This window comes from Salipiger thiooxidans (genome assembly GCF_900102075.1).
Taxonomy (GTDB): Bacteria; Pseudomonadota; Alphaproteobacteria; order Rhodobacterales; family Rhodobacteraceae; genus Salipiger; species Salipiger thiooxidans.
Genome location: NZ_FNAV01000010.1, coordinates 166210 through 221949, shown reverse-complemented (window position 1 = coordinate 221949; position 55740 = coordinate 166210). Strand labels below are relative to the sequence as shown.

General features: G+C 67.5%; 52 protein-coding genes and 2 tRNA genes (2 of these 54 cut by a window edge). 27 read left to right on the top strand and 27 right to left on the bottom strand.

Annotation, left to right across the window (positions count from 1 at the left end; genetic code table 11):
- The 3 genes in view from BLQ77_RS16600 to BLQ77_RS16590 are tightly spaced (each overlapping or abutting the next) and all read right to left on the bottom strand, a layout consistent with a single transcriptional unit that may run on beyond the window.
- Window positions 1-321, bottom strand: the 5' portion of a protein-coding gene (locus BLQ77_RS16600) for a CinA family protein (protein ID WP_008885766.1). Its footprint begins 159 nt before the window's first position; the window shows 321 of its 480 coding nt (coding positions 1-321); it begins with the start codon at window positions 319-321; its stop codon lies off the left edge, out of view.
- Complete coding sequence (locus BLQ77_RS16595; protein WP_089961186.1) at window positions 318-803, bottom strand: phosphatidylglycerophosphatase A family protein; 486 nt, start codon at window positions 801-803, stop codon at window positions 318-320. Before BLQ77_RS16595 ends, BLQ77_RS16600 begins: the two co-directional genes overlap by 4 nt.
- Window positions 800-1933 carry a bifunctional 2-C-methyl-D-erythritol 4-phosphate cytidylyltransferase/2-C-methyl-D-erythritol 2,4-cyclodiphosphate synthase gene (locus tag BLQ77_RS16590; protein ID WP_089961183.1) on the bottom strand — a complete coding sequence of 378 codons (1134 nt, stop codon included), beginning with the start codon at window positions 1931-1933 and terminating at the stop codon, window positions 800-802. The genes BLQ77_RS16595 and BLQ77_RS16590 overlap by 4 nt, the downstream gene beginning before the upstream one ends.
- 177 nt (window positions 1934-2110) lie before the next feature.
- Between BLQ77_RS16590 and dusB the strand changes: the two genes are divergently transcribed.
- The 11 genes from dusB (at window position 2111) to BLQ77_RS16535 (ending at window position 15837) form a co-directional block, all read left to right on the top strand.
- A complete protein-coding gene (gene dusB / locus BLQ77_RS16585; RefSeq protein ID WP_089961180.1) occupies window positions 2111-3094 on the top strand; it encodes a tRNA dihydrouridine synthase DusB in 984 nt (327 codons plus the stop codon).
- On the top strand, window positions 3091-4176 hold the full coding sequence (locus BLQ77_RS16580) for a two-component system sensor histidine kinase NtrB (RefSeq protein ID WP_008885233.1): 1086 nt from the start codon (window positions 3091-3093) through the stop codon (window positions 4174-4176). Before dusB ends, BLQ77_RS16580 begins: the two co-directional genes overlap by 4 nt.
- A complete protein-coding gene (locus BLQ77_RS16575) occupies window positions 4176-5549 on the top strand; it encodes a response regulator (RefSeq protein WP_008884130.1) in 1374 nt (457 codons plus the stop codon). The genes BLQ77_RS16580 and BLQ77_RS16575 overlap by 1 nt, the downstream gene beginning before the upstream one ends.
- Window positions 5550-5714: 165 nt before the next feature.
- Complete coding sequence (locus BLQ77_RS16570; RefSeq protein WP_089961290.1) at window positions 5715-7958, top strand: sensor histidine kinase; 2244 nt, start codon at window positions 5715-5717, stop codon at window positions 7956-7958.
- The gene (gene ntrX / locus BLQ77_RS16565) at window positions 7955-9373 is read left to right on the top strand and encodes a nitrogen assimilation response regulator NtrX (protein WP_008884959.1); all 1419 of its coding nucleotides are present in this window, start codon (window positions 7955-7957) and stop codon (window positions 9371-9373) included. The genes BLQ77_RS16570 and ntrX overlap by 4 nt, the downstream gene beginning before the upstream one ends.
- Window positions 9374-9377: 4 nt before the next feature.
- The gene (locus BLQ77_RS16560) at window positions 9378-10016 is read left to right on the top strand and encodes a hypothetical protein (RefSeq protein ID WP_242661748.1); all 639 of its coding nucleotides are present in this window, start codon (window positions 9378-9380) and stop codon (window positions 10014-10016) included.
- Between the two features lie 158 nt (window positions 10017-10174).
- Window positions 10175-11551, top strand: coding sequence for a Trk system potassium transporter TrkA (gene trkA, locus BLQ77_RS16555; protein WP_089961177.1), 1377 nt, complete (start codon window positions 10175-10177; stop codon window positions 11549-11551).
- 3 nt (window positions 11552-11554) lie between these two features.
- Window positions 11555-13069 (top strand): TrkH family potassium uptake protein, encoded by a 1515-nt coding sequence (locus BLQ77_RS16550; RefSeq protein WP_089961174.1) that lies wholly within the window; start codon window positions 11555-11557, stop codon window positions 13067-13069.
- Between the two features lie 167 nt (window positions 13070-13236).
- Window positions 13237-13476 (top strand): RNA chaperone Hfq, encoded by a 240-nt coding sequence (hfq, locus tag BLQ77_RS16545; protein WP_007800966.1) that lies wholly within the window; start codon window positions 13237-13239, stop codon window positions 13474-13476.
- 17 nt (window positions 13477-13493) lie between these two features.
- Entirely contained in the window at window positions 13494-14747 is a 1254-nt protein-coding gene (gene hflX / locus BLQ77_RS16540) for a GTPase HflX (protein WP_008885595.1), read from the top strand.
- A gap of 97 nt (window positions 14748-14844) precedes the next feature.
- Complete coding sequence (locus tag BLQ77_RS16535) at window positions 14845-15837, top strand: FUSC family protein (RefSeq protein WP_008884912.1); 993 nt, start codon at window positions 14845-14847, stop codon at window positions 15835-15837.
- A 3-nt stretch (window positions 15838-15840) separates the two neighbouring features.
- Here BLQ77_RS16535 and BLQ77_RS16530 read toward each other — a convergent pair whose 3' ends face one another.
- Both BLQ77_RS16530 and BLQ77_RS16525 read right to left on the bottom strand, forming a co-directional pair.
- Complete coding sequence (locus BLQ77_RS16530; protein WP_089961171.1) at window positions 15841-16770, bottom strand: phosphotransferase family protein; 930 nt, start codon at window positions 16768-16770, stop codon at window positions 15841-15843.
- Window positions 16771-16777: 7 nt separating this feature from the next.
- Window positions 16778-19258 (bottom strand): penicillin acylase family protein, encoded by a 2481-nt coding sequence (locus BLQ77_RS16525; RefSeq protein WP_089961168.1) that lies wholly within the window; start codon window positions 19256-19258, stop codon window positions 16778-16780.
- A 116-nt stretch (window positions 19259-19374) separates the two neighbouring features.
- Between BLQ77_RS16525 and BLQ77_RS16520 the strand changes: the two genes are divergently transcribed.
- Window positions 19375-20247, top strand: coding sequence for an NAD(P)-dependent oxidoreductase (locus BLQ77_RS16520; RefSeq protein ID WP_089961166.1), 873 nt, complete (start codon window positions 19375-19377; stop codon window positions 20245-20247).
- 156 nt (window positions 20248-20403) lie between these two features.
- On the opposite strand, the gene BLQ77_RS16515 is transcribed toward BLQ77_RS16520, so the two are convergent.
- Complete coding sequence (locus BLQ77_RS16515; protein WP_008883862.1) at window positions 20404-20829, bottom strand: OsmC family protein; 426 nt, start codon at window positions 20827-20829, stop codon at window positions 20404-20406.
- A 503-nt stretch (window positions 20830-21332) separates the two neighbouring features.
- Here BLQ77_RS16515 and BLQ77_RS16510 point away from each other — a divergent pair.
- From BLQ77_RS16510 to BLQ77_RS16485, 6 genes are all read left to right on the top strand, one after another.
- Window positions 21333-24347, top strand: coding sequence for an Rne/Rng family ribonuclease (locus BLQ77_RS16510; RefSeq protein ID WP_089961284.1), 3015 nt, complete (start codon window positions 21333-21335; stop codon window positions 24345-24347).
- Window positions 24348-24640: 293 nt separating this feature from the next.
- Window positions 24641-25393, top strand: coding sequence for a cytochrome c biogenesis CcdA family protein (locus BLQ77_RS16505; RefSeq protein ID WP_008884719.1), 753 nt, complete (start codon window positions 24641-24643; stop codon window positions 25391-25393).
- A 133-nt stretch (window positions 25394-25526) separates the two neighbouring features.
- The gene (locus tag BLQ77_RS16500) at window positions 25527-26795 is read left to right on the top strand and encodes a hypothetical protein (protein ID WP_089961163.1); all 1269 of its coding nucleotides are present in this window, start codon (window positions 25527-25529) and stop codon (window positions 26793-26795) included.
- Window positions 26792-28144: a cytochrome P450 gene (locus tag BLQ77_RS16495; RefSeq protein ID WP_089961161.1), complete on the top strand. Its 1353-nt coding sequence runs from the start codon at window positions 26792-26794 to the stop codon at window positions 28142-28144. The genes BLQ77_RS16500 and BLQ77_RS16495 overlap by 4 nt, the downstream gene beginning before the upstream one ends.
- Window positions 28145-28248: 104 nt before the next feature.
- A complete protein-coding gene (locus BLQ77_RS16490) occupies window positions 28249-29142 on the top strand; it encodes a fructose bisphosphate aldolase (protein ID WP_008885109.1) in 894 nt (297 codons plus the stop codon).
- Window positions 29143-29447: 305 nt separating this feature from the next.
- Entirely contained in the window at window positions 29448-29684 is a 237-nt protein-coding gene (locus tag BLQ77_RS16485; RefSeq protein ID WP_089961159.1) for an EF-hand domain-containing protein, read from the top strand.
- A gap of 14 nt (window positions 29685-29698) precedes the next feature.
- On the opposite strand, the gene BLQ77_RS16480 is transcribed toward BLQ77_RS16485, so the two are convergent.
- Window positions 29699-30319 carry a YitT family protein gene (locus tag BLQ77_RS16480; protein WP_089961158.1) on the bottom strand — a complete coding sequence of 207 codons (621 nt, stop codon included), beginning with the start codon at window positions 30317-30319 and terminating at the stop codon, window positions 29699-29701.
- A 204-nt stretch (window positions 30320-30523) separates the two neighbouring features.
- The gene (locus BLQ77_RS16475) at window positions 30524-31738 is read right to left on the bottom strand and encodes an NADP-dependent isocitrate dehydrogenase (RefSeq protein ID WP_089961156.1); all 1215 of its coding nucleotides are present in this window, start codon (window positions 31736-31738) and stop codon (window positions 30524-30526) included.
- 361 nt (window positions 31739-32099) lie between these two features.
- Between BLQ77_RS16475 and BLQ77_RS16470 the strand changes: the two genes are divergently transcribed.
- Window positions 32100-32483: a hypothetical protein gene (locus BLQ77_RS16470; protein ID WP_131822025.1), complete on the top strand. Its 384-nt coding sequence runs from the start codon at window positions 32100-32102 to the stop codon at window positions 32481-32483.
- A gap of 259 nt (window positions 32484-32742) precedes the next feature.
- Here the strand turns inward: BLQ77_RS16470 and BLQ77_RS16465 are convergent, their stop codons facing one another.
- The 14 genes from BLQ77_RS16465 to BLQ77_RS16405 all read right to left on the bottom strand — a co-directional run bounded on the left by BLQ77_RS16465 (window position 32743) and on the right by BLQ77_RS16405 (window position 47037).
- Entirely contained in the window at window positions 32743-33957 is a 1215-nt protein-coding gene (locus BLQ77_RS16465) for a multidrug effflux MFS transporter (protein WP_089961152.1), read from the bottom strand.
- Window positions 33958-34143: 186 nt separating this feature from the next.
- The gene (locus BLQ77_RS16460; RefSeq protein WP_242661747.1) at window positions 34144-34794 is read right to left on the bottom strand and encodes a DsbA family oxidoreductase; all 651 of its coding nucleotides are present in this window, start codon (window positions 34792-34794) and stop codon (window positions 34144-34146) included.
- Between the two features lie 87 nt (window positions 34795-34881).
- Window positions 34882-35913, bottom strand: a complete 1032-nt coding sequence (locus tag BLQ77_RS16455; protein ID WP_089961147.1) for an enoyl-CoA hydratase/isomerase family protein — start codon at window positions 35911-35913, stop codon at window positions 34882-34884.
- A gap of 38 nt (window positions 35914-35951) precedes the next feature.
- Entirely contained in the window at window positions 35952-37091 is a 1140-nt protein-coding gene (locus BLQ77_RS16450) for an acyl-CoA dehydrogenase family protein (RefSeq protein WP_008884899.1), read from the bottom strand.
- A gap of 149 nt (window positions 37092-37240) precedes the next feature.
- The gene (gene xylB / locus BLQ77_RS16445; RefSeq protein WP_089961145.1) at window positions 37241-38689 is read right to left on the bottom strand and encodes a xylulokinase; all 1449 of its coding nucleotides are present in this window, start codon (window positions 38687-38689) and stop codon (window positions 37241-37243) included.
- A gap of 7 nt (window positions 38690-38696) precedes the next feature.
- The gene (locus BLQ77_RS16440) at window positions 38697-40163 is read right to left on the bottom strand and encodes a mannitol dehydrogenase family protein (RefSeq protein ID WP_089961143.1); all 1467 of its coding nucleotides are present in this window, start codon (window positions 40161-40163) and stop codon (window positions 38697-38699) included.
- 13 nt (window positions 40164-40176) lie between these two features.
- Window positions 40177-40950, bottom strand: a complete 774-nt coding sequence (locus BLQ77_RS16435) for an L-iditol 2-dehydrogenase (RefSeq protein ID WP_089961142.1) — start codon at window positions 40948-40950, stop codon at window positions 40177-40179.
- Entirely contained in the window at window positions 40947-41948 is a 1002-nt protein-coding gene (locus tag BLQ77_RS16430) for an ABC transporter ATP-binding protein (RefSeq protein ID WP_089961139.1), read from the bottom strand. Before BLQ77_RS16430 ends, BLQ77_RS16435 begins: the two co-directional genes overlap by 4 nt.
- A 17-nt stretch (window positions 41949-41965) precedes the next feature.
- On the bottom strand, window positions 41966-42796 hold the full coding sequence (locus BLQ77_RS16425) for a carbohydrate ABC transporter permease (protein WP_008884315.1): 831 nt from the start codon (window positions 42794-42796) through the stop codon (window positions 41966-41968).
- 1 nt (window position 42797) lies between these two features.
- On the bottom strand, window positions 42798-42953 hold the full coding sequence (locus tag BLQ77_RS28805; RefSeq protein ID WP_165617138.1) for a hypothetical protein: 156 nt from the start codon (window positions 42951-42953) through the stop codon (window positions 42798-42800).
- A 2-nt stretch (window positions 42954-42955) separates the two neighbouring features.
- Window positions 42956-43828, bottom strand: coding sequence for a carbohydrate ABC transporter permease (locus tag BLQ77_RS16420; RefSeq protein WP_008885962.1), 873 nt, complete (start codon window positions 43826-43828; stop codon window positions 42956-42958).
- Window positions 43829-43973: 145 nt separating this feature from the next.
- Window positions 43974-45290 carry an ABC transporter substrate-binding protein gene (locus tag BLQ77_RS16415; RefSeq protein ID WP_089961137.1) on the bottom strand — a complete coding sequence of 439 codons (1317 nt, stop codon included), beginning with the start codon at window positions 45288-45290 and terminating at the stop codon, window positions 43974-43976.
- Window positions 45291-45398: 108 nt separating this feature from the next.
- Window positions 45399-46346, bottom strand: coding sequence for a sugar-binding transcriptional regulator (locus tag BLQ77_RS16410; protein ID WP_008885590.1), 948 nt, complete (start codon window positions 46344-46346; stop codon window positions 45399-45401).
- Window positions 46339-47037 carry an HAD family hydrolase gene (locus BLQ77_RS16405; protein WP_089961281.1) on the bottom strand — a complete coding sequence of 233 codons (699 nt, stop codon included), beginning with the start codon at window positions 47035-47037 and terminating at the stop codon, window positions 46339-46341. The genes BLQ77_RS16410 and BLQ77_RS16405 overlap by 8 nt, the downstream gene beginning before the upstream one ends.
- 165 nt (window positions 47038-47202) lie before the next feature.
- On the opposite strand from BLQ77_RS16405, the gene BLQ77_RS16400 reads away from it, so the two are divergent.
- Window positions 47203-47277, top strand: a tRNA-Val gene (locus BLQ77_RS16400).
- Window positions 47278-47350: 73 nt separating this feature from the next.
- Here the strand turns inward: BLQ77_RS16400 and BLQ77_RS16395 are convergent.
- A complete protein-coding gene (locus BLQ77_RS16395) occupies window positions 47351-47554 on the bottom strand; it encodes a hypothetical protein (protein ID WP_089961135.1) in 204 nt (67 codons plus the stop codon).
- A 73-nt stretch (window positions 47555-47627) separates the two neighbouring features.
- Here BLQ77_RS16395 and soxR point away from each other — a divergent pair, with 73 nt between their 5' ends.
- A complete protein-coding gene (gene soxR, locus BLQ77_RS16390; protein WP_089961133.1) occupies window positions 47628-48119 on the top strand; it encodes a redox-sensitive transcriptional activator SoxR in 492 nt (163 codons plus the stop codon).
- A 34-nt stretch (window positions 48120-48153) separates the two neighbouring features.
- Window positions 48154-48229, top strand: a tRNA-Val gene (locus tag BLQ77_RS16385).
- A 1309-nt stretch (window positions 48230-49538) separates the two neighbouring features.
- Here BLQ77_RS16385 and BLQ77_RS28445 read toward each other — a convergent pair.
- The 3 genes from BLQ77_RS28445 to BLQ77_RS16375 form a co-directional block, all read right to left on the bottom strand.
- Window positions 49539-49973 (bottom strand): hypothetical protein, encoded by a 435-nt coding sequence (locus tag BLQ77_RS28445; RefSeq protein WP_131822024.1) that lies wholly within the window; start codon window positions 49971-49973, stop codon window positions 49539-49541.
- A gap of 458 nt (window positions 49974-50431) precedes the next feature.
- Complete coding sequence (locus BLQ77_RS16380) at window positions 50432-50899, bottom strand: GNAT family N-acetyltransferase (protein ID WP_089961131.1); 468 nt, start codon at window positions 50897-50899, stop codon at window positions 50432-50434.
- 219 nt (window positions 50900-51118) lie between these two features.
- Window positions 51119-51313 carry an MHC class I heavy chain gene (locus tag BLQ77_RS16375; RefSeq protein ID WP_089961129.1) on the bottom strand — a complete coding sequence of 65 codons (195 nt, stop codon included), beginning with the start codon at window positions 51311-51313 and terminating at the stop codon, window positions 51119-51121.
- Between the two features lie 276 nt (window positions 51314-51589).
- Here BLQ77_RS16375 and BLQ77_RS16370 point away from each other — a divergent pair, with 276 nt between their 5' ends.
- A complete protein-coding gene (locus tag BLQ77_RS16370; RefSeq protein ID WP_089961127.1) occupies window positions 51590-52312 on the top strand; it encodes an NAD(P)-binding domain-containing protein in 723 nt (240 codons plus the stop codon).
- A 116-nt stretch (window positions 52313-52428) separates the two neighbouring features.
- Here BLQ77_RS16370 and BLQ77_RS16365 read toward each other — a convergent pair whose 3' ends face one another.
- Complete coding sequence (locus BLQ77_RS16365) at window positions 52429-52623, bottom strand: hypothetical protein (RefSeq protein ID WP_008886147.1); 195 nt, start codon at window positions 52621-52623, stop codon at window positions 52429-52431.
- A 139-nt stretch (window positions 52624-52762) separates the two neighbouring features.
- Here BLQ77_RS16365 and BLQ77_RS16360 point away from each other — a divergent pair, with 139 nt between their 5' ends.
- The 4 genes from BLQ77_RS16360 to BLQ77_RS16345 all read left to right on the top strand — a co-directional run.
- Window positions 52763-52948 (top strand): hypothetical protein, encoded by a 186-nt coding sequence (locus tag BLQ77_RS16360; RefSeq protein ID WP_089961125.1) that lies wholly within the window; start codon window positions 52763-52765, stop codon window positions 52946-52948.
- Window positions 52949-53147: 199 nt separating this feature from the next.
- Window positions 53148-53672, top strand: coding sequence for a TetR/AcrR family transcriptional regulator (locus tag BLQ77_RS16355; protein WP_089961124.1), 525 nt, complete (start codon window positions 53148-53150; stop codon window positions 53670-53672).
- Window positions 53669-54811, top strand: coding sequence for an MFS transporter (locus BLQ77_RS16350; protein ID WP_089961122.1), 1143 nt, complete (start codon window positions 53669-53671; stop codon window positions 54809-54811). Before BLQ77_RS16355 ends, BLQ77_RS16350 begins: the two co-directional genes overlap by 4 nt.
- A 539-nt stretch (window positions 54812-55350) precedes the next feature.
- Window positions 55351-55740: the 5' portion of a methyl-accepting chemotaxis protein gene (locus BLQ77_RS16345; RefSeq protein ID WP_242661746.1), read on the top strand. Its footprint extends 1170 nt past the window's final position; 390 of the gene's 1560 nt are visible here — the first part of the coding sequence; it begins with the start codon at window positions 55351-55353; its stop codon lies off the right edge, out of view.

Sequence of the window (55740 nt, the reverse complement as noted above, 5' to 3'; positions counted from 1 at the left end):
CGAGCCGCCGGGGCCGGCGATGCCCGAGATCGCCACCGCAAGGTCCGCCTCGGCCGCCTTGCGGGCGCCCTCGGCCATCTCGCGTGCCACTTCCTCGGACACGGCGCCATGCACCTCGAGCGTCTCCGAGCGCACGCCCAGCATCTCCTGCTTGGCGGCGTTGGAATAGGTGACGAAGCCGCGGTGGAAGATGTCGGACGAGCCCGCAACGTCGGTGATCGCGGCCGAGACCATGCCGCCGGTGCAGCTTTCGGCAGTGGTGAGGGTGACGCCGCGCTCGCGGGCGTGCAGCAGGATGTCGCGGGACAGAACTTCGGTCACATGAGGACTCCGTGTGCGATGGCGGCGAGGATGATGGAGACGATAGCAGAAAACACGCCCGCGATCACGTCGTCCAGCATCACGCCCATGGCATCGCCGCGCCGGTCGGCCTGGCCCACGAGCCACGGTTTCCAGATGTCGAAGAGCCGGAAGAACAGGAAGCCGGTGATCCAGCCGGGGTAGAGCCGCCAGATATCGACCGACATCATCATCGCCCCGTAAGCCACTGGAAACAGGGCGATCCACTGACCTACGACCTCGTCGATGACGATCCACGACGGGTCGTGATCCTCGCCGGTGGCGGTGATCGAGCGGGTGGCGATGTAGCCCAGGACGAAGGCCGCGACGGTGGCCGCGAGCAGCAGCCAGAAGCCCCCGATCAGCAGGATGCCGTAGGCCACGGGCAGCGCCGCGAGCGAGCCCCAGGTGCCGGGGGCGGGCGTCAGGAAGCCCACGTAGAAGAACGATGCGATGGCTTTCATGGCTTCACCAGCGTGGCGGTTGCGATGGCGGCGATGCCTTCCTCGCGCCCTGTGAACCCGAGCCGTTCGGAGGTCGTGGCCTTGATCGACACCCGGTCCGCGTCCATGCCCATGATGCGGGACATTTCTGCTGTCATCACAGCAGCATGCGGGCCGATCTTCGGGCGCTCGCAGACCAGCGTGAGGTCGATGTTCGATATGGTGAAGCCCTTGGAGCGCGCCAGCTCGACCGCGTGGCGCAGGAAGATCTCGGAGGCTGCGCCCTTCCATTGCGGGTCGCTCGGCGGGAAGTGGCGCCCGATGTCGCCCTCGGCCATGGCGCCGTAGAGCGCGTCGGTGACCGCGTGCATGCCGACATCCGCGTCGGAATGTCCCTGCAACCCGCGCCCGTGCGGCACCTTGATGCCGCAGAGCACCACGTGGTCGCCCTCGCCGAAGCGGTGTACGTCGTAGCCGTTGCCCAGCCGGATATCCATTCGTCCCTCCGTCAGCAATGCCGCGGCGCGGTCGAAATCGTCCGGCGCGGTGATCTTGAGATTGCGTTCCTCGCCCGGAACGATCGCCACATCCAGCCCCGCAGCGCGGGCGACCTCGACATCGTCGGCGGCGCCGCCGGGATGGGCGGCATGGGCGGCGGCGATCTCGGCGTAGCGGAAGCCCTGCGGGGTCTGCGCGCGGTAGAGCCCGCCGCGGTCGCGGGTGCCGGTGACGCGGTCCTCGGCCCCGGTCCAGAGCGCGTCGGTGACCGCAAGCGCGGGGGCGGCGCCGGGCAGGGTGGCGAGCGCCGCCTCGACGGCGTCGATCACGCCGCGCGACACGCAGGGCCGGGCCACGTCATGGATCAGCACGCGCTCGGGCGGCACGTCGGCCAGCGCCGCGAGGCCCGCGCGGACCGAGCCCGCCCGGTCCGTGGCACCCTCGACCAGCGTCACCGGCAGGGCGCCGCAAAGCGCCTCGGCCCGGGCCCGGTCGTCGGGGTGAATCACCATCACGATGCGCGGAAGATGGGCGAAGGCCTCGAGCGTCCAGCGCGCCACCGGCTTGCCGGAGACGTCGCGCCATTGCTTCGGCAACTCGCCTCCGGCGCGGGTGCCGCGGCCTGCGGCGACGATGATCGCGGCTGTTGTCATGTGCCTCGTTTTCCTTCGCGGCCTCTCTAGGCGCTGCACCAGGGCGGCGCAATGCGATGTGGTGTCTTGATGAATTATTGTGCAAGCTGCGATATCAAGGGGCGTAAAGGTGCTTGAACGATTGAAAGCGCCGCGGGGGCAGGTTACCTCCCAAGCATCTGCACAAGGAATAGGCGCTTGACACTCTCCCTGGGAGACAAGGCAATCTCTCCTCCTGTTCTGCTGGCACCGCTGGCGGGAATCACCGACTTACCGTTTCGCTCTCTGGTTGCGCGCTGGGGCGCCGGCCTCGTCGTGTCCGAGATGATCGCGAGCGGCGAGTTTCTCACCGCGCGTCCGGGCACCCGCGAGAAGGCCGAACTGGGCGCCGGTATCGCCAACACCTCGGTCCAGCTGGCCGGTCGCGCACCCGGGCCGATGGCCGAGGCGGCGCGCATGGTCGCCGACATGGGCGCCCGCGTCATCGACATCAACATGGGCTGCCCGGCCAAGAAGGTGACGGGCGGCTACTCGGGCTCGGCGCTGATGCGCGAACCCGACCACGCGCTGCGGCTGATCGAGGCCGTGGTGGGGGCGGTGGACGTGCCGGTCACGCTCAAGACCCGCCTTGGCTGGGACGACAGCAGCCTGAACGCGCCCGAGCTCGCCCGCCGGGCCGAGGCCGCCGGTGTGCGCATGATCGTCATCCACGGCCGCACCCGCTGCCAGTTCTACAAGGGCCGTGCCGACTGGGCCGCGATCCGCGCCGTCAAGGACGCGGTCTCGGTGCCCGTCGTGGCCAATGGCGACATCACCGACGCCGCCACCGCACGCGAGGCGTTGCACCTTTCGGGCGCCGATGGCGTGATGGTCGGGCGCGGCGCGCAGGGCGCCCCTTGGCGGCTCGCCGAGATCGCCCACGCGCTCTACGGCGCGCCCCGGCCCGACGTGCCCGGGGGGCGCGCGCTGACCGACATCGTGCAGGAACATTACGAGGCGATGATCGCCTTCTACGGCCCGGAGCTTGGCGTGAAATGCGCCCGCAAGCACCTCGGCTGGTACATGGATCACGCGGGCACTGCGCCCGAGATGCGGCGGAGGGTGCTCACCGAGCGTGACCCCGCGCAGGCCTCGGCCCTGCTGCGCCCCGCATTGGAAGATGCCCTGATGGAGGCGGCATGAACGGCGAACTTCAGCTTCAGCTCTGGTCCTCGCTGCCGGTTCCCGCGATCCTGCTGGACGCCGAGGAACGCATCGCCGACATGAATCCGGCTGCCGAGGGCTTCATGAACAACTCGGCCAAGTGGCTGATCGGCCAGCCGATCTGGGACCGCCTCGCGGTCGACGCGCCGCTCGAGGAAAGCCTCGCCCGGGCCCGCGAGCACGGCACGCCGCTGTTCGTCAACGATGTCGACGTCGGCACCGGCTCGCGCCCGCCGCTGGTCTGCAACCTTCAGCTCGCGCCGGTGCAGGGCTTCCCCGGCTGGTTCATCATGCTGATCTCGCCGCGCGAGCTGGCGGGCCGCATGACCCAGAGTCACTCGGTGAAATCCGCCGCAAAGTCGGCCATCGGCATGGCCGAGATGCTGGCGCACGAGATCAAGAACCCGCTTGCGGGGATCACCGGCGCGGCGCAGCTGCTGTCGATGAGCCTCAGCAAGGACGACCTCGAGCTCACCGACCTGATCGTGGCCGAGACCCGCCGCATCGTGAAGCTGCTCGAGCAGGTGGAGCAGTTCGGCAATCTCTCTGCGCCCGAGCGCAAGCCGGTGAACATTCACGACGTGCTCGACCGGGCGCGCCGCTCGACCCAGCTCGGGGCAGGGGCGCACATGAAGTTCATCGAGGATTACGACCCCTCGCTGCCGCTCGCCTACGGCGATCCGGACCAGCTTCTGCAGGTGGTGCTCAACCTGCTCAAGAACGCCGCCGAGGCCGCCGACCCCAAGGTCGGCGGCACGATCCGCCTGCGCACCTTCTACGAGCACAGCTTCCGCATGCGCCGCGCCGATGGCACGACGCAGAAGCTGCCGCTGCAGGTCGAGGTCATCGACGACGGCCCCGGCCTGCCCGACGACATCCGGGGCGACGTGTTCGACCCCTTCGTGTCGGGCAAGGAGAACGGCACCGGTCTGGGGCTGGCGCTCGTCTCGAAAATCATTTCGGATCATGATGGCTGGATCTCGGTGGATTCCGTCCCCGGCCGGACGATCTTCCGGATTTCGCTTCCGCGCGCCCCGCGCGAGACAGAGGAGAAGAGATAATGGATGGCACGGTTCTTGTCGCAGACGACGACCGCACGATCCGCACCGTTCTGACGCAGGCGCTGACCCGCGCGGGCTGCAAGGTGCACGCGACGAGCTCGCTCACCACGCTGATGCGCTGGGTCGGTGAAGGCAAGGGCGACGTGGTGATCTCGGACGTGGTCATGCCCGATGGCAACGGTCTGGAAATGCTTCCGAAGATTCGCCAGGACCGGCCCGACCTGCCGGTTATCGTGATCTCGGCGCAGAACACCATCATGACGGCGATCCAGGCGGCGGAGGCGGAAGCCTACGACTACCTGCCCAAGCCCTTCGACCTGCCGGACCTGATGAAGCGCACCGCCAAGGCGCTCGACAACCGCAACCGCGCGCCCAAGCGCGAGGATGTGGCGACCATCGGTGCCGACGGTCCCGACGAGCTGCCGCTGGTCGGCAAGACGCCGGCGATGCAGGCGCTCTACCGGCTTGTTGCGCGGGTGATGAACACCGATCTGCCGGTGCTGATCTCGGGCGAGAGCGGGACCGGCAAGTCGCTGATTGCGCGCGCCATTCACGACTTCTCGGACCGCCGCACGCTGCCCTTCATCACCGTGACCGGCGCCGACCTCTCGGATCTCGAGGGCCCCGCCCGGGTGCTGGCCCGCGTCAAGGGCGGCACGCTGCTCATCGACGAGATCACCGACATCCCCGACGAGATCCAGGCGCGCGTGGTGCGCATGATGGATATCCCGGGCGAACACGTGCCGCGCTTCATGGCGACCTCGCAGGGCGACCTCGCACAGGCCATGGACGAGGGCCGGGTGCGGCAGGACCTCTACTACCGCCTCTCCGGCGCGACCATCAACGTGCCGAGCCTGCGCGAGCGGGTCGAGGACATCGCGCTGCTCACCGAGCACTTCCTTGCCCGGGCCGAGCGCGAGGGCGCGCCCAAGCGCTGGCTGTCCAAGGATGCCGCCGAGCTCTTCCGCGCCTACAGCTGGCCGGGCAACGTGCGTCAGCTCGAGAATTCGGTGCGCCGCCTGAGCCTGACCAGCCGCGCCGAGGAGATCAGCCGCACCGAGGTCGAGGCGGTGCTGGGAAACCAGCCCGATACCGGACCGATCCTGCGCGGTGGCGACGCCGAGAAGCTGGGCACCTCGGTGGCCCGTCACCTGCGCCGCTATTTCGACCTGCACGGCAACATGCTGCCGCCGCCGGGGCTCTATGCCCGCATCCTCAAGGAGGTCGAGGCGCCGCTCATCGAGATTGCTCTCGAGGCAACGGGCGGAAACCAGGCGAAATGCGCCGATCTGCTCGGGATCAACCGCAATACTTTGCGCAAGAAGATCACGGATCTGGATATTCGCGTGACACGCCGTCGCAAACTGATGTAAAAGGGTCACATAGATGTGGCCATACTGCTTCGCTTCAACCCGAGGTAGTGAAGAAGCCACACGATATGGCGGTCCGCTGCCACGAGCAGCACATCAAGGCGAGGTAGGTCTGTGGCCACCCGGGCACGGAAATCTGTCGTGCATCGCGCGACGTGGAACCGGCTGATGCGCATTCGGCGTCAGCGGCGGGTCCAGACCGTTGCAGCGCTGGGGCTGGTGCTTCTGGGCCCGGCGCTGGCGCTGGCAACGTTCATGGTGCTTGGTCCGCTCGAGACCGGCAACGGCTCCGAGCTCAGCCTGCGACTCGTGCTGCTGGCGGATCTGGTCTACGTGCTGCTGCTGGCGACGCTGGTTCTGGCCCGTGTCGCCCGCATGGTGGCCGACCGGCGGGCGCAGTCGGCAGGATCCCGCCTGCACCTGCGGCTCACAGGCGTTTTCGCGCTTATGGCGCTTCTGCCCACCGTGACCGTTGCCGTCTTCGCCGTGCTGACCATCAACATCGGCCTCGAGACGTGGTTCTCGAGCCGGGTGCAGAACGTGGTGGGCGCCTCGCTCGCCGCCGCCGAGGCCTACGAGGCCGAGCAGCGCCACGGGCTGGCCGAGGATGTCGAGGCGCTGGCCCGCTTCATCGACGCCGCCCGCCGCGCCAATTTCGCGCTCGATGACGGCGACATCCGCCAGATCCTCGGGCAGGGGCAGGGCCAGATCCAGCGCGGCCTGCGCGAGGCCTATGTCATCGACGGCGCGGGCGAGATCCGGGCCCGCGGCGAACGCTCCTACCTCTTCGACTACGAGCAGCCCACCATCGCGCAGCTTGCGCAGGCGGACGAACAGGGCGTGGTCATGGTCCCCGACTGGGACAACCACGAGCTTCGGGCGCTGATCCCGCTCGACGCCTTCGCCGACCGCTACCTCTATGTCAGCCGCGAGGTCGACGGGAACCTGCTGAACCTGCTCGACCAGACGCAGGCCACTGCGCAGTTCTATCAGCAGCAGGAAAGCGAACGGGGCCGCAGGCTTTTCGACTTCGCGTTGCTCTACCTCGGTTTCGCCGTGCTGCTGATCCTTGCCGCGATCTGGCTGGGCCTGTGGTTCGCCGAGCGCCTCGCCCGTCCCGTGGGCCGCCTTGCCGGTGCCGCGCAGCGCGTCGGCGCGGGCGATCTGGAGGTGCAGGTGATCGAGGAAGAGGGCGATGACGAGATCTCAATGCTCGGGCGCTATTTCAACCAGATGACTCGCCAGCTGAAGGGGCAGCGCGAGACGCTGCTCGAAAACACCCGCCAGATCGAACGCCGCCAGCGGCTGTTCGACAGCGTGCTGTCCTCGGTGACCTCGGGCGTCGTCGGGCTCGACGACAGTGGCCGCGTCACCTTCGTCAACCGCTCGGCCGAGCGCCTGCTCGGCTGGCAGGAGACCAAGTCCGAAGTGCCGATCACCGTCGCCGTGCCCGAGTTCGGCGCGCTTTTCGAGAAGCTGCGCGACACCGGGCAGGAGACCGCGCAGGAAGAGGTGAAGGTGAGCCGCGAGGGCCGGCTCGAACACCTTCTGGTGCGCATGTCGGTGCGGCGTCGCGCCAACGGCTCGCTCGAAGGCTTCGTGGTGGCCTTCGACGACGTCACCGACCTCGTGAGCGCGCAGCGCATGGCCGCCTGGGGCGACGTGGCGCGCCGCATCGCCCACGAGATCAAGAACCCGCTGACCCCGATCCGGCTCTCGGCCGAGCGCATCAAGCGCAAGTTCGGCCGCCAGCTCGAGGGCGAGGATGCCGTGAAGCTGGACCAGATGACCGAGGTCATCGTGCGCCAGACCGAGGACCTGCGCCGCATCGTCGACGAGTTTTCCAAGTTCGCGCGAATGCCCGAGCCCGACCGCAAACCCGAGGACGTGGTCTCGTTGCTGCGCGGTGCGGTGCTGCTGCAGGAGACCGGCCAGCCCGACGTGCGTTTCGTGATTGACCTTCCCGACAACGAGATGCCGTCCGAGCTGGACGCCACGATGATCGGGCAGGCGCTGACCAACCTCATCAAGAACGCCGGCGAGGCCATCGAGAGCCTGACCGAGAAGGGCGCGCCCGAGGGCTACAGCCCCGAGATCCGCGTCAGCCTCGCCGAGCGCGACGGCCGTGCCGAGATCCGCATCGCGGACAACGGCATCGGCCTGCCCGAGGACCGGGCACGGCTCTTCGAGCCCTATGTGACAACCCGCGACAAGGGCACCGGCCTCGGCCTGCCCATCGTGAAGAAGATCATCGAAGAGCATGGCGGCAGCCTCGCTCTCGAGGATGCGCCCGTATTCGACGGCGCCTCCCATGCCGGGGCGATGGCGGTGGTCCGTCTGCCGCTCGGGCTGGCGCCGGCACGGCCGGCACACATGACCAGAGTGATTACCGAACTAGAGGGGCAGACATGAGCGATATCCTGATCGTCGACGACGAGCGCGACATTCGCGAGCTGATCGGGGACATCCTCGAGGACGAAGGCTACACCACGCGACTGGCGGCAAACTCCACCGAGGCCATGGCGGAAGTGAACGCCGAGCCTCCCGGCCTGCTGATCCTCGACATCTGGCTGAAGGACAGCAAGATGGACGGCATCGACATCCTCAAGACGGTGAAGCGGGACAATCCGGATATCCCGATCATCATCATCTCGGGGCATGGCAACATCGAGATCGCCGTCGCGGCGATCAAGCAGGGTGCCTACGATTTCATCGAGAAGCCGTTCAACATCGACCAGCTTCTGGTGGTGATCCGGCGCGCGATGGAGACGTCGCGGCTCCGGCGCGAGAACAACAAGCTGAAGCGGCGCGAGACCGAGGTCAGCCAGATGGTGGGCGAAAGCCCCGCCTTCCGCGCCCTCGTGGGCCAGCTCGACAAGGTCACCAAGTCCAACGGCCGGGTGATGCTGTCCGGTCCCGCGGGCTCGGGCAAGGAGGTGGCGGCGCGCTACATCCACGCACATTCCGGCCGTGCGCAGGGGCCCTTCGTCACGGTGAACTGCGCCGGCGTCGAGCCCGAGACCATGGAAGAGGTGCTCTTCGGCCGCGAGACCGCCGAGCGTGGCATCGAGCCGGGGCTGCTCGAGCAGGCGCACGGCGGGGTGGTCTATTTCGACGAGGTTGCGGACATGCCGCTCGGCACCCAGTCCAAGATCCTGCGGGTGCTGGTGGACCAGAGCTTTACCCGCGTGGGCGGCTCGGACAAGGTGCGGGTGGACCTTCGGGTGATTTCCTCGACCAACCGCGAACTCGAGGACGAGATCGCCTCGGGCCGCTTCCGGCAGGAACTCTACCACCGGCTCAACGTGGTGCCGATCGCGGTGCCGAGCCTCGAGGACCGGCGCGAGGACATCCCGCTGCTGGCAGAGTACTTCATCGACGCCTGCAACAAGTCGCAGGGCCTGCCGTTGCGCCGCCTGTCCGAAGACGCCGTGGCGCTGATGCAGACGATGATCTGGCCGGGCAACGTGCGCCAGCTCAAGAACCTCGTGGAACGGGTGCTGATCCTCGGCGAGGGGACCGGGCCCATCGAGGCGCGCGAGCTGCCGCAGGAGGCGCCCTCGGGTGGCGACGAGGAAGGCCGCGTGGTGCTTTCGGGCACACTGGCCACCCTGCCGCTGCGCGAGGCGCGCGAGGCCTTCGAGCGGGAATACCTGCTCACCCAGATCAACCGCTTCGGCGGGAACATCTCGCGCACTGCCGCCTTCGTGGGCATGGAGCGCTCGGCGCTGCACCGCAAGCTGAAGTCGCTGGGCGTGGTCACCGGCGCCAAGTCCGGAGGCCGGCTGGCCTACGTGGACGAGGACCAGGTGCAGAAGGTCGGCTGACATCATGCGCACAAGGGCTGCCTTCGGGCGCGTGGGATACATGGCCGGGGCGCTGGCGCTTTCGCTCGGCCTGCTGGGGGGCTGCTCGGCCCCCTCGGTCTCGACCCAGACCGGCGGGCCGGCCGTGGCCCCGGCACAGGACCGCGACGCGCTGGAGGCGCAGATCGCCGAAGTCACGCAAGCGCTGCGCGCCCTTGGACCGGGCGTCGATCCGGACGAGGCCGCCCGCGCCGCCCGCATCGCGGTGCTGAAGCCGCTCGACTGGGCGCGCGAATGGCAGGTTGTGGACGCGCCGCTCGTCCACAACGTCAAGGTTGTCAACGGCTTCCGCGAGAAGGGCGTGTGCCAGGACTGGGCCGACGCCATGGAGATCGCGCTGCACGCCGAGGGCTTCCGCACGCTCGACATCCACCGCGCCATCGCCAACGCGCGCAACATCAAGCTCGAGCATGCGACCGTCATCGTGACCGCCGATGGCCAGCCCTGGGACAGCGGGCTGATCCTCGATCCGTGGCGCATCGGACAGGGGCGGCTCTACACGGCGCGTGTGGGCGAGGACGACCGCTACAGCTGGGAAAGCCGCGAGGCGGTGCGGGCCTGGACCCGCGAATGGAAGGCCCGCGCGCTCGCGCAACAGGGCTGAGCGCTGCCGTCCGTCCGGCCCGGTGACCCCCGGACGACATGGGGCGCGGGCCCTCGCGCCAGCGCCGTTGGCGCCGTCCCGGCCCGCCCCTCGGGCGTTGACCGTCCCGCAAGCGCGTGTCATGCCACGCATAAGACAGGACCAGGGGCAAGGAACGCATGAAGGTCATCATTTGCGGGGCCGGGCAGGTCGGCTGGCAGATCGCGCGGCACCTCTCGGGGGAGCGGAACGACGTCACCGTGGTCGACAACAACCCCGACCTGGTGCGCCGCGCCACCGATACGCTTGACGTGCAGGGCATCGCGGGTTTCGCGTCCTACCCGGACGTGCTCGAGAAGGCCGGCGCGCGCGATGCCGACATGATCATCGCCGCGACCCATTCCGACGAGGTCAACATGGTCACCTGCCAGGTGGCCCACTCGATCTTCGCGATCCCGCGCAAGGTGGCCCGGCTGCGGTCGCAATCCTACCTCACCGCGATCTACTCCGACCTCTACCGGCGCGACCACATGCCCATCGACGTGGTGATCTCGCCCGAGAAGGAGGTCGCAGAGGCGGCGCAGCAGCGGCTCGAGGCCCCCGCGGCCTTCGACACCGAGCGCTTCCTGCAGGGCGATGCGCATCTGCTCGGCCTCACCATCGACGAACACTGCCCGATCGTGAACACGCCGCTGCGGCAGCTGTCGGATCTGTTCTCGACCCTGCGCGCCGTGGTGGTGGGCATCCGCCGCGAGGGCACGCTCTTCGCGCCCGAGCCCGGCGACCAGCTCTTCGTGGGCGATTCCTGCTATGTCATCAGCCACGGCGACGACGTGCGCCGGACGCTCGAGATCTTCGGCAAGTCGCAGCGCAAGCAGGAGCGCGTCGTGGTGATCGGCGGCGGCAACGTCGGTCTCGCCGTGGCGAGCGCCCTCGAGAAACGCACCGAGCGCATCCGCGCCAAGGTCATCGAGCGTGACCGCAAGCGCGCCGAGATCGCCGCCGACGCGCTCGAGCGCACCATCGTGCTGCACGGCGACGGGCTCGACAGCGCGCTGCTGGCCGAGGCGGGTATCGACCGCGCCGACGCGGTGCTCTGCGTCACCGACGACGACAAGACCAACATGCTCGCCGCCGTGCGCGCCAAGGCCGAGGGCTGCCCCATGGCCATCGCGCTGGTCAACGACCCGACGCTGATCCCGCTGATGGAGCCGCTGGGCGTCGACGCCTGGATCAACCCGCGCGCCACCACGGTGAGCTCTATCCTGCGTCACATCCGCCACGGGCGCGTGCGCTCGGTCTACTCGATCGGCGACGCCGAGGCCGAGGTGATCGAGGCCGAGGTGCTGTCGACCTCGTCGATGGCGGGCAAGCTGGTGCGCGACATTGACTTCCCCGAGGGCGTGCTGATCGGCGCCGTGCGTAAGGGCGACAAGGTGGTCAAGATCGCCGGCGACCTGCGCATCGAGGACGGCGACCGCGTGGTGATCTTCGCCCTGACCAAGGATGTGCGGGAGGTCGAGCGCCTGCTGCAGGTCTCGATCGACTTCTTCTGACCGATGCGCACCCTCTACCGCATGCCGCTCTTCCTGTTGCTGACGGGAATTGCCAGCGCCTCGATGATGCTGCCGGCGGCGGTGGCGCTGGCCGAGGAAGAATTCCACGACGCGCGCAGCTTCTTCTACGCGGCCATCGTCGGCGTCGTGCTGACCGCGCTGGTGGCCATCGCGCAGGCCACGCGGCGGCACAACCGCTCGGCCTCGCGCCAGCTCTTCGCGCTGATGGGCGCCTTCGTGTTCCTGCCGGCGCTGCTGGCGGTGCCGTTCCACGAGGCGGTGCGCACCACCACTTTCATGAACGCCTTCTTCGAGATGGTCTCGAGCCTCACCACGACCGGTGCCACGCTCTTCGACCCGTCGCGCCTGTCCTCGGCCGAGCATCTCTGGCGGGCGCAGGTGGCGTGGCTCGGCGGGCTGCTGATGTGGATCGCCGCGGCGGCGATCCTTGCCCCGCTGACGCTGGGCGGATTCGAGATCACCGCCCGCGGTGAGCCCGGCCAGAGCGTCGACGCGGGCGCCGCGAGGCGCGACATGCGCGACCCCGCGCAGCGGCTCGGGCTCGCGGCGCGGGTCCTGGTGCCGATCTACGCGGGGCTGACGCTGGCGCTGTGGATCATGCTGATGGTGGCGGGGGACCTGCCGCTGACCGCGCTGATCCACGCCATGTCGACGCTCTCGACCTCGGGGATCTCATCGGTCGGCGGCCCGATCAACGCGGGTTCGGGCATCGCGGGCGAGATGATCATCTTCTGCTTCCTGTTCTTCGCACTGTCGCGGCTGACCTTTTCGGGCGACACCGGGGCGTCCTATCGCCCGGGCCTGCGCGAGGACCCCGAGTTCCGTATGGGCATCTCGATCGCGATCCTCGTGCCGCTGGTGCTGTTCGTGCGGCACTGGATCGCCGCCTTCGACGTGGGCGGCGAACAGAACCTCGCGCTGGGGCTGCGGGCGCTCTGGGGCGGGGTGTTCACCGCGCTCTCGTTCCTGTCGACCACGGGCTTCGTCAGCAGCGACTGGGCCGAGGCCCAGAGCTGGTCGGGCCTGCCGACCCCGGGGCTCATCCTCATGGGGCTCGCGATCATGGGCGGTGGTGTCGCCACCACCGCGGGCGGCGTGAAGCTCCTGCGGATCTACGCGCTCTACCTCGCGGGCAAGCGCGAGCTCGAGAAGCTGGTGCACCCGAGCTCCATCGGTCGCTCGGGCCCGATGGCGCGCAGGATGCGGCGGCAGGGGGCGTTCATCGCGTGGGTGTTCTTCATGCTCTTCGCAATGTCCATCGCCGCCTTCTCGCTGATCTTCAGCCTCTTCGGCATCGATTTCGAGAACGCCATGGTGCTGACCATTGCCGGCCTCACCAACTGCGGCCCGCTGATCCGCGCCGCCGCCGAGATGCCGGTGGACCTCGGCGCGCTGGGGGACGGGGTCAAGCTGACGCTCTGCGCGGCGATGGTGCTGGGGCGGCTCGAGCTGATGGCGATCATCGTGCTTCTCACCCCGGGCATCTGGCGCGACTGACACGCCGTCCGGGCCATCTGCCTTCCGTGTGGGCAGCGCGCACAGGCAGCGTGCACATCCGCCAAGGCCCGGATTTTTGCACTGGAAGTTCCTCCTTTGGCGATACATACTCGCCCGAAAGAGCGAAGGCCGCCCGGCGGCAAAGGGCAAGAATAAAGGCAAATTCAATGGCTTCGGACAGACAAAATCTTCAGGACGCGTTCCTCAATCACGTCCGCAAAACCAAGGTTCCGGTCACTGTCTTCCTGATCAACGGGGTTAAACTGCAGGGCGTCATCACCTGGTTCGACAATTTCTGCGTGCTTCTGCGCCGGGATGGGCAGTCGCAGCTTGTCTACAAGCATGCGATCTCGACGATCATGCCGTCGCAGCCGATCAACCTGTATGACGGCGACGGCAACGATTGAAAGAACATGCAACGCATGTGACCCGCGCCTGGGTCCTGCATCCCGACATCCGCTCGGATCGTGATCGCCGCGACGCGGAGATGGCGCTCGAGGAAGCTGTCGCGCTGGCAGTCGCGCTCCCCGACCTCGAGGTCGTGGGCAGCGCCGTCGTGCCGGTGCGCGATCCGCACCCCGGCCACCTCTTCGGCACCGGCAAGATCGAGGAGCTGAAGACGCTCTTCGAGGAGGCCGAGGTCGAGCTGGTGCTCGTCGACGGCCCCGTGAGCCCGGTGCAGCAACGCAATCTCGAGAAGCAGTGGAAGGTCAAGCTGCTCGACCGGACCGGGCTGATCCTCGAGATATTCTCGGACCGTGCCGCCACCCGCGAGGGCGTGCTGCAGGTCGAGATGGCGGCGCTGTCCTACCAGCGCACCCGGCTGGTGCGGGCCTGGACCCACCTCGAACGGCAGCGCGGCGGGCTCGGTTTCGTCGGTGGCCCCGGCGAAACCCAGATCGAGGCCGACCGCCGCGCCATCGACGAACAGCTCGTGCGGCTGCGGCGCCAGCTCGACCGCGTGGTCAAGACCCGCGACCTGCACCGCAAGGCGCGCGCCAAGGTGCCGTTCCCCATCGTGGCGCTGGTGGGCTATACCAACGCCGGCAAGTCGACGCTCTTCAACCGGCTGACCGGGGCCGAGGTCATGGCCAAGGACATGCTCTTCGCCACGCTCGACCCGACGATGCGCGCGGTGCGGCTGCCCACGGGCATCGAGGTGATCCTGTCGGACACGGTGGGCTTTATCTCGGACCTGCCGACCGAACTGGTCGCGGCCTTCCGCGCCACGCTCGAAGAGGTTCTGGCCGCGGACGTTGTCGTGCATGTGCGCGACATTTCGCATCCCAACACCGAGGAGCAGTCCGAGGACGTGGAGACCATCCTCGCCTCGCTGGGCCTCGACGAGGAGGTGCCGCGCATCGAGGTCTGGAACAAGATCGACCGCCTGCACCCGGACGAGCGCGACGCGCTGCTGACCCGGGCCGAGCGCGAAGAGCAGGTCTACGCCGTCTCGGCCCTGACCGGCGACGGGCTCGACGTGATGCTGCGTGCGGTGACCGACCTGCTGCAGGGCGAGACGGTCGAGGAAGAGCTCCTGCTCGGGTTCGACGAGGGGCGTCGCCGGTCGTGGCTCTTCGGCAAGGGGCTGGTAACGGACGAGCGGCAGGAAGAGGACGGCTTCGTCGTTCGCGTGCGCTGGTCCGCAAAGGACCGGGCGCAGTTCCAGAGCCTCTGAAATCGCCGAGTATCCATGACAGCGGCGCGGGCTGGTGGCCTGCGCCGTTCGTGCTAGGGTTTCGGGAACGGCACGGTTTTTCGGAAAGAGACAGGGCATGAGCATCGGCGAACGGGTCTCGGCGTGGTTCCTTGACGGGCCTGCGCCGATGCGCTGGACCGACATCGGCGTGATGCTGGTGGCCGTCGTGCTGCCGGTGGTCGTGGCGGTGCTGCTCTTCGGACCCATCGGGATGGGCGCCTTCGCCGCCTCCATGCCCGCGCATCTTGCCAGCCGCGAGGGCGGGGCGCCGGTGGCACTGCTTGCGACCATCGCGACCGGGCTCGGAGGCATGGTCGCCATCGCCGATCCGGTCATGGCGCTGATGACGGCGGGCTGCCTTGCGGTGATGACCGCCATCGCCGCGCATCACCAGCTTGCCAGGCCCGCCATGCGCGCGGTGCTGACATGGACGCTGTTCACCGCGCCGCTGATCCCCTCGGACAACCTGCCGCTGCTTCTGGGCATCTATCTGGGCGGCATGATCTGGAGCATCGGCATCACCTCGCTGGCACGCCGGGTGCGGACGCTCGACGCGGTGTCGGCGGGCAGTCGGGTCTACAGCTTCACCTTCGGCGCGGTCTTCGGCACCGGACTCGTGGTCGCGGTCTGGCTCGGGCAGAGACTGTTCGACGATCACGGCTTCTGGCTGCCGCTGACCTTCGTGATCCTGTCGATGCCCCCCTATGGCGCGCTGTTCTCGCGCAGCCTGAAGCGGACGCTGGCGACCCTTCTGGGCGCCTATGCCTCGGTCGCGGTGGCGCAGGTCGGGCTTTCCGCGGCGGCGACCGGCGTGCTGGCCCTGGTGATCTTTCCGCTGGCGTTCCGGTTGCTGCCGCGCAGCAGCTTCGCGGGCACGGCCCTGATGACCTTCAGCATCCTCGAGGTGCTCTCGCTGATCTCGGACATCGACGCGGTCGCCGCCGAGCGGGTCGAGACGGTGCTGCTGGCAAGCGTGCTGACGCTGGTGCTTGGCGTGCTGGCGACCGGGGTGCTTGCGGTGCTGAAGCCGAAGGCGCTGCGCGAGGCCACGGCGGACGACGCTGCCTGAACGTCAGACCGGCAGCAGGGGCGCCCGCGCCGAGAGGATGCGTTGCGCCGCGACGAAACGCGCCCGCTGCCGCAGCGAGGGGGCCGGGGGCGTCGCCGCCCAGACCCCGAGCGCGAAGAGCCGCTGCAGGAAGAGCGTCGCGGGACCGATGCTGCCGGTGATGCCGTAGCCCTTGCCAAGCGCCTCGGACAGCGGCTCGAGCCCGCCGCCATGGGCCACCGCGTCGAGCAGCAGCGCGACGAGATCGCGCATCGGCTCGTCCGGGGCGTCGTTCTCGAAATCGAGCCCGATCAGCCGGTTGGGCGTGAGCATCAGGTTCGACAGGTGTAGATCGCGATGGGTCACCGCGCGCACCGAAGGCGTGCCGCGCACCTCTGGAACCTGCTCGGCCAGCGCCGCGACCTCGAGCCGGAACTGCCCGACATCGGGGATGAGCCGCCCGCCGAACTCGTGTTGCATGATGAGCTTCTGCAGCCACGCGAGCTGGCCCTTGGGACGGAAGGGGTGCGGCTCGAGGCTGGTGCCGTGCAGCCGCCGCAGCCAGTGCCCCGCCGCCTGCAGACGCGTCGCGCGGTCGGCCTCCGACAGGTGCGGCCAGAGCGCCGAGAGGCTCGGACCATCGGCGTAGGCCATGCCGAGCACCAGCCTGCTCTCGTCGAAGAACAGCACCTCGGGCGCGGCGTCGGGCAGGGCTGTCACCACCGCCCGCTGGCGCGCGACCTGTGCGCGGGCCTTGTCGGCCCAAGCGGGGGCGTAGACCTTGACCACGATGCGCTCGTCCGGCCGGGCGGCGCAGAAGACCTGCGCCCGGCGCGGCTTGTCGACGGGCGCGAGGCTGCCCAGCCCGTGCGGCGCGCCCGGGCGCCGCTCGGCCAGCGACGCGCGCACCAGCGCACGGGCGGTGGCGAGGTCGAGATGGGTCTCGTCCCTCATCCCGGCGCTACTTCCTGAGCAGCCGCGTGACGCCGATCGAGGCCGCCCGTGCCAGGTCCTCGTCGAGCGACATGGGGATGTACTCGCCGCGCCGCCACAGCGTGCCGAGGTCGTCGTAATGCCGCGACAGCAGGTGGCCGCTCTGGCCGGTCGAGGTGATGAAGACCGAGGAATCCGGGTCGGCGAAATCGTAGACGCCGCGGTAGGTGGCGCCGTGCACGCTGGTGAACGGGTCGGGATCGGTGCCCGAGGTGCGCCCGCGCTCGAGCGTGAAGTCGCCGCCCGAGGTCGCCTGCCGGATGTTGGTGAAGTAGCGCAGCACCGGGATGTCGCCCAGCACCATGTGCCGGTGCAGCGCCTGGTGCGCATCGCCCCAGCGCAGGCTCTCGAGCGCGGTGCCGTAGCGCTCGGAGATCCACACCAGCGCATCGTCGAGCGCCATGCGGGCAATGTCCGAGCAGCTCTCGACCGCGACCGAGCGGATCACGTCGCACCACGCGCTGGCGCCGTCCACGTCGCGGTACACGCGCTCGATGAACAGCGGCTCGACGTGGCTGTAGGCGTCGGCCAGCGGGCCGAGCTCGTCCCGAATCAGGCGCTCCTGCAGGGCCCGGACCCAGGCTGCGTAGATCAGCGGCTCGGGCAGGTGCTCGTTCATCTCGCCGTTCCAGTCGGCCAGCAGTTCGAGCGCACGCTGGCGCTGACGCTCGGGCGTGCCCTCGGGCGCGGCCTCGCCGGTGAACCACAGGTCGCGACCGATGAGCGGCAGCAGGGTGCGCGCCGCCGGCGACACGGTGTCGAGCTGCGCCTCGATGAAGCTGTCGCGGGTGTGCACCTGCCGCCCCTGCATGAGCTGGCTCCAGCGCATCACGCGCTGGCTGTCGCCCCAGTCAAAGCTGACATGGGCGGGGAAGGGGCGGTCGATGATCTTGTTGTTGGTGTTGCCGACGATGCCGCCGTCGGGATCGGTCCAGACCGGGTTCTCGCTGTCGGGGAAGACGCCCTGCCAGCGGTTGGCCTCGACCCAGCCGGGCGAGGGCATGCGGCCCTGGCTCTGGTGGGCCGGATCGCGCAGGGGCATGGCGCCGATCAGCTTCATCGCGATGTGCTCGCGGTCGATCAGCGTCAGCATCTGCGACGGCGCGACATAAAGCGGTGTCGCCTCGTCGAGCGCCTCCTGCACGCTGCCCGCTGCCATCAGGCGAAGCGCGCCGCTGACCGAGGTGTCGTTGCCCGAGAGCGCCGTCCAGTTCATCGACACCACGTGGCCCGGGGGCGTGATGGCGTCGAGCTCGAAGCGGGTGCGGGGCAGGACGGGGCCGTTGTCGGTCCAGCGCAGGGTGACGGTGACCGGCGCCTCGCCGCGGATCTCGACGATCGAGCGGCGGGTCTGGAAGCGCTTCCAGCCGTCGGGCGTGCGGTATTCCTGCGGGTTCGCGGGGTTCAGCTCCTCGATGTGCAGGTCCTGGTCGTCGAGGTAGGACGAGGTCAGCCCCCAGGCCAGCTTCTGCGACCGGCCGAGCATCACCGCGGGAATGCCGGGCACGGTGGCGCCGATCACGCCGCCCGAGGACAGCTCGAGCCGCGCGAGATACCAGGTCGAGGGCGCGGTGAACCCCAGGTGCGGGTCGTTGGCGAGAAGCGTGCCGCCCCCGGCCGAGCGCGCGGGCGCCGCGGCCCAGGCGTTGGAGGCGCCGGCGAAGCCGCGCTCGGCGAATGGCGAGAGCCGGTCCTTGTAGGGGGATGTCCCGGGGTCCCGCGCGGCGTAGCGCGGCATTTTCAGGCCGGGAAAGAGGCTGGCGTAGTCGGGCAGGGCCGCGGTGCCGGCGCCGGGGATGTCGGGCAGGATGTCGGCGAGCCGCTTGGGATCGGGCAGCAGCAGCGAGGTCCGGGCGCGCAGGATCTCGTCGCGGAACTGGCCCGAGAGCTGCAGCGCCATCAGCTTGACCAGCGAGATGCTGTCGGCGGGCTGCCACGGCGCGATGGGTGCGTCGAAGAGGAAGAACTCCGGCGCGCCGCGCCCGAGGCTGTGCTCGTTGATCTCGGTGATGCGCGCGTTCACCCCGGCGGAATAGGCGCGGAGCGCCGCCAGCGTCTCGGGCGTCTGCGAGGCGACCGAGCGGGTGGCGAGCGGGTAGAGGTCAAGCCTGCGCATCAGGATGTCGGTCTCGAGCGTGCGCCGCCCGAAGATCTCCGAGAGCCGCCCCTGCACGGTGCGCCGCATGAGCACCATCTGCCAGAGCCGGTCCTGCGCATGGGCATAGCCCAGCCCGAAATAGGCGTCCTCGTCGGAGGCGGCGAAGATGTGCGGCACGGCGGCATTGTCGCGCACGATATCGACCTCGGCGCCGATGCCGGCGACGGTCAGGTCCTTGTCGTAATCCGGCAGCGACCGCGAGGCGAGGTAGTAGACCAGACCCACCACGACGACGGAGAGAAGGATCGCCGTGGACGCGAGCCTCAGGAGCCATCGGAAGAGTGTCGCCATCAGGATTTCCCCGTTCACCGGTCTTCGGGCGGGCTTACCGCGTGGCCGCCCCCTTGCCAAGGCCCGGGGGAGCGGCGACAACACAGCCAACGTCAGCGATAACGGAGGGTTGAACCATGGCGAAATGCGCATTCCTTGGGCTCGGGGTGATGGGATATCCCATGGCCGGGCATATGGTGAAAGCCGGTCACGAGGTCACGGTCTACAACCGGACCGCCGCAAAGGCCGAGGCCTGGACGACCGAACACGGCGGCAAGATGGCGCCGACCCCGCGCGAGGCCGCCGAGGGCGCCGAGTTCGTCATGGCCTGCGTCGGCAACGACGACGACCTGCGCTCGGTCTGCCTCGGCGAGGACGGTGCCTTCGCGGGCATGTCCGAGGGGGCAATCTTCGTCGACCACACCACGGTGAGCTCGAAGGTCACGGCGGAACTCTATGAAGTCGCGAAGGAAAACGGCTTCGGTTTCGTCGACGCGCCGGTCTCGGGCGGGCAGGCGGGGGCCGAGAGCGGCCAGCTCGTGGTGATGTGCGGCGGCGACCAGCCGGACTACGACATGTCCGAGCCGGTCATCGACGCCTACTCGAAGCTCTGCCGCCGCATCGGCGACAGCGGCGCCGGCCAGAAGTGCAAGATGGTCAACCAGATCTGCATCGCGGGCCTGGTACAGGGCCTCTCCGAGGGGCTGGCCTTCGCCGAGAAGGCGGGTATCGACGGCCGTGCTGTGGTCGACGTGATCGGCGGCGGCGCCGCCGGCTCGTGGCAGATGGTGAACCGCTACGGCACCATGATCGACGACAAGTTCGAGCACGGCTTCGCGGTCGACTGGATGCGCAAGGACCTCGCGATCTGCCTCGCCACCGCCGAGGAGATCGGTGCGCCGCTCCCCGTCACCGCGCTCGTGGACCAGTTCTACAAGGACGTGCAGGCGATGGGCGGCGGCCGCTGGGACACCTCGAGCCTGATCAGGCGCCTCAAGGCCTTCGGCTGACGTCCCGCGCCCATTTGACACGCCGGAGGCCTCCGGAGGGTATCATTTGGACCAGTGGAAGACGCGCGCGCTTCGCCCTGTCTTCCACTGGCCTTCAAATATCCCGGGGGTGAGCGCGCCCCGGCGCGCGAAGGGGGCAGCGCCCCCTTGCCGCCGTTACGCCAGCGTGGCGTCCATGGTGATCTCGGCGCTCAGAAGCTTCGAAATCGGACAATTCTCCTTGGCCGTCGCTGCCGCCTCGGCGAACTGCTCGGCCGTGGCGCCGGGCACCTTGGCGGTCACGTCGAGGTGGCTCGCGGTCACCGCGAAGCCGGCGTCGCTCTTCTCGAGCGAGACGGTGGCGACGGTCGAGATGTCGTCCGGGGTGAAGCCGGCCTCGCCCAGCACCATGCTCAGCGCCATCGAGAAGCAGCTCGCGTGTGCGGCCCCGATCAGCTCCTCGGGGTTGCTGCCTGGCGCGCCCTCGAAGCGCTTGTTGAAGCCGTAGTTCACCTCGTCCAGCACGCCGGATTCGGTCGAGATTGTGCCGGTGCCTTCCTTGAGGCTGCCCTTCCAGTTCGCGGATCCCTTCTTGCGGATCATGTCGTGCTCCTTCTCGTCAGACGGCGCCGCGATGCGCAGCACCCGGGGACCAACGCGGCACCGGGCGGGGAGTTGCATCGGGGCGGCGCGCCGCCTCGCGCGCGGAAAATCGCGACTGTCACATTCCATATTGTCTTTTCCACACCCCTTCCCTTATGCTGGCTGTCAGGCCTCCCATAATGCTTGGCGATGCCAGAGAGTTTCGCTGCGCCGGCGCGTCCCCGACAAGGACCCGGTGCAGACCGATCGGGCCGAAAGGCCACCCGAAGACCGCCCGGACCGCCTCACGGTTGCGGGCAGATAACAGGCGCAGCGCGGCAAGGTCCGTGCCAGCGTCGGAGAAGAACCGCGATGAAGCGTGCGACGCAGACGAGGCACCAGGGCGAAGACCAAGCGTCTTCCCGTGCCTGCGCGCCGCAACTCGCCCAGACAAGCCACGCCGCAACTCCCCTTCGTCCCCCTCCCGGTGGAGGAGGGGCGCTTGCGCCGTGCAGACGGACAACATGGCAAAGAAAATGCTCATCGACGCCACCCACGCGGAAGAGACCCGCGTCGTGGTGGTCGACGGAAACAAGGTCGAGGAATTCGACTTCGAGTCGGAAAACAAGCGTCAGCTAGCCGGCAACATCTATCTCGCCAAGGTGACGCGCGTCGAGCCGTCCCTGCAGGCGGCCTTCGTGGATTACGGCGGGAACCGTCACGGCTTCCTCGCCTTCTCGGAGATCCACCCGGATTACTACCAGATCCCCGTCGCCGACCGTCAGGCGCTGATGGAGGAAGAGGCCGCGCTTGCCGCCGAGGCCGATGACGAGGACGACGAGAAGGAAAAGTCGCGCGCGCGCTCCACGCGGTCGCGCCGGTCCCGTTCGCGCACCCGGTCCAAGGCCGAGAAGACCCGCAGCGACGACAAGACCACCTCGGCGGACGTCTCCGAGATCAAGGGGATGGAGACCATCGACCTTGGTGACGAGGAGCACGGCGAGGACACCGCCGAGGGTCTGTCGCCCATGGTGCTGGTGGACGAGGCCCCCGTGGCCGAGCCCGCCGACGCGCCCGAATCCGGCGACAGCGAAGACATCGTGACCACCGGGACCGCAACCGAAGAGGCCGCGTCCGACGAGGCGGCTGCCGAGGCGATCGCGGACGAGGACGAGGCACCCGAGGCTCGCGACACCGAGGCCGACGACGAGGATGAGGACGACGACGAGGACGATCACGTCTCCGGCGACGACAGCATCGAATCCGTGGCCGACGATGACACCGAGGAAGACATCCGCCCCAAGCGCAAGCCGCGCCCGCGGAAGTACAAGATCCAGGAAGTCATCAAGGTGCGCCAGATCATGCTGGTGCAGGTCGTCAAGGAAGAACGTGGCAACAAGGGCGCCGCGCTGACCACCTACCTGTCGCTGGCCGGCCGCTACTGTGTGCTGATGCCGAACACCGCCCGTGGCGGTGGCATCTCGCGCAAGATCACCAACACCACCGACCGCTCCAAGCTTAAGCAGATCGCCGCCGAGATCGACGTGCCCAAGGGCGCGGGCCTGATCATCCGCACCGCTGGCGCCAAGCGCACCAAGACCGAGATCAAGCGCGACTACGAGTACCTCCAGCGCCTGTGGGAGCAGATCCGCGCCCTCACGCTGCAAAGCATCGCGCCCGCCAAGATCTACGAGGAGGGTGACCTCATCAAGCGCTCGATCCGCGACCTCTACAATCGCGAGATCGACGAGGTTCACGTGGAAGGCGACCGCGGCTACCGCATCGCCAAGGACTTCATGAAGATGATCATGCCGTCCCACGCGAAGAACGTGAAGCACTACGCCGACCCGATGCCGCTCTTCGCGCGCTACCAGGTCGAGAGCTACCTCAGCTCGATGTTCAACCCGACGGTCCAGCTCAAGTCCGGCGGCTACATCGTCATCGGCGTGACCGAGGCGCTGGTGGCCATCGACGTGAACTCCGGCCGGGCCACCAAGGAAGGCTCGATCGAGGAGACCGCGCTCAAGACCAACCTCGAGGCCGCCGAGGAGGTGGCCCGACAGCTGCGTCTGCGCGACCTTGCCGGTCTGATCGTCATCGACTTCATCGACATGGAAGAGCGCAAGAACAACGCCGCCGTCGAGAAGAAGCTCAAGGACAAGCTCAAGACCGACCGGGCCCGCATCCAGGTGGGCCGGATCTCGGGCTTCGGCCTGCTCGAGATGTCGCGCCAGCGTCTGCGCCCGGGCATGATCGAGGCCACCACGCAGCCGTGCCCGGCCTGCCACGGCACCGGCCTGATCCGCTCGGACGACAACATGGCGCTGAACATCCTGCGCCAGATCGAGGAAGAGGGCACCCGCCGCCGCTCGCGCGAGGTTCTGGTCAAGGTGCCGGTGGGCATCGCAAACTACCTGATGAACCAGAAGCGCGAGCATGTCGCGATGATCGAGGGGCGCTACGGCATGGCCGTGCGCATCGAAGGCGACACGCATCTGGTCTCGCCGGACTTCTCGATGGAGAAGTTCAAGACCGCGACGCGCAACGTGCCCGAGGTCGTGGCGCCGGTGGTGTCGGTCGACACCACGCTGATGGACCAGGTCGACGAGGACGCGCTCGAGGCGGAAGTCGAGGAGGTCGAGGAGGTCGAGGAGGAGACCACGGTCGAGACCCCGACCCAGCAGGACGACGACGACAAGCCCAAGAAGCGCCGCCGGCGTCGGCGTCGCTCGCGCTCGAAGTCGCGCGAGAACGACGAGAACGGCGAGAGCGATGGCTCGGACGAGGGTAACGACAACGGCGATGCCGACGCGTCGGACGAGGTGACGGCGGAAGCGCCGGCCACCCCGGTCGCGGCAGAGGCAGCGGCCGAGGTTGTGACCGAAGCCCCCGAGGAGGCCCCGGCCGCCGAGACCCCCGAGGCCGCTCCGGCCGAGGAGGAAGCGCCCGCCAAGCCCAAGCGCACCCGCTCGCGGTCGCGCTCCCGCGCCAAGAAGACCGAAGAGGTGACGGAAACCGCCGAGGCGGATCCGGCCAGCGAGCCTGAAGCGGCCGCCGTGGTCGAAGCGCCCGAGGCGCCTGCTGCCGAGGCCTCGGAGCCCGAGGTCGCAGCGGCTCCCGAAGCCGTCGAGGCCGCGCCGGTCGCCGAGGCCGAGCCTGTTGCCGAAACGGTCGAGCCCGTCGCAGAGCCCGCCGAGCCGGTGGCAGAGGTGGTGGCAGAGCCCGTCGCCGAGGCACCCGAGGCGGAGGCCGCAACCGAGACGCCCGAGCCCGTCGCCGCGGAAGCGCCGGCGGAGTCCGAGGTGGCCGAGGCCGCGCCCGTCGAGGAGACAGCACCGGTTGCCGAAGAGGTGGCCGAGGCCGAGCCCGAGGCGGCACCGGAAGCGGCAGCCGAAGAGACCTCGGAAGAGGCTCCGGCAGACGTTGCCGTCGACGAGACCCCCGCGGAAGAGCCGCAGCCCGAGTCCGTCACCGAAGGCGCAAGTGCCGATGCTGACGACAAGCCCAAGCGGCGCGGCTGGTGGTCGGTCGGTCGCTGACCCGGCGCGGATCGCCTGATACCTGAACGCACGAAGGCCCCGGACCCAGTCCGGGGCCTTTCTGCTTTGCGGCGCATTGGTGCGAGTGCGTTACGGCACACCTGTGCGACACGGGCGGATCTACTGGCAAGGTCAAGCCAGGCCGGGCGGGGCTTTCCGGCGAGACAGGGGAACGCGCTGCCCGTTGGCCGAAGCCTTCCAAGCGCCACACCGATACACCACGCCACGGCTTTCCACGGGGATGTGACCTCGCGCCGCGTGACGCGGGTGCCGTTATCTTCTACCCATGCGATATGTTCGGAATCGACATCATAGACGCCAGCCTGCTGCCGGCGATGTTCGTGGCGCTCTTCGCCGGGGTCATCTCGTTCCTGAGCCCCTGCGTGCTGCCAATCGTGCCGCCCTATCTCGCCTTCATGTCGGGGGTGAGCCTCGCCGAGATGGAAGCCGGCGGCCGCGCCCGGCTGCGCGCCTTCACCGCCGCGCTGTTCTTCGTGCTGGGGCTGTCGACCGTCTTCGTGCTGCTCGGCTTCACCGCCTCGTGGCTCGGGACGTTCTTCCTGCAGAACCAGCTGCTTCTGGCGCGGATCTCGGGCGTTGTGGTGATCGTCTTCGGCCTGCACTTCCTGCACGTCTTTCGCATCCCCTTCCTCGACCGTGAGGCGCGGATCGAGACCGGCGACACCGGTGGCTCGGCCTTCGGCGCCTATATCCTCGGGCTCGCCTTCGCCTTCGGCTGGACCCCCTGCATCGGGCCGCAGCTGGGCGCGATCCTGTCGATGGCGGCCTCCGAGGCCTCGATCGCGCGCGGCACCGCGCTGCTGGCGGTCTACGCGGCGGGTCTGGGACTGCCGTTCCTGCTGGCCGCCATCTTCCTGAGCCGCGCCATGGGGCTGATGAACCGGATCAAGCGCCACATGGGGCTCATCGAGAAGGTCATGGGGCTGCTGCTGGTCGCGGTCGGCCTGATGCTGCTCACCGGCGCCTTTTCGGCCTTCTCCTTCTGGCTGCTCGAGACCTTCCCGGCACTGGGCGAGCTCGGCTGATCCCGCCTGATCCCCGGCCGGTCCTTGCGCCAAGTGCGTCGCAGGGGCAGCCGGAGCAAGATCGACGGCCGGGCGCCACAGTCTTGCCCAAACCCCATGCTAGGGCGAGGGTCGCGACAGAAGGGGCGAGGGAATGGGCGAAGACCCGCAGGATCTCCCATCAAAGGGCCAGCCGGGGCAGGAGGTGTCCCGACGCCGGGTGTTCTACATCCCGGGCTACGACCCGATTCACCCAAGGCGCTACCGTGAGCTTTACCGCAAGGAGGGCGCCGCGCAGGCGGCGATCTCGGGCTACGAGCTGGCGCTGACGCCCAAGCGCCCGGGCGGTCCCTACGGCTGGCAGGTCTCGGCCCGGATCGACGGGGTCGAAGTCGAGGCCGCGGTCGAGGTGCTGGTCTGGTCCGACATCGTGCGCGACAGCATGTCCAACACCATCCCCGGCACCTATCTCCAGCTGGTGCGGACGGCGTGGGAATACATCGCCACCGGCGCGCTGCGGCGGCTGATGCGGCTGCGCAAGGGGCCGGTGATCGCGGCGCTCTACCCGGTGGGGATGCTGCTGCTGCAGCTCCTTGCCGCGATCCTGACCGGCTGGCTGGTCTGCGCGCTGGCGGGACTGCTCGCGCCTTGGGCGGGGATCGCGACCCGGCTCGTAGGCGCGGGCGCAGGCATCGTCGCGGCGGTGGCGCTGCTGCGTTGGTTCAAAGCAAAAGACGGCAAGCTCTACGCCTACTACCTCATGCACGACTACGCCTATTCCGCCCAGTACCGCGGCGCCAACCCGCCCGAGCTTGGGGCGCGCATGGCCCGGTTCACCGACATCATCGCCGAGGCGCTCGAGAGCGACGCTGACGAGGTGCTGGTGGTCGGCCACAGCTCGGGCGCGCATCTGGCGGTCTCGGTCCTCGCCGATCTCATCCGTCAGGGCAGGGTGCCCGCGCGGGGGCCACGGCTGGCCTTCCTGAGCCTCGGGCAGGTGGTGCCGATGGTGTCCTTCCTGCGCGAGGCGCACCGGCTGCGGGCGGACCTCGCCTTTCTCTCGGCGCGGGACGAGCTGACTTGGGTCGACGTGACCGCGCCGGGCGACGGCTGCGCCTTCGCGCTCTGCGATCCGGTCGCGGTCTCGGGGGTTGCCCCTGAGGGCCGGCGCTGGCCACTGGTGTTCTCGGCGCAGTTCACCCGGTCGCTCAGCCCCGAGCGCTGGAAGGCGCTGCGCTGGCGCTTCTTCCGGCTGCACTTCCAGTATCTCTGCGCCTTCGACCGGCCGCTCGATTACGACTACTTCCGGATCACCGCGGGCCCGCTGAGCCTTGCCACGCGCTATGCCGGGCGCCCGCCCTCCGCCAGCCGCATTGACGTGCCGGTGTCCAAGTTCACCGCGACCTCCACCGCCGCCGCATGATCCCGCCGAAACCCGCCGCGCGGCCCGAGAAGGTCTCGCTCCTGCGCTACCTCCGCCTGTTCCGGCAGGACATCCTCTCGGCCCAGCCGGCGCGGCTCTACCGGGCGTGGATGGCCGAGTTCCGCACGCCGTTCTTTCACTCCTACCTCGTGAACCAGCCCGAGCTGGTGAAGACCGTGCTGAAGGACCGGCCGCTGGACTTTCCCAAGTCCGGGCGGGTGTCCGAGGGGCTGCGGCCGCTGCTGGGCGCGTCGGTGTTCCTGACCAATGGCGCGCAGTGGCAGCGCCAGCGGCGCATCATCGACCCGGCTTTCGAGGGCGGCCGCCTGCGCGAGACCTACCCGGCGATGTGGGACGCGGCGCAGGCGGCGCTGGCGCGGCTTGCAGAGCGGGCGGGCGAGGAGGTGGAGATCGAGGAAGAGACCAGCCACGCCGCTGCCGACATCATCTTCCGCACGCTCTTTTCGATCCCCATCGAGGACGCGCTGGCGGCGCAGGTCTTCCACGAGTTCCGCACCTACCAGCGCACCCAGCCGATCCTCAACCTCGCGGCCTTCGTGCCGCTGCCGCGCTGGCTGCCGCGTTTCCACCGGCCCGGCACGCGGGCCGCCGCGCGGCGCATCCGGGCGCTGATCACCGAGCTGACCGAACGCCGCATGGCCGAGATCCGCGCCGGCACCGCGCCGGACGATCTTGCCACCAAGATCATGACCACCCGCGACCCCGAGACCGGCGAGACCTTCTCGACCGAGGAGATGGTCGACCAGGTGGCGATCTTCTTCCTCGCCGGGCACGAGACCAGCGCCTCGGCGCTGGCCTGGGCCTTCTATCTTGCGGCGACGCATCCCGACTGGCAGGCGCGGCTGGCGGAAGAGGCGCAGGTGCTGGGCGAGGTCCCCGCGTTTTCCGACATCGCGCGGCTCAGGATCTCGCGCGATGTCTTCCGCGAGACGCTGCGGCTCTACCCGCCGGTGCCGATGATGGTGCGCGAGACGAGCCGCCCCGAGCGCTTCCGCGACCGCGCGCTGAAGCCGGGCTCGCAGGTGGTGCTGAGCCCGTGGCACCAGCACCGCCACGAGCGGTTGTGGGAGAACCCGCACGGCTTCGACCCGGCGCGCTGGGGCACCGGGAACGGACGCCAGTGCCAGCGCGAGGCCTACATGCCGTTCTCGGCCGGGCCGCGGGTCTGCACCGGCGCGGGCTTCGCGATGGTCGAGGGGGTGCTGATGCTCTCGCTGATCCTGCGCGACCTCAGGCTGTCGCCGGTCGAGGGCAGGGTGCCCGAGCCCGTCGCCTTTCTCACGGTGCGCGCCCGGGACGGCATACATCTGCGCGTCGATAAGCGGTAACGTGTGACGTTAGCGTTAAACCCGGCGGCACCACCTACCCAATCCCGAAACCTTGGTCTATGCCTTTCGCAACAGGCATTTCCAGCATGGGAGAGAGGTTCCTCATGACCGTTTTCGAAGACCAGAAGAAGAAGATGGCGACCGGCAATGGCTTCATTGCAGCGCTTGATCAGTCTGGCGGATCCACCCCCAAGGCGCTGAAGCAATACGGCGTCGAAGAAGACGAATACAACGGCGAAGCCGAGATGTACGGCGAGATCCACAAGATGCGCTCGCGCATCATCACATCGCCCGCGTTCACCGATTCCAAGGTGCTTGGCGCGATCCTGTTCGAACGCACCATGCGCAGCGAGATCGACGGTCTCCCCACCGCCCAGTACCTCTGGGAAAAGCGCGGCGTCGTGCCCTTCCTGAAGATCGACAAGGGTCTCGAGGACAAGGCCAATGACGTGCAGCTGATGAAGCCGATGCCCGGCCTCGAGGAGCTGCTGAAGGAAGCCAAGGAAACCTTCGGCATCTTCGGCACCAAGGAGCGTTCGGTGATCCATGCCGCCAACGCCGAGGGCATCAAGGCCGTCGTCGACCAGCAGTTCGAGGTCGGCAAGACCGTCGTCGCCGCAGGTCTCGTGCCGATCATCGAGCCCGAGGTCGACATCAACTCGCCGACCAAGGAAGCCGCCGAGTCGCTCCTCAAGGATGCGATCAAGGCCCAGCTAGACGCGCTGCCCGAAGGCATCGACGTCATGCTGAAGCTCACCATTCCGACCGTCGACGGTCTCTACGACGACCTCGCCGACCATCCGCGCGTGGTGCGTGTCGTGGCGCTTTCCGGTGGCTACACCACCGATGACGCCTGCGAAAAGCTCGCCCGTCAGCCGAAGATGATTGCCTCCTTCAGCCGCGCGCTGGCCGAGGGCCTGTCGAAGAAGCAGTCGGACGACGACTTCAACGCTCTGCTCGGCAGCAACATTGGCAAGATCTACGAAGCCTCGCTCTGAGGGTTCACGACGTCCAGGCGCCGGGCTGAGCCCGGGGCCGGATCGGGGCGCGTCGCGGTTGCGGCGCGCCCTTTGTCTTGCGCGTGAGGGTGTGCCGGGTTTTGCGGCAGCTGCGGGGGTTCGGGGCGGGGATTTCCGCCGACCCCTCTGGCAAACGTTCAGGTTGCGCGGGGTGTTGCCCATGCACTTCAGCGGTTTCGGCGCCCCGCCGCGCGCCTCTCGTGCGGGCATGGACGGGCGCCGCGAGGCTTGGCCTAATGGGGCAGGGCTTGCCCGGATGGCCCATCTTGCCGGAGACCACCTGCATGACAAGGAAGACCCTGACCCTGATCCTGTTCGCAACGTTCGCCGGCGCCGCCGCCGCGCAGGACAGTGTGGACATCAACGGTGACGGCGTGCTTACGCTGTTCGAGATCCAGGCGGTCTGGCCCGAGGTCTCGACCGACGGGTTCATGTTCCTCGACCGAGACGGCGACGGGTTGCTCGGCCCCGAGGAGTTCGAGGCGGCGCGGCAGGGCGGGCATCTCGCGGCAGCGAACTGAGGCCGGGGGCGGGCTCAGGAGCGGGCGATGTAGCGGTCGCGCCGGTGGTTGACGGTGATGATGAGGTTCAGCACCACGGCGCCGAGCAGCGACCACAGCACCCGCTGCCAGTCGAACAGGAAGAGCGCCAGCGCGAAGACGCAGAGGTCGAAGCCAAGCTGCACGTGACCGGCCTTGATGCCCTTGGTGTCCTGCGCCCAGAGCGCCACAACGCCGACCCCGCCCAGCGTCGCGCCGTGCCGGAACAGCATCAGCAGCCCGACCCCCGCGAGAATCCCCGAAAGCGTCGCCCCGAGCGCCGGGTGCAGGTGGTTCATGCTCAGCACCAGCGGCAGGCTCTCGGCGATGGTCGACATCAGCGCCACCGCAAGGAAGCTCTTGATGGTGAAGCGCCACCCGAGCTGGCGGATCGCCAGCAGGTAGAAGGGCAGGTTGAGCACGAAGAAGATCGCGCCGAAGGGCAGGCCGGTGGGGTAGGACAGCACCAGCGACAGGCCTGCGATCTGGCCGGTGAAAAGCTCGGACGCCCGCAGGAACTGGATCGACAGCGCGACGAGGGTGGTGCCCACCAGAATGGCGAGGGCATCCTCCCAGAAGGAGTGGCGGTCCGGCGGCGGAGACTCGAGCAACAGCATGCAAGGGGAATTGCCGCAGCGCAGCGCGGGGGTCAAGCGCGGTCGTGCTCTGACGGCGCGTCGGGCGGGGCCTCTGCCCGCATCGCAGGCAGGGCGCGGGGGCGTGTTGCTGGCAGGACGGGGAACCAACTCTTCCCGCGTTGCAACCCGGCCTGTGAGCGGACGGACGCTGCGCGGGGGCGGTCAGCCCCCGCGCCGGATCGGTCAGCCGGCGAGCGCGCGGTTGAGGTTCTCGTCGATCTTCTCGAGGAAGCCCATGGTGGTCAGCCATTTCTGGTCCGGTCCCACCAGCAGCGCGAGGTCCTTGGTCATCCAGCCGTCCTCGACCGTCTCGACGATCACCTTCTCGAGCGTTGTGGCAAAGGCCATCAGCGCGGTGTTCTCGTCGAGCTTGGCGCGGTGCTTGAGGCCGCCGGTCCAGGCGAAGATCGAGGCGATGGAGTTGGTCGAGGTCGACTTGCCCTCCTGGTGCTGGCGGTAGTGGCGGGTGACGGTGCCGTGCGCGGCCTCGGCCTCGACGATCTTGCCATCGGGCGTCATCAGCTGCGAGGTCATCAGTCCCAGCGAGCCGAAGCCCTGCGCCACGGTGTCGGACTGCACGTCGCCGTCGTAGTTCTTGCAGGCCCAGACGAACCCGCCGTTCCACTTCATGCAGCAGGCGACCATGTCGTCGATCAGGCGGTGTTCGTACCAGATCTTCTTGGCCTTGAACTTCTCTTCGAACTCCTCCTCGTAGACCTTCTGGAAGAGGTCCTTGAAGCGGCCGTCATAGGCCTTGAGAATGGTGTTCTTGGTCGACAGGTACACCGGCCAGCCGAGCGCCAGCCCGTAGTTGAGCGAGGCCCGCGCGAAGTCGATGATCGAGCTGTCGAGGTTGTACATCGCCTGGTAGACGCCCGCGGATGGCGCGTCGTAGACGTCCTTCTCGATCACCGTGCCGTCCTCGCCCACGAATTTCATCGTCAGCTTGCCGGCGCCGGGGAAGGTGAAATCGGTGGCCTTGTACTGGTCCCCGAAGGCATGACGGCCGATCACGATGGGCCGGGTCCAGCCGGGCACGAGGCGCGGCACGTTGCGGCAAATGATCGGCTGGCGGAACACCACGCCGCCAAGGATGTTGCGGATCGTGCCGTTGGGCGACTTCCACATCTTCTTGAGCCCGAATTCCTCGACCCGCGCCTCGTCGGGGGTGATCGTGGCACATTTCACCGCGCAGCCGACCTCCTTGGTCTTCATCGCGGCGTCGATGGCGATCTGGTCTTCGGTGCGGTCGCGCTCCTCGATCCCGAGGTCGTAGTAAAGCAGGTCGAGGTCCAGATAGGGCAGGATCAGCTTCTTCTTGATGAAGTCCCAGATGATCCTGGTCATTTCATCGCCGTCCATCTCGACGATCGGGTTGTCTACCTTGATCTTCGACATGCAGTACCCTTTCCTGTTAGCATGCGGGCTATGACGGCCCCTTAGCCGAAAAAATCTCCCGGGAAAAGCGTTGTATGCATTTGTATACTTAATGTGACCTCGCCTGCGGGAAATTTGAGCGAGCTTTGAGGGATGTAAGGGAAGCGAAAAGGACAGGGCTGATAGATGCGGCGCATGTCCAAGATGCACCGCAACTCCATGGATGCCTTGGTGCTGGCCCTCGCGCGTCTCGTCGGGGGCGGCATGGCGCTGCTCTCGCAGCGGCCGAGAGCAAAGCCGCGAACAGGTGGCCGACGAGCCCCACAAGGCCACAGCGGCGCAGTCGCGGGCCGAAGCCTCGGCCCGCGAAACGCAGGAGGTGATGACGCTCTTCAACCGGCGCCTGCACCGGCTGGCGGAGCGCGATCTCGGCTGCGCCATCACCGAGCCTATGCAAGAGGCCAGCGAGAGCCTGCGCCGCGATTTCAACCAGTCGGTCTCGCAGTTGCAGGAAGCCCTTGGCGGCGCCACGATCAAGGCCCGTGCCTTCGAGGGCGAGGGGCACGAGGCGGCCACCGGCGATCTTTCCAACCACAGTGAGCGGCAGGATCATCGAATTGCTCGACGACATGAGCGCCTTCCGGCTGGTCCCGCGGCAAGCCGCCGCGCCGGAGACGGAGAAGCGCCGGGTCTGAGGGGGAGAAGCGTTGGTCCTGAAAGTGAGACGCTTTGGGCTTGGGGGCGAGACGTATTGGCTTGCGGTTGAGACGCACACGCCTTGGACAGAGATGTTGTGAACCCGAGGCGCCGATGCAATGAGCCCGAGGCCGAGACACGCCGGGCCCGAGGTCGAGATGAATGTGGTCTGTGGTCGAGAAGCGTGCAGCCCAGGGCAGAGAAGCCTGATGCCTCAGCGGGCGGGGCATGTCGAAGAGCGCTGGATCGTGGCAACGGCCCGCGAAAGCACGAAAGCCCGCCGGTCCGCGCGGATGCCCGGAGTGCCGCGCGCGCCGCCGGGGCAGCGATCAGACCGGGTTGGCCTGATCGATCTTCGCCATCTTCCGCATCAGAAGCAGCGCGAGGACCGCTTCGACGAAGATCCCTCCCGCCAGCGGCAGCGGCGTGCCGTCGAACATCAGACCCGTCGGGATCGCGATCACCACGCCCATGACCGTCGCCAGCGCGCCGATCACCGAGGCGGCGAGCCCGGCGATATGCCCCACCGGCTCCATCGCGATGGCGTTGAGGTTGCCCATGGTCAGGCCCATCTGGAAGAACACCGCCAGCTGCCAGACCACGAAGACCGCGAAGCCGAGATCGCTCGGCAGCCCCGTGGCGAAAACCACCAGTGCCGCGCCCGCCAACACCACCTGCAGCCCCAGCACCGCGGTCACGAGGAAGCGCATCCCCAGCCGCATCACCAGCGCCGCGTTCAGCACGCTTCCCGACGCCGCGAGGATCGCCACGCCGCCGAACCACAGCGGGAAGCTCTCGGCGCGGCCGTAGCTGATGTCGTAGATCGGCTGTACCGTCGAGATCATCGAGAACAGCATCGCCATGATCAGCGCCTGCACCGCAATCGAGATCCGCACCACCGTGTGGCCGAGCAGCTCCTTCACCGCGGCCCAGAGGGTGCGCAGGCGGAACGGCCGGCGCTTCTCGCGCGGGAGCGTCTCTGGCAGGCGCAGCATCAGCCAGCTGGTGGAGATGGTGGCGAAGACCACGAAGGCGATGAAGATGCCGCGCCAGCTGCTGAGGTCGATGATCACCGCGCCCATCGAGGGCGCCAGCGCCGGGAAGATGGTGAAGATCATCATCACGAAGGACATGATCCGCGCCATCTCGCGCCCCGAATGCAGGTCGCGCACGATGGCCAGCGCCACCACCCGCGGGCCCGCGGCGCCGAGCCCCTGGAACAGACGCGCCACCAGGAGCAGCTCGAGCGAATCCTCCTGCGCCGCGACCAGCGACATCACCACGTAGAGCGTCGCGCCCGCCAGAACCACCGGCTTGCGCCCGAAGGTGTCGGACAGCGGCCCGGTGAAGAAGGTGCCGATCCCCATGCCGAGCACGAAGCTGGTCACCACGAGCTGCGCGCGGTTGACGTCGTCGGGCGTCAGCTCGGCCCCGATCTCGGGCAGGGCGGGCAGCATCGCGTCGATCGAGAAGGCGATGGTTGCAAAGAGCATCGCCAGCATGGCGATGAACTCGGGGCGTCCGGGGACAGTATCAGGGCGCATGGAAAGTCGGATCCTTGGTGATCGGTCCGCCGGCAGGACGAAGGCTGCGCGCGGGGCGAAATGGCGTTGCCATCGGGCTATCGGATCGGCGCCCGGCCTGACAACAGCCATTCGGTGCTCGCAGCATGCAATTCCGCTATGCGCGCAGATCAGGCCCCGCCGGGGGCGCGGGGAGGGGTGTCGCGATCAGGCCAGAGCCGCGCGGGCGCCGCCGTCCTTGAGCTCGGCGATCACCCGCGACCAGAGCTCGGCCGGCTGGGCGCCGGGCACCGCGTGCTGTCCCGCGACCACGAAGGTCGGCACCGAGGTTACCCCCATGCCGCGCGCCGTGGCGTCCATCTCGACAATCTCGCGCCGGTCGGCCTCGGAGGCCAGAAGCCGCAGGATCAGGCTCGCGTCGAGCCCGCAGGCATCGGCGATGTCGCCCAGAACCTCGCGGTTGCCGATGTCGCGGATCTCGACGAAATAGGCGGTGAAGAGCGCCGAGACCACGGCGGTCTGCACCCCTTCGATCCCGGCCCAGTGGATCAGCCGGTGGGCGTCGAGGGTCGAGGGCGTCCGCTCGATGGCGTCGAGGTTGATGGTCAGCCCGGCGTCGCGGGCGTGTTCGAAGACGGGCATATAGGCCTTCACCGCTCCGTCCTTGCCGCCGAACTTGGTCTCGAGATAGGCGCGCCGGTCCATGCCTTCCGCCGGCATGTCCGGGTTCAGCATGAAGGGCCGCCAGCGGATCGTGAACGGATGGTCCGGCGCGTCCTGCAACGCGCGGTCGAGGTAGCTCTTGCCGATATAGCACCAGGGGCAGATCGGGTCGGAGAAGATGTCGAGCGTGACCATGAGTTCCATCCTTTTCCAGCGCTTCTAGCGCGTTTCGGGACGGACCTGAACCATAAACCTTTGTCGCATGCGCCCCGGGCGCCCCGTTCAGAGCGCCAGTTCGTCCTCGCCCAGCGGTGCCAGCATCGCCTCGACATGCGCCGGAGTGACCTCGTCAGCGGCGAGGCGCCAGTGCGGGGTGCGGTCCTTGTCGATGATCTGCGCGCGAACGCCCTCGACGAAATCGCCCTCTTCGACGATGCGGTGCGAGACCCGGTATTCCTGCCGCAGCGCCGCGCGGATGTCGCCATCGCCGGCGCGCAGCCGGCGCAGCATCTCGAGCGTCACCGCCATCGACAGCGGCGAATTGCGCCCCACCGCCTTGCGCGCGGCCTCGCCGATGGGGCCCTTGGCACCCTCGAGCGCTGCGCGGATGCCCGCGACGCTGTCTGCGCCGAAGAGTACGTCGATCTCGTCCTGCGCCGCGGCCATGGGGCTTGCCGGGGGCGCGGATGCCGCCTCGGACAGCGCCGCGACATCGCCGGTCGCCGCCAGCCGTTCCTTCAGCGCGGGCCAGTCGGCCTCGGGCACGAAATGGTCGGCGAAGCCCGCGTGGATAGCGTCGCCCGGACCCATGCGCGCGGCGGTGAGCCCGAGGTATTCCCCCAGCCGCCCCGGGGCGCGCGCCAGCAGCAGCGAGCCGCCCACGTCCGGCACGAAGCCGATGCCGCATTCCGGCATGGCGATCTGTGAGCTCTCGCAGACCACCCGCTCGCCCACGTGCCCGCCAAGCCCGACGCCGCCGCCCATCACGAAGCCGTGCAGGAAGCTGATCACCGGCTTGGGATACTCGGCGAGCTTGGCGTTCAGCCGGTACTCGTCGCGCCAGAACGCCCGCCCGGTGGCATAATCGCCCGCGCGGCCCTGGTGGTAGATCTCGGCAATGTCGCCGCCGGCGCAGAAGGCCTTGTCGCCGGCGCCGTCGATCATCACGAGCGCCACCTCGGGATCGTCGCGCCAGGCGTCGAGCGCGGCTTCGATCTCGAGGCACATGGCATGGTTCAGCGCGTTCAGCGCCTTGGGGCGGGACAGGCTGACATGGCCGGCGCGGCCGGTGCGGCGGATGACGGTGTCGGTCATGGTCGGAATCCTTGCAATGCTCGCGGCGGTCGCATCTGTCACGCAGACACCAGCCCGCGCGCCACGATCAGCCGCATGATCTCGTTGGTGCCCTCGAGGATCTGGTGCACGCGCAGGTCACGGACAATCTTCTCGATGCCGTAATCCGCGAGATAGCCGTAGCCGCCGTGCAGCTGCAGGCACTGGTCGGCCACCTTCGAACCCGCCTCGGTGACGAATTTCTTGGCCATGGCGCAGAACTTGGTGGCATCCGGCGCGCCCTGGTCGAGCTTCCACGCCGCCTGGCGCAGGAAGGTGCGGGCGGCCTGAAGCTCGATCTCCATGTCGGCAAGGCGGAACTGCAGCGCCTGGAACTGGTCGATGCTCTGGCCGAAGGCGCGGCGCTCGGCCATGTAGCGCAGCGTGGCGTCCAGCGCCGCCTGCGCCGCCCCGAGCGAGCAGGCCGAGATGTTGAGCCGGCCGCCGTCGAGCCCGGCCATGGCGTAGCGGAAGCCCTTGCCCTCCTCGCCCAGCAGGTTGGCGGCGGGGATGACGCAGCCGTCCATCTGCACCTGCCGGGTGGGCTGCGCCTTCCAGCCCATCTTCTGCTCGAGCCCGCCGAAGGAGAGCCCCTCGGTGCCGTCCTCGATCACGAAGGCCGAGATGCCGCGCGGGCCGTCGGCGCCGCTGCGGGCCATGACGACATAGGCATCGGAATAGCCGCCACCCGAGATGAAGGCCTTGGTGCCGGTGAGCGCCCAGCCGTTGCCGGCGGGTTCGGCCCGGGTCCTGAGCGCAGCGGCGTCCGAACCCGAGCCGGGCTCGGTCAGGCAGTAGGACAGCACCGTCTCCATTGCACAGGCGCGGGCCAGGAACCGCTCCTTCAGCTCGGGCGAGCCGTAGGCGTCGATCATCCGCGCGCACATGTTGTGGATGGACAGGAACGCCGCGACCGAGGGGCAGGCCATGCTCAGCGCCTCGAAGACCAGCGTCGCGTCGAGGCGCGAAAGCCCCGAGCCGCCGTTCTCTTCGCTGACGTAGATGCCCCCGAGCCCGAGCAACCCGACCTCATGCCAGAGTTCGCGCGGGATGGTGCCCTCGGCCTCCCACGCTGCAGCATGCGGCGCGATCTGCTCCTGCCCGAAGGCATGGGCCATGTCGAAGATGGCGGTTTGTTCTTCGCTCAGCGCAAAATCCATGTGGGCCCTCCCTTGCCGCGATGGAAATTGAACAACTGTTCAGAATGTGGCGGGAGTCGCGGCGCGATGCAAGCGGGAAGCGGGCGCGGCGTGGTTTTCCCACGCGCCGCGCCCAGAGCCTGTCGCTTTAATATAGATTGATCAGTGCCTTACTGGACTTTTTTGATGCCGCGATAAGCCGGACCGAAGCGCTGGTAGGCGTCGTCGAAGGCCGCCGTCAGGTCGGCCAGCGGCTCGATCACCTCGCCGGTGGCGGGGGGCAGCATGACCTCGCGCGGGTCCTCGCCGGTGGCGGCGACGCGCCCCAGGCGGGCCGCGCCAAGCGCCGCGCCGAACTCGCCCGCCCTCGGCAGGCGCAGCGGCACGTTCAGCACCGTCGCCAGCAGCCGCAGCCAGTAGCGCGAGCCGCTGCCGCCGCCGATGGCCAGCAGCGCCTCGGGGCGGGCGCCGACCGAGGCCAGCGCTTCGGCGGAATCGCGGAGCCCGAAGCTGACGCCTTCGAGCACCGCCCGGGTGAGGTCGTCCCGGCTGGTCTCGGCGCCGATGCCGGTGAAGGCGCCGCGGATGGCGGCGTCGTTGTGCGGCGTGCGCTCGCCCGAGAGATAGGGCAGGAAGCGCAGCCGCCCGGGCGCTTCGATGCAGTCGCCGAGCGCCGAGGTCAGCTCGGCCGGTCTGGTGCCGGTGATCCGCGCGAGCCAGTTGAGGCTGTCGGTGCAGCTCAGCATGACGCCCATCTGATACCAGGTCGCAGGGACCGCGTGGCAGAAGCTGTGCAGGGCGCTTTCGGGCGCCGGGCGATAGCCGTCGCGGGCGGCCAGCAGCACGCCCGAGGTGCCGAGAGAGACGAAGCCCTGTCCCTCGGACAGCACGCCGGTGCCGCAGGCGGCGGCGGCGTTGTCCCCAGCCCCGCCAGCCACCGCCGCACCTGGCCCCACACCCCAGCGCCGGGCCAGATCCTCTCGCAGCGCGCCCGCCTTGTCGCTGCCTTCGACGAGGCGGGGCATCTGGTCGCGCTGCATGCCGCCGGCGTCGAGCAGCGCGTCGGACCAGTCCCGCGCGCCGGTGTCGAGCCAGCTGGTGCCGGCGCTGTCGGACATGTCCGCCACGTGATCGCCGGTCAGGTAGAAGTTGAGATAGGCCGCGGGCAGCAGCACCTTGGCCACTCGGGCAAAGGCCTCGGGCTCGTGGCTGCGCATCCACATCAGCTTGGGCGCGGTGAAGCCGGGAAAGACGATGTTCCCCGACAACTCGCGCACCCCCGGGGTGGCGTCGAGCAGCGCCGCCTCGGCGTGGCTGCGGGTGTCGTTCCACAGGATGCAGGGCCGGATCACCCGGTTCCCGTCGTCGAGCGTCACCGCCCCGTGCATGTGTCCCGCGACGCCGATCCCGCGCAGGTCGGCCCATGCGGGCTGGCGCCGCAGCTCTTCGACGGCGCCTTCCAGCGCGGCGATCCAGTCGGCGGGGTCCTGTTCGGACCAGCCGCTGTGCGGGTGCTGCACCTCGTAGTGGCGCTCGGCCGAGGCGACGGGGGTGCCCTCGCCGTCGGTGAGCAGGGCGCGCAGGCCCGAGGTGCCGAGGTCGATGCCGAGATAGCTCATGACGGGGTCAGGCCTTCAGGTAGGTTTCGAGCGTCGCCTGCGTGCCGCTGGTCCAGAGCCGGTCCAGCCAGTCCGCGAAGACCGCGGCGAAGGTCTCGTTCCTCGCCAGGTCACCGTAGACGGTGCGCTGTTCGAGCCAGGCGCCGGGGCGGCTTTTGGCGGCGTCGGAGAGCTCGGTCAGGCGGCTCCAGTTCGGGTCGTTGGGCTCGATGGTGCTGCCGTCCTCGAACTGTCCGGCGCAGTAGCGGCACCAGAGCGCGGATTCGAGCGCGAGTCCTTCGACCGAGGTGCCCGCCTTCAGCCCGTCGAGGATCGAGGGCACGATGAACTTGGGCTGCCGGTTCGAGCCGTCGAGGCAGAGCCGCCGGATGGTGTCCTTGACCGCCGGGTTCGAGAAGCGCTCGTCGATGAGCTCGAGATAGGCGGCGGGGGTGAACTCGGGCACCGCGTGGACGTGGGGCAGGACCTCGGTTTCCTCGACCTTGCGGAAGAAGGCGTGGACCAGAGGATGCGCCATGGCCTCGTCCGCCAGCTCGCAGCCGAGCAGGGCGCCGGAATAGGCGATGATGGCGTGGCCGCCGTTGAGGATGCGGATCTTCATCCGCTCGTATTCGTGGACCTTGTCGGTGAAGGTGACCCCAACCTCTTCCAGCCGGGGGCGGCCCTGCGGGAAGTTGTCCTCGAGCACCCATTGCCGGAAGGGCTCGCAGGTGACGGGGACCGGATCGTCGAGCCCGTACTCGGCGGCGAGCGCGCGCTCGCGATCACCGGTGGCGGGGGTGATGCGGTCGACCATCGAGTTGGGGAAGGCGATGTTGCTTCCGATCCAGTCGGCCAGCGCCGGGTCCGAGAGCCGGGCCGTGCCGGTCACCGCGTCGCGGGTCACGTCGCCGTTGCCGGGGATGTTGTCGCAGCTCATCACGGTGAAGGGCGGGGTGCCCGCGTCCTTGCGGGCCCTCAGCGCCGCGACGATGGCGCCGAACACGGTCCTCGGCGCCTCGGGCTTCGCGCCGTCGGCCACGATGTCGGGGTGCGTCGGGTCGAAGGTCTCGGTGGTCGGGTCGACGTAGTAGCCGCCTTCGGTCACGGTGAGCGAAACGATGCGGGTGGCCGGGTCGGTCATCTTGGCGATCAGCGGGCCGTTGGTCTCGGCCACTTCGACGTAGTCGATCATCGAGCCCACGATGCGCGGGCTGGTGCTGCTGGCGGAGAGCTCGATCACCGTGGACAGGCAGTCCTGCGAGCGCAGCGCGTCGCGCATCCGCGCATCGGGCGCCCGCACTCCGGCGCCGGTCAGCGCCCAGTCGTGGTCGAGCCCGCGCCCGAAGAGATCGTCGAGATAGACCGCCTGATGGGCCCGGTGGAAGTTGCCGAGCCCCACGTGCACGATGCCGTGGCTCAGTGCCTTGCGGTCGTAGGCGGGCAGGGCGACGCGCTTGTCGAGCTCGCCCAGGGTTTCGTTGGCCAGTTTCATATTGTCGCCTCCGTCAGCTCATCCACTGACCGCCGTCCACGTTGTAGCACTGGGCGACGACGTAGTCGGCCTCGTCAGAGGCCAGGAAAATTGCCATGCCGGTCAGATCCCTGGCCGTTCCCATGCGGCCATAGGGGACGGCCTCGCCGACCTCCTTCTTCTTCTGACCCGGCGCCTTGCCCTCGTATTTCGCGAAGAAGGCGTCGACCCCGTCCCAGTGCTCGCCATCCACCACGCCGGGGGCGATGGCGTTCACGTTGATGCCGTGCCGGATGAGGTTGAGCCCCGCCGACTGGGTGAGCGAGATCACCGCCGCCTTGGTGGCACAATAGACCGCCACCAGCGGCTCGCCGCGCCGTCCCGCCTGCGAGGCCATGTTGATGATGCGGCCCTTGATGCCCTGCTCGATCATGTGCCGGGCGACGGCCTGCATGGTGAAGAGCACGCCGCCCACGTTGATGTCGAAGACCCGGGCATAGTCCTCGCGGGTGATCTCGACCAGCGGCGCGGCGGTGAAGAGCGCCGCGTTGTTGATCAGCACGTCGATGCGGCCGAGCATGGCCACGGTCTCGGCCACGGCGCTGTCGATGCTGTCCTGCCGGGTGACGTCCATCTGCACCGCGATGGCGGAGGGGCCGAGCGCCTCGGCGGTCTCGCGTGCGCGCTCGATGTTGATGTCGGCGATGGCCACCCGGGCACCTTCGTCCACGTACGCACGGGCGAATTCCGCCCCGATGCCCCGCGCCGCCCCGGTGATCAGCGCGCATTTGCCCGCCAGTCGCGTCATGCGCGCAGCCCCTGCTCGCTGAAGCGGTGAAGCTTGCTCTCGTCGGGGCTGAGGAAAATGCGGTCGCCGTGGCGCACCGGCAGCTCGCCGTCGACGCGGACGGTCACGGTCTCGGCAAGCCCGGTCTCGTGCACGTGCAGGAAGGTGTCCGAGCCGAGGTGCTCGGCCACGCCCACCACGCCGCTCCAGGTGCCGGTCTCGGTCGAGGCGGCGATGTGCTCGGGGCGGATGCCGATCTTGGTCGCGCCGTGCTGCTGCGCCGGGTTGCCGCCGAAGATGTTCATCTTCGGGCTGCCGATGAAGCCCGCCACGAACTCGTTGCGCGGCGTATGGTAGAGCTCGAGGGGAGAGCCCACCTGTTCGATGTTCCCGGCGCGCAGCACCACGATCTTGTCGGCCATGGTCATCGCCTCGACCTGATCGTGGGTGACGTAGATCATCGTCGTGGCAAGCCGCTTGTGCAGCTCCATGATCTCGAGCCGCATGCCCACGCGCAGCGCCGCGTCGAGGTTCGAGAGCGGTTCGTCGAACAGGAACGCCGAGGGCTCGCGCACGATCGCCCGCCCGATGGCGACCCGCTGGCGCTGACCGCCCGAGAGCTGGCCGGGCCGCCGGTCGAGGTAGTCGGTGAGGTTGAGCGCGGCGGCGGCGCTGTCGATGCGGCGCTTCTGCTCGTCCTCGGGCACGCCCGCCATCTTCATCGGGAAGGCGATGTTCTTGCGCACCGACATGTGCGGGTAAAGCGCGTAGCTCTGGAACACCATGGCAAGGCCGCGCTGGGCGGGGGCCTGTTGGGTGGCGTCCTTGCCGTCGATGCGGATCTGCCCCGAGGTCACGTCCTCGAGCCCCGCGATCAGCCGCAGCAGGGTGGACTTGCCGCAGCCCGAGGGGCCGACGAAGACCACGAACTCGCCGTCGTTGATGGTCAGGTCCAGCGGCGGGATGACGTTGACCTCGCCGAAGCTCTTGGTCACCTTGTCGAGGGTGATGCGTCCCATGTCTCTGGTCCTTTCCCTTACTTAACCGCGCCGAAGGTCAGGCCGCGGACGAGTTGTTTCTGGCTGAACCAGCCCATGATGAGGATCGGCGCGATGGCCATTGTGGAGGCCGCCGAGAGCTTGGCGTAGAACAGGCCCTCGGGGCTGGAGTAGGACGCGATGAAGGCCGTGAGCGGTGCCGCCTTGGCGGCAGTGAGGTTCAGCGTCCAGAATGCCTCGTTCCAGGCGAGGATGATGTTGAGCAGCATGGTCGAGGCGATGCCGGGCACCGCCATTGGCGTCAGCACGTAGAGGATCTCGTTCTTCAGCGATGCACCGTCCATCCGCGCGGCCTCGAGGATCTCGCCCGGGATCTCGCGGAAGTAGGTGTAGAGCATCCAGATGATGATCGGCAGGTTGATGAGCGTGAGCACGATCACGAGGCCGACGCGGCTGTCCAGAAGACCGAGGTCGCGGAAGATCAGGTAGATCGGCACCAGCACGCCCACGGGCGGCAGCATCTTGGTCGACAGCATCCACATCAGCACGTCCTTGGTGCGCTTGCCGGGCACGAATGCCATGGCCCAGGCGGCAGGGACAGCGATGATGAGGCCGATGACGGTCGAGCCCACCGACAGGATCACCGAGTTCAGGAAGTGGCGGAAGTAGTCCGACCGTTCCTGCACGGTGTGATAGCTCTCGAGGGTCCAGTTCGAGGTCAGCACCTCGATCGGGGTCTTGATGGCGTCACCCTCGCTCTTGAACGAGAGGATGAGGATCCACAGGATCGGGAAGAAGATCGCGATGCCGACGAGCCATGCGGCCACGGTCACGATCGCCTTCCGGCGGTTGGTCACGGCGCGGGCCATCTCAGTGCTCCCCCTCTGTCATCTGTCCGGGATTGCGCCCGCCGGAGATCGCGTCCGGCGTTGCGCCATCGGTGTCGGGCCGCGCGCCTTCGGGGGCGCCGCCGGTCGTTCCGGCCGTGGCCGGGGCGAAGCCGCTGGGGTGATCGGTGCGTTCCATAGTCATGCGTCCAGGTTCTTGCCGATCATCCGCATCAGGAAGATCGCGACGATGTTGGCGAGGATGATGGCGACGACGCCACCGGCCGAGCCTCCGCCCACGTCGAACTGCAGCAGCGACTGCACGTAGATCAGGTAGGTGAGGTTGGTCGAGGCGGTGCCCGGACCGCCGGCGGTGGTCACGAGGATCTCGGCGAAGATCGACAGCAGGAAGATGGTCTGGATCAGGATCACCACGGTGATGGCACGCGAAAGGTGCGGCACCATGATGTAGTAGAACCGCGACAGGGCGCTCGCGCCGTCCATCTCGGCCGCCTCGAGCTGCTCTTGGTCGAGCGACTGCAGCGCGGTCAGCAGGATCAGCGTGGCGAAGGGCAGCCACTGCCAGCTCACGATGAAGATGATCGAGGCCAGCGGCGCCTGGCTCAGGAAGTCATAGGGCTCTAGTCCGAGGAAATGCGCAAAATGTCCGAAGAGCCCGTTCACCGGGTTCATGAACATGTTCTTCCAGACCAGCGCCGACACCGTGGGCATCACGAAGAAGGGCGCGATCACCATGATCCGCACCACCCCCTGTCCCCAGAACGGCTGGTCGAGCAGCAGCGCCAGCAGCGTGCCGCCGATCACGGTGATCAGCAGCACCCCGCCCACCAGCAACAGCGTGTTGCCGAGCGCGTCGAAGAAGGCCGGGTCGGTGAGGAAGAAGCGGTAGTTGGTCCAGCCGGTGAACTCCTCCATCCCCGGCATCAGCAGGTTGTAGCGCAGGAAGGAGAAGTAGAGCGTCATCACCAGCGGGACGATCATCCATCCGAGCAGCAAGAGCACGGCGGGGGAGATCATCAACCTTGCTGCGGCGCGGGAATGCTGGGTGGCCATGGCAGGTCTCTCGGCAGGAGGGGGCGCCGGGACGCGGGACGTGCGTCACCAGCGGCGGATGCGACGCACGGACGGAACGGGCGGCGCGCCGGGCGGAAAGGGGTGCAGGCCAGGAGGGCAGGCCCGCACCCGAGGCGGAAGTCGGTTACTTGATGTAGCCGGCCTTCATCATCTCGCGCTGCGTCAGCTGCTGCGCGTTGTTGAGCGCGGTGTCCGCATCGACCTGCCCGGCAAGGGCTGCCGAGAACTGCTGGCCGACCGCCGTGCCGATGCCCTGGAATTCGGGGATCGAGACGAACTGGGCGCCGACGTAGGGCACGTCCTGGACCGAGGGCTTCTCGGGGGTGGCCGCGTCCATGGTCTGCTTGGTCAGCGTCGCGAAAGGGGCTTCCTCGATGTAGGTGCTGTTCTTATAGAGAGAGGTGCGGGTGCCCGGAGGGGCCGCGCGCCAGCCCTGCTTCTCGGCCACGAGCTGGGTGTACTCCTTGGAGGTCGCCCAGGCGACGAAGGCCTTGGCCGCGTCCGGCGAGTCCGAGGACTGCGGGATGCCGAGGTTCCACGACCACAGCCAGTTGCCGTGGTTGTCGACGCCTTCCTTGTTCGGGAAAACCGCGTAGCCGACCTTGTCCGCCACGGTGGATTCCTCGGGGTCGGTCACGAAGCCCGCGGCGACGGTGGCGTCGATCCACATGCCGCACTTGCCCTGCTGGAACAGCGAGAGGTTCTCGTTGAAGCCGTTCGACGACGCGCCCGGAGGACCGTAGTTGGTCATCATCTCGAGGTAGTCCTTGAACGCCGCCTGCCACTCCTCGCTGTCGAACTGCGGTTTCCAGTCCATGTCGAACCAGCGCGCGCCGTAGCTGTTGGCCATGGCCGAGATGAAGGCCATGTTTTCGCCCCAGCCGGGCTTGCCGCGCAGGCAGATGCCGTAGACGCCCGCGTCCTTGTCGGTCATCGCGGCGGCGGCTTCCTTGATCTGCGCCCACGTGGGCTCTTCGGGGATGCTCACGCCCGCGGCCTCGGCGAGGTCCTTGCGGTACATCACGAAGGCGGATTCACCGTAGAAGGGCAGCGCGTAGAGCGTGCCGTCCACCGACAGCGCCTCGCGGATCGAGGGGATCAGGTCGTCGGCGTCATAGCCCTCGGGCAGATCGTCGAGGGCCAGCAACCAGCCGCGCTCGCCCCAGATCGGCACCTCGTAGTTGCCGATGGTCATCACGTCGAACTGGCCACCGCCGGTGGCCACGTCCTGCGTGACGCGCTGGCGCAGGACGTTCTCCTCAAGCGTGACCCACTCGACTTCGATGTCGGGGTGCTGCGCGGTGAAGTCTTCCATCATGCCCTGCATGCGGATCATGTCGCCGTTGTTCACGGTCGCGACGGTGATTGTCTCGGCCATTGCCGAAGTTGCGAGTGCACCAACAGCACACGCGCCCAGAAGGGCGCGATACGAATAAGGCATGGATTATCCTCCCAAATCTCCCCAGCATGAGCATATGCCCATATTGTGAAAAAAAGCTCACATATGGATACGAGTCGAGTCAAGCCCGTTTTGGGGGCATCGCGTGGATTATCTGCTGATCAATTCAGCGGCGGTGATCTCGTCGGTGATCAGCCCGTCGATCAGCCGCCCGCGAAGAGCGGCCCGCAAGGGCTTGATCTTGCTCACGCCTCCGCCGATGCAGAGCACCGGGTTGTCGTTCACTGGCACCCGGGATCCGACCATGAAAGCATTGACGGGATGGTCGATATACTGTCCGTCCGCATCGAAGATATGGCCGCAGATTTCGCCCGCGGCCCCGGCCTTCTGCACGGCGCGCAGCTCGGCCTCGGTGATGAACCCGTCCATGAAAAGCGGCGCGTCGTCCGCCATCTGGCCGATGCCGACGATGGTGATATCCGCCTGCGCCGCCAGCGCGCGCGAGCTCTGCACGTGCGGCAGCGCGCGGTAGGTGGCGAACTCCTCGGCGTCGCGTGCCATCACCGGAACGGACATCGGGTAGTGCGGTGCGCCGGTCTTGTCGGCGATGCGCATGATGACCTCGTAGAACGAGGCCGAGCCGTCGGGAGAGACGTTGCCGATCAGCGAGACCATCTTGTGCTGGCTGGCGGCGATCGTCGGCATCTGCTCGATCACCGCCCGCAGCGTCCGCCCGGTGCCGAGCGCTATGAGCTTCGGCGTCTGGTCGCGGAACACCCGTTCGAGCTCGGGCGCGGCGAAGGAGGCGATGGCCCGCAGCGCCTCCTGACCGGGTCCGAGACGCGGCGCCACGCGGGCGCGGCTCAGGCCGAATTTCTGGCGCAGCGCCCGTTCGAGCTCGAGGCATTCGGCGATGGGGTGGTCGATGCGCACCCGCACCAGTCCCTCGGCCACGGCGCGCGCCACCATGCGCTGGGCGCGCTGGCGCGAGATCCCCAGCTCCTCGGCGATCTGGTCCTGACGCAGGCCGCCCACGTAGTAGAGCCAGCCCGCCCGGGCCGCGATGTCCTGTGCCGGTACGTCGCCGTCGTCACTCATAGGGCAGGGTCCTCGTCGCAGCGGATGTCAGAAGGTGCGGGGCAAGATGCGCGAGTTCGCCGAAATCTGCAAACCTGCGGTGCGGCTGCGCATCGGGGGCAGAGGGCGGCTCGATCTCGGCGAAGTGGCTGCCGCCGGTGAAATGCCAGACCTGCATCCCCGCCGCGAGGCCCGCGCGGATGCCCGCGAGCGAGTCCTCGATCAGCAGGCAATGCTCGGGCCGGATCCCGGCCTTGGCCGCCGCCAGCAGCGGCAGATCCGGGGCGGGCTTGCCGTTGGCAACCTCGGTGGCGGTGGTGATGCGGCCCTCGAAAAGCGCCGAGAGCCCGGTGATCTCGAGCGAGCGCATCAGCCGCGCGGGGCTCGAGCTGGTGGCCAGCGCGTAGGGCAGGCGCAGCGCCTCGACGGTCTCGCGGGCGCCGGGCATGACGCGCAGCTCGTGGCGGAAGGCCTCGATCAGCCGGGCGCGGTAATCGGCCTCGAAGCCCTCGGGCAGCACGATGCCGAACTCCTGGCGGATCTGGTGCAGCACCACCGGGTAGCTGCGGCCGAGGAAATGGCGCGCCACGTAGGGCAGGTCGATCTCGACCCCGTGCAGCGCAAGCTCGGCCACGAGCATGCGCGCGCTTATGACCTCGCTGTCGACGAGCACGCCGTCGAAATCGAAGATGACAAGCCGGATGTCGGTCATGATGTGGAGCCCCCCCACTTCGTCCTCTAGACGAAGTGCCGAGCCGGAACCAGCCCCGCCGCGCCGCGCGAAAACCGCCTCCCGCGAGGGAAGGCGGATTTCTCGAAAAAGGCTGCGATTGGCCTCTTGCGCCTCCCGGAGGCTTCCACTAATAGACCCGCTACCGGGTGATTAGCTCAGTGGTAGAGCGCTTCGTTCACATCGAAGATGTCGGGGGTTCAAATCCCTCATCACCCACCATTTCCCCTTATTTACGACGGATCCGGACGCTGTGACGAGCGTCGTTGACTGTGCATTGTCGTGGCCCCGGCGCTTACCATCTGTCGTGCAGCGGACGCTCCGGCAGTGGCGGCAGCGGCTGGCCGATATCGCGGGCGATGGCCCGGTCGCGGCGCAGCGCATCGATGCGGCGTGTGGTGCGCCGTGCGCGCAGACGGGCATGCGTCCAGCCGAGCAACCGGGCGAGAAGGCCGGGGCGCAGCGGGCGCAGTCCGACGATGCGGGTGGGGGTGGTCATCTGGGATCTCCTTGCAGATTCGCGAAAACCCAGGCACCTTGCGTCCTCAAGTTCACTTGAGGTCAAGCGTCCGATGCCCCCCCGTCCCGGCAAACCCATCCGCCCCAACGATCTCTCGGTCGGAGAGATGGCCGCGCGCGCCGGCGTCGCGGTCTCGACCCTGCATTTCTACGAGGCCGAGGGGCTGATCGAAAGCTGGCGCACGCCCGCCAATCACCGTCGCTACGACCGGCGCGAGCTGCGCCGGGTGGCGGTGATCCGGGTCGCGCAATCGCTGGGGATTCCACTGGCCGAGATTCGCGACATCCTCGGCGGGCTGCCCAAGGGCCGGGCGCCCAACAAGGCGGAATGGCAGGCCGTGTCGGTGGCATGGCGCACCGAGCTCAACGCCCGCATCGCCCGGCTCGAGGCGCTGCGCGACGATCTCGACGGCTGTATCGGCTGTGGTTGCCTGTCGATGGAGACCTGTCCGCTCTACAATCCGGCGGACGTGAAGGGGCGTTCCGGCGCCGGGCCCCGCACCTGGATCGACCGCGAAAGTCAGATCGACCACGAAGCGTCTTGAAACAGGCGAGGCGCTTGGCTAAACCGCGCGGACCGGGTGATTAGCTCAGTTGGTAGAGCGCTTCGTTTACACCGAAGATGTCGGGGGTTCGAGTCCCTCATCACCCACCATTTTCAACTCCTTAGCGGCTTCGTCCGCCTTATGTCTCCCAATCTCTGAAATATGTTTCCCAAAGTGGGGTAGCAGCGGTACCGTTTCACGGTTCATGTGCTCAACCTCTGCGCGTCTCGCATTGGGGCGCGACATGCGTTCGGAAAGGTGACCGAGCATCGCCTGCACCCGCTGGATCCCGCCGAACAAATCCGGATCTCGCGCGACCGTATTGGCGATCACCGTGGCGTTCGTGGTGCGCAAGCGGTGGAAGGTTGGCCGGAAGGCATCCTCTTCCATCTCCTCCATGCTTTTAGGCCTCGGTCCGATGTGGACAAGCTCTTTCGTCCATGATGCGCTGAAGCCTGGGCCCCACGGATTGCCGCGGCTATTCGTCAGCAGCGGTAGAGCTGGGGCTACGACCTGCGCCTTGCGGCGCGCAGTGCGCTCCTCCTCGATGATGGCAAGCACGACAGGGTGGAGTGGCAGCGTCACCGAGTTTCCCGTCTTTCCCTGCTCGTTGCTCCAGACGCCTTCGCGAATCTGGTTCTCGCACAGTCCGATGACATCCGCCCGGCGCTGGCCCGTGTAGAGAGCGACCAGCGCCACCTTGACGATGTGCCGCTTGCCCTTGGAGATCAGCAGCTCCAGCTGGCCATCATGCCAAGGCTCATATCGCGCCCGGCAGCCGCTACGCGCACGCTTAGGTGCCCGTCCCATGCAGGTGCCCGTCCCATGCGGCAGGGCAGCGTAGCAGCGGCCTGTTCTCGCTGCAGCGCTTGGCGAGGTGATAAGCTTCTTCCTGTTCTTCTGGTGTCATGTTGCGCTCCGATCCGGGCGACGGGCGCGCGGGATGCGACCGAGACCCATCATCGACACCTCGACGGCGCCTGCCTCAACCGGCAGGCCTTCTGCTTCCGCTCTGATGCATGCCTCAAGCTGATGACGGGCTCGCTTGCCGGTCTCTGGATCTTGCCAATAGACGCAAACACGCTGAGCAATCTTCCAATGCTGATGTCTGGCATTCGTAGGCCTTAATTGCCTTTGATGGACTTCGGATGATGCGACCGGCCCGGAAGCCGGGCAACTCTCCGTGTTTCACCATCTGGAGGATCGTCTCGGCAGAGCGCTGCCAGCGCGTGGCCGGTTCCTGCGGCGTGCAGGGTCGTGCAGGGGCATCAGACATCTCCTGTCTGTGGGGTTGACGGTGACCCGGAACGCTCCACGTCATCAGGTCACCGGTTCAGGTCGACGATGCGTGGCGTCGCCTCGGGGGCGATTTCCTCGAATTGCGGAACTCGATCGTGGAACGTGAGCAATGATGCCGAATCAGCTCCTCTCCCGAAACAATCTGCCTTGGGTCATGCTGTCCGGGTGAAGTGTCGCGCGCGTTCCATCTGTTTCGAAATTTGGAAAACTATTTTCCAAAAAATGAAATCTAATTTTACTCGAGATTGTTTGGTTTTGGAATCCGCGCACCTGAAGGGTGAGCGGACTCGACACGAAAAGCAAGGTCATGCACAACCCAAAGTGTCCATTGTGGACGTGTGTTTGAGTGAAAATGATTTGCCTGTAAGCACCTGTTGCGGATGTTTTTCCGTGTCGGTGCCCCATACCAATTGAAGAGTTCTTTTCTTTCTCAATCTGCCCCGGCACGGATTCAGCAACGTGCCGGGGCAATTTGTTTTTGGGGGATCGGCAGCGGCCTGTGCCGACTTCCGTTCTTTCGATTTGCTGCAACTTAGCGCTGTATTGGTAGTTCATCTTACATGGGTCGATCCAGCCTCGAGCGAGGCTGCGTCGTCCACGCATCGTCCGTCCCATCCTGCGGCCTTGATCGTTCCGGCAACGCGCCGGCCAATGCCTCCGGTGATCGCCGCAATGAGCGGTAAGCCGAATGTTAGCAGCGCGACGGCATGTGGCGCCGTCGCCTTTTCCGGCTCCCTGAGCCGGATCCACTTCGGCCGGGCGTTCGGTGTCGAGCAAAGCGCGCTGCGGCGGCCTGCTGTCGGCGCTGCTGTATCTCTCGGACGGTCTGAAGGGCCGCAGGATGGTCCGGCGCGGAAGGGCTTGCCGGAGGCCGCGTAAAGCGCATGATTGGCATCATCGAGAGAGACCGCGCCCGGAGGAGAAATCCGGCCGGGCGCGTCTCGTTTCAGGGCCTTGGATTGTCGGGTATGCCGACGGGTCCGATGGGGCCCTGACAGCCTGCAACCCGGCGTCTAGGCAGCGAGGCGCTCATCCAGATCGAGCCGCATGGTTGCCATGCCCTGGCGGCGGGATAGCTCCTCGTAGCCCGCGGAAAGGTAGGCGTTCAGGGCCGGCGCGTTGTCGACCTCGACCTTGAGGGTCAGGCTCGACGCGCCAAGATCCCGGGCCGCTTGCTCCACGTGCTCCGTCACCTCTGCGGCAGCACCGCCGCGAGCCTCCTCGACGAGATAGACGTAGGTCAGGTGCCGCACTTCAGGTCCGACCCCAACGCGGAGGGCGAAAAAGCCGACCTCTCGGCCTGCGGGATCCTGAAGATAGAAGGAGACATCGTCCTGATCTCCGAGCCACTTGCGATGCCACTCCATCTCGTCGAAGGGAACTTTCGCATTGGGGTTGATCAGGGGGATCTCCTCGGAAGGCAGCATCGCTGCAAAGGTCGAGAGATCGTGGTCGCGGTTGCGACGGAGGGTAAGAGCCATGGGTCCTTCCTTCGGCTGGGCCCCGCGCAGGCGCGCCGGGATGCATCATGAAACCCCGGCGCCTGACACAGACGCCCGGCCCGAGTCAACCGGACGGCGGATTTCGCACTTTCAGAGGGAGATGGGATTGGGAACGTCCTGCCGCGACCGGACAAGGCTCGGCTGGTGATCTGAAAGCAGACCGCGCCCGGAGGTTAGTCCTGCCGGGCGTGTCGTGTTTCAGAAGTGCGCCAGACTGAGATTGGTCTGCGTTTCGTGGATCGTGAACGTGCCATCGTGGTTCTGGTCGACCGCTTGGCCGTTGCCAAGAACATAGCGTTCCGATGCACCGTCGGATTGCCAGAATACCGTGACCAACACACCGTTGTCGGTGTTGCACTCCATGATCTGAATATTGGTCCAATCGTGGATCATGATATCCTCCAGTGGTCCTGCCTCGTTGGCCGGGTCCCTCGTCAGAGGCTTGGGTCGGGGCTGTGCCTGCGACCGTTCACAGTATCGTCGATTTGCGGGGCTCGATGCAAGGTCAGCGAGTTCGAGGCCGGAAATCGGCCACGTTTCGCTTGGCGGCGGTGCGCCCAGTCACACCCTTCCGGGAGAACCGACCGTGAACCGATGATGGTTTGCCGTTGGTGTGTCAGCCCGGCTAACCTATCGCTCGTCGGAGGAGCACGAGAGCGGAGAGACGTCATGCGGATCGGAGTCATTGGTTGTGGAACGATTGCTGCCGCGGTCGTGAGAGGGATCGCTTGCGACGGGCATCAGATAGCCGTCTCGGAACGCAGTGCGCGGCATGCCACGGCTCTCGCCGAGGAGTACGAGAGTGTCCGGATTGCAGACAATCAAGGTGTGGTCGACGCCAGCGACGTCTTGTTCCTGGGCCTGATGGCCGAGGTGGCTCCGGACGTTCTGGGCGTCTTGAATTTCCGCGAGGGACAGAGGGTGATCAGCTTCATGGCGGGCGCTTCCCTCGAACAGGCGGACGCCATGGTGCGCCCGGCTCGAGCCGACGCCGTGATGATGCCGTTCCCGGGGATCACGAAGGGTGGGTCGCCGATCATCATGTACGGTAACGCGCAACTCGTCACCGACTTGTTCGGGGAGCGCAACAGCATCTTCCCTTTGCGCGGCGCGGAAGAGATGGCCGCCTACCTCTGCGCACAGGCTGTTCTATCGCCGATTGCGCGCATGGTCGCCGATGCCGCCGACTGGCTCGGAGAACACGCACCGGACAAGGCGCAGGGAGAGGCCTTCCTCAGGCAGCTCGTCGTGTCGAGCCTGGGGGACACGGCCTGTGAGCCGTTGATCGAGGCTCTGAATACGCCGGGCGGCTACAATCAGCGGCTGCGGCTGCACATGGAGGGGCAGGGCGTGGGCGCGGCACTCAAGCAGGGGCTTGGCGATATGCTTTGAGCGGGGCCGAGGGTGACCGCGGGTAAGGCGTCGGCGTCACGGCGGAGCGGCTGTGCTGGCTGTGCTGGCGGACATGACAGCGCCCGGAAGAGTGATCCTGCCGGGCGCGTCTCGTTTCAGAAGTTCAGGATGCTGAGGTTGGTTTCGCTGCCCGGGACCGTAAAGGTGCCGTCGGTGTTGTACTCGACGGCTTGTCCGTTCCCGAGCACGTAGCGTTGATTGGTTCCGTTGGTCTGCCTGAAGACGGTGAGCATCTCACCGTTGTCAGAACTGCATTCGAGGATCTGAGTGTTGGTCCATTCGTCGGACATGTGAGCCTCCAGTGGGTCTGTTTCGCTGGCGGATTGACTGCAATGTCAGGCTGGCGGCAATAGGCAAAATGCATGCGCGACAGGTATTTGGTCACTCTTTGGAGAGCGGGCAAGGGGCGCGAGGACGATCTCGCGCCGGTTGCGCCAGATCCCGCTCACGCCGCGTCAGCTCGCAGGGAGGACGGCCATCTACGCCGTCAATGCGCCCGTGACCGGCGCGCCGGTGTCGGTGATCGGCGGGCCCGGCGGCTTCGGCGACACCTTCACCGGTACCGTGCACCGCTTGCAGCTGTTCCGCGGCGACGCGCAGGGAGCGGACATTTAGATCGTGGCCGGCAGGCCACCGCGGAAGGCTCATATACCGCGACGCGGAAACCGAAAGCGGCCGCTGTGATGGGCTGTTGCGGCATCCCTGAAGCGCCGAGCGAACGGGATGCGGACGAAGCCAGCCTTGGTGCCTGCCGACTTGCAATGTAAAACGAACGTTTTACATTGGTGCCCATGGACACCCAAGGAGGCTTCCCATGGATCTGACGACCAAGCTCACGGCCGCCGCCGAGCGGCTCTTTGACCGGCACGGCTACATGGCCACTGGCATGGATCGGCTGACGGAGGCTGCAGGGATGTCGAGCCGGACGCTCTACAAGCATGCCGGCAGCAAGGCGCAGCTTATGGCGCGGGTGCTGAGCGAGCGGGACCGGCGGTTCATGGCTCGGCTCGAGGTGCAGACCGTCGATGCGCTGTTTGCGGCTCTGGAGGACTGGGTGCGGGTCGAGGGAACACGGGGCTGCCTGTTTCTGCGGTCGCGTGCGGAAACCGGCGGCGACACGCCCGAGATCGCCGAGGCGGTCGCGGCGCACAAGGCGGCGTTTCACCAACGTATCGTGGAGGTGGTCGCAGCAGAGCTCGGGCGCCAGGACCCGGTCCTGGCCGAGCAGGTGCTGGTTCTCCTTGAGGGGGCAACCCACGCGGCGATCTACCGGGGCGCAGACGCCGTGTCCGCAGCACGGGCGGCGGCGGCCATTCTGATCGAAAGGGCACAATCATGAGTCCCGCCCTTCGCATCGGCGCGACAGGCTTCGGCCTGATCGCGGTCTGCTACGGCTTCGCCCGCTTCGCCTTCGGACTCTTCCTGCCGCAGATCGACGGCGACCTGATCCTCGGCCCCTCGCTCAGTGGGATCATCTCCGGCGGCGCGTTTGCCGGCTACTGCATTGCCATTATCGCGTCCGCTGTGCTGACCGAACGGATCGGCGCGCGTGCGGTCGCCGTTGGCGCGGCCATCGTCGCCGCAGCCGGTATGGCCGGGATCGCGCTCGCGCCCTCGCCACTGATCCTTGCCATTGCCGTGGTGGTGGCGGGATCGAGCACGGGCCTTGCCTCGCCGCCTATGGCCGCTGCCGTGGCCGCTGCGGTACAAAAGAGCCGTCAGGATATGACGAATACCGTCATCAATGCGGGAACGAGCGCCGGGGTGGCCCTTTCGGGACCGATCGCCCTCGCCATTGCCGGGCAGTGGCGGCTTGCCTTCGGCGCGTTCGCCGCCGTGGCGGTGGTGCTCGCGGTCGCGGCCGCGGCCTCTCTTCCGGCCTCCGGGGGCGGCGAGGGCGCTGGCGGACTGCCTCCGATGAAGGGCCCGGTGCTGCGCCTCATCTCCGCGTCGCTCCTGATGGGGGCGGCAAGCACCGCCCTTTGGTCTTTCGGAGGCGAGCTCGTGTCGCAGCAACTGGATTGGGGCCCCACTGGAACCGGTATCCTGTGGACCTGCATCGGCGCTGGCGGCATTGCCGGCGCGTGGGCTGGCACGCTCATCGGCCGGTTCGGTCTCGATCCGGTTCACCGGACTTTCCTGGGGCTGATGGCGGCGAGCATTCTCGCCGTTGGATCGGGCATCGCCACTCCTGCACTCGCTTTGATCGGAGGCGCTTTCTTCGGCGCGGCCTATGTGATGTTGACGGGGGTCTACCTCGTCTGGGGGACGCACGCCCTGCCGGGCCGCCCCGCAACCGGGCTGATGATTGGGTTCCTGACGATCGCCATAGGCCAAACCGCCGGCGCACCTTTCTTCGGGTTCCTGATGGCAGGTCCGGGCGCAGGGCCCGCCGTAATCTGCTTTGCCGTCCTTGCGCTTCTCGCTGGCTTTTTCCGAGCACGCAGCGCGACCAAGCGCGCGGCTGCGTGCCTTTGAAGACAGCGTCGAGCGCTTTGTGGGATGTCGTGGATGGGCTCGGTGCCGTCATGCGACGGTGCGGCACAGGTAACCGCATGGAGTCCCGATGTGACTCCTTCACCGGCTGAGTTCTGCAACAACGCCCACGAGCAACCCGGCGATGGGATGGCCGAGGTGATTTTGGCGTGCACTGCTTAATCGAACAGTAAGGCCTGGGCATTATCTCTACAGCGCGGATGGAATATTTGGGTTGGCCGTAATGCGCTTGGTGGCAATGATATGTCTGGTTCTTGGTCCCTTGATCGCGGCACCGGTGTTGGCCTTAGCTGGCCGCCCCCTTCAGTCAGCGACCACATTTCTTGTTGTCGGACCAATGGACGGATTGCCTGAAATCTTGCGTCGCGCCGGCGGACGACCGATCGGCCCTACAGGCGCACCGATTGCATTGCTGGCTGTTGCAGGCAGTCAGCCTGAGAGCTTTCCAGCGCGTTTGAGAATGGAAGGCGCTTGGTTGGTACTCGACGGCGCGATAGCAGCCCAACTTTGCGGAGTTTGAAATGAAAACCACCAGCTCATCCCTGGAAGTCGCACAGGGAAAAGGTCTACGCTTGATCGGCTATCTCAACATTTTGCTGACGCCCGTCCCGGCGTTCGGAGCGTGGATGGCAGGTGTGTCACCTTGGCCGTTTTTGGTGATGTCTCTCGCAATTGCTGCCGTCACCATCAGCCTACAGCTACGTGGTGGGGGGATCGCGCGTCTGGCTGTGTCGCTCGGTGTGATGGGCCAGCTGCCATTGCTGACTGCAGCGTTGTCCGGACATTCATGGCAGCTCGACACCCACCTGATCTATTTTGCCGTTCTGGCGACATTGGTCATATTGCAGGACCAGCGCGCGCTTCTCTTTGCATCGGCGATCGTCATTGTTCATCACGCGGTGTTGACGCTC

Bases quoted from the DNA above. Each gene is read 5' to 3' on its own strand.
- BLQ77_RS16590 (WP_089961183.1), bottom strand. From the start codon at position 1,933: ATGACAACAGCCGCGATCATCGTCGCCGCAGGCCGCGGCACCCGCGCC.
- BLQ77_RS16495 (WP_089961161.1), top strand. From the start codon at position 26,792: ATGATCCCGCCGAAACCCGCCGCGCGGCCCGAGAAGGTCTCGCTCCTG.
- hfq (WP_007800966.1), top strand. From the start codon at position 13,237: ATGGCTTCGGACAGACAAAATCTTCAGGACGCGTTCCTCAATCACGTC.
- BLQ77_RS16575 (WP_008884130.1), top strand. From the start codon at position 4,176: ATGGATGGCACGGTTCTTGTCGCAGACGACGACCGCACGATCCGCACC.
- BLQ77_RS28805 (WP_165617138.1), bottom strand. From the start codon at position 42,953: ATGGAACGCACCGATCACCCCAGCGGCTTCGCCCCGGCCACGGCCGGA.
- BLQ77_RS16560 (WP_242661748.1), top strand. From the start codon at position 9,378: ATGCGCACAAGGGCTGCCTTCGGGCGCGTGGGATACATGGCCGGGGCG.
- BLQ77_RS16475 (WP_089961156.1), bottom strand. From the start codon at position 31,738: ATGTCGAAGATCAAGGTAGACAACCCGATCGTCGAGATGGACGGCGAT.
- BLQ77_RS16405 (WP_089961281.1), bottom strand. From the start codon at position 47,037: ATGACCGACATCCGGCTTGTCATCTTCGATTTCGACGGCGTGCTCGTC.
- BLQ77_RS16530 (WP_089961171.1), bottom strand. From the start codon at position 16,770: ATGAGGGACGAGACCCATCTCGACCTCGCCACCGCCCGTGCGCTGGTG.
- BLQ77_RS16510 (WP_089961284.1), top strand. From the start codon at position 21,333: ATGGCAAAGAAAATGCTCATCGACGCCACCCACGCGGAAGAGACCCGC.
- BLQ77_RS16410 (WP_008885590.1), bottom strand. From the start codon at position 46,346: ATGAGTGACGACGGCGACGTACCGGCACAGGACATCGCGGCCCGGGCG.
- BLQ77_RS16350 (WP_089961122.1), top strand. From the start codon at position 53,669: ATGAGTCCCGCCCTTCGCATCGGCGCGACAGGCTTCGGCCTGATCGCG.
- BLQ77_RS16440 (WP_089961143.1), bottom strand. From the start codon at position 40,163: ATGAAACTGGCCAACGAAACCCTGGGCGAGCTCGACAAGCGCGTCGCC.
- BLQ77_RS16370 (WP_089961127.1), top strand. From the start codon at position 51,590: ATGCGGATCGGAGTCATTGGTTGTGGAACGATTGCTGCCGCGGTCGTG.
- BLQ77_RS16480 (WP_089961158.1), bottom strand. From the start codon at position 30,319: ATGCTGTTGCTCGAGTCTCCGCCGCCGGACCGCCACTCCTTCTGGGAG.
- BLQ77_RS16460 (WP_242661747.1), bottom strand. From the start codon at position 34,794: ATGGTCACGCTCGACATCTTCTCCGACCCGATCTGCCCCTGGTGCTAT.
- trkA (WP_089961177.1), top strand. From the start codon at position 10,175: ATGAAGGTCATCATTTGCGGGGCCGGGCAGGTCGGCTGGCAGATCGCG.
- BLQ77_RS16425 (WP_008884315.1), bottom strand. From the start codon at position 42,796: ATGGCCCGCGCCGTGACCAACCGCCGGAAGGCGATCGTGACCGTGGCC.
- BLQ77_RS16430 (WP_089961139.1), bottom strand. From the start codon at position 41,948: ATGGGACGCATCACCCTCGACAAGGTGACCAAGAGCTTCGGCGAGGTC.
- BLQ77_RS16450 (WP_008884899.1), bottom strand. From the start codon at position 37,091: ATGGATTTTGCGCTGAGCGAAGAACAAACCGCCATCTTCGACATGGCC.
- BLQ77_RS16380 (WP_089961131.1), bottom strand. From the start codon at position 50,899: ATGGCTCTTACCCTCCGTCGCAACCGCGACCACGATCTCTCGACCTTT.
- BLQ77_RS16535 (WP_008884912.1), top strand. From the start codon at position 14,845: ATGAGCATCGGCGAACGGGTCTCGGCGTGGTTCCTTGACGGGCCTGCG.
- BLQ77_RS16375 (WP_089961129.1), bottom strand. From the start codon at position 51,313: ATGATCCACGATTGGACCAATATTCAGATCATGGAGTGCAACACCGAC.
- BLQ77_RS16485 (WP_089961159.1), top strand. From the start codon at position 29,448: ATGACAAGGAAGACCCTGACCCTGATCCTGTTCGCAACGTTCGCCGGC.
- BLQ77_RS16520 (WP_089961166.1), top strand. From the start codon at position 19,375: ATGGCGAAATGCGCATTCCTTGGGCTCGGGGTGATGGGATATCCCATG.
- ntrX (WP_008884959.1), top strand. From the start codon at position 7,955: ATGAGCGATATCCTGATCGTCGACGACGAGCGCGACATTCGCGAGCTG.
- BLQ77_RS16470 (WP_131822025.1), top strand. From the start codon at position 32,100: ATGACGCTCTTCAACCGGCGCCTGCACCGGCTGGCGGAGCGCGATCTC.
- BLQ77_RS16355 (WP_089961124.1), top strand. From the start codon at position 53,148: ATGGATCTGACGACCAAGCTCACGGCCGCCGCCGAGCGGCTCTTTGAC.
- BLQ77_RS16580 (WP_008885233.1), top strand. From the start codon at position 3,091: ATGAACGGCGAACTTCAGCTTCAGCTCTGGTCCTCGCTGCCGGTTCCC.
- BLQ77_RS16595 (WP_089961186.1), bottom strand. From the start codon at position 803: ATGAAAGCCATCGCATCGTTCTTCTACGTGGGCTTCCTGACGCCCGCC.
- BLQ77_RS16490 (WP_008885109.1), top strand. From the start codon at position 28,249: ATGACCGTTTTCGAAGACCAGAAGAAGAAGATGGCGACCGGCAATGGC.
- xylB (WP_089961145.1), bottom strand. From the start codon at position 38,689: ATGAGCTATCTCGGCATCGACCTCGGCACCTCGGGCCTGCGCGCCCTG.
- BLQ77_RS16420 (WP_008885962.1), bottom strand. From the start codon at position 43,828: ATGGCCACCCAGCATTCCCGCGCCGCAGCAAGGTTGATGATCTCCCCC.
- BLQ77_RS16515 (WP_008883862.1), bottom strand. From the start codon at position 20,829: ATGATCCGCAAGAAGGGATCCGCGAACTGGAAGGGCAGCCTCAAGGAA.
- soxR (WP_089961133.1), top strand. From the start codon at position 47,628: ATGCCCCCCCGTCCCGGCAAACCCATCCGCCCCAACGATCTCTCGGTC.
- BLQ77_RS16525 (WP_089961168.1), bottom strand. From the start codon at position 19,258: ATGGCGACACTCTTCCGATGGCTCCTGAGGCTCGCGTCCACGGCGATC.
- BLQ77_RS16550 (WP_089961174.1), top strand. From the start codon at position 11,555: ATGCGCACCCTCTACCGCATGCCGCTCTTCCTGTTGCTGACGGGAATT.
- BLQ77_RS16500 (WP_089961163.1), top strand. From the start codon at position 25,527: ATGGGCGAAGACCCGCAGGATCTCCCATCAAAGGGCCAGCCGGGGCAG.
- BLQ77_RS16465 (WP_089961152.1), bottom strand. From the start codon at position 33,957: ATGCGCCCTGATACTGTCCCCGGACGCCCCGAGTTCATCGCCATGCTG.
- BLQ77_RS16365 (WP_008886147.1), bottom strand. From the start codon at position 52,623: ATGTCCGACGAATGGACCAACACTCAGATCCTCGAATGCAGTTCTGAC.
- BLQ77_RS16415 (WP_089961137.1), bottom strand. From the start codon at position 45,290: ATGCCTTATTCGTATCGCGCCCTTCTGGGCGCGTGTGCTGTTGGTGCA.
- BLQ77_RS16455 (WP_089961147.1), bottom strand. From the start codon at position 35,913: ATGACCGACACCGTCATCCGCCGCACCGGCCGCGCCGGCCATGTCAGC.
- BLQ77_RS16505 (WP_008884719.1), top strand. From the start codon at position 24,641: ATGTTCGGAATCGACATCATAGACGCCAGCCTGCTGCCGGCGATGTTC.
- BLQ77_RS16395 (WP_089961135.1), bottom strand. From the start codon at position 47,554: ATGACCACCCCCACCCGCATCGTCGGACTGCGCCCGCTGCGCCCCGGC.
- BLQ77_RS16570 (WP_089961290.1), top strand. From the start codon at position 5,715: ATGCGCATTCGGCGTCAGCGGCGGGTCCAGACCGTTGCAGCGCTGGGG.
- BLQ77_RS16435 (WP_089961142.1), bottom strand. From the start codon at position 40,950: ATGACGCGACTGGCGGGCAAATGCGCGCTGATCACCGGGGCGGCGCGG.
- BLQ77_RS28445 (WP_131822024.1), bottom strand. From the start codon at position 49,973: ATGAACTACCAATACAGCGCTAAGTTGCAGCAAATCGAAAGAACGGAA.